This is a genomic window from Mesorhizobium sp. LCM 4577, from assembly GCF_001854795.2.
Lineage (GTDB): Bacteria > Pseudomonadota > Alphaproteobacteria > Rhizobiales > Rhizobiaceae > Mesorhizobium > Mesorhizobium plurifarium.
In genome coordinates, this window is sequence record NZ_MDDU01000053.1 from 172,668 (window position 1) to 230,338 (window position 57,671).

At 65.3% G+C, this 57,671-nt stretch carries 47 protein-coding genes (2 of these 47 cut by a window edge); 27 read left to right on the top strand and 20 right to left on the bottom strand.

The genetic code is table 11. The features are described 5' to 3' along the window. The 16 genes from LCM4577_RS29725 to LCM4577_RS29800 all read right to left on the bottom strand — a co-directional run. Nucleotides 1-492 carry the 5' portion of a TetR/AcrR family transcriptional regulator gene (locus LCM4577_RS29725; protein ID WP_052468626.1) on the bottom strand. The gene continues 171 nt to the left of window position 1, outside the view, so the window shows 492 of its 663 coding nt (coding positions 1-492); it begins with the start codon at nt 490-492; the stop codon falls past the left edge of the window. 51 nt (nt 493-543) lie between these two features. Then, on the bottom strand, nt 544-1,068 hold the full coding sequence (locus LCM4577_RS29730) for a hypothetical protein (protein WP_071030684.1): 525 nt from the start codon (nt 1,066-1,068) through the stop codon (nt 544-546). Continuing rightward, entirely contained in the window at nt 1,061-3,940 is a 2,880-nt protein-coding gene (locus tag LCM4577_RS29735; RefSeq protein WP_071074479.1) for a sarcosine oxidase subunit alpha family protein, read from the bottom strand. Before LCM4577_RS29735 ends, LCM4577_RS29730 begins: the two co-directional genes overlap by 8 nt. Continuing rightward, nucleotides 3,937-4,206, bottom strand: coding sequence for a sarcosine oxidase subunit delta (locus tag LCM4577_RS29740; RefSeq protein WP_071030686.1), 270 nt, complete (start codon nt 4,204-4,206; stop codon nt 3,937-3,939). Before LCM4577_RS29740 ends, LCM4577_RS29735 begins: the two co-directional genes overlap by 4 nt. 14 nt (nt 4,207-4,220) lie before the next feature. Further along, entirely contained in the window at nt 4,221-5,474 is a 1,254-nt protein-coding gene (locus LCM4577_RS29745; RefSeq protein ID WP_071074480.1) for a sarcosine oxidase subunit beta family protein, read from the bottom strand. A gap of 376 nt (nt 5,475-5,850) precedes the next feature. After that, a complete protein-coding gene (locus tag LCM4577_RS29750; RefSeq protein ID WP_071074481.1) occupies nt 5,851-7,725 on the bottom strand; it encodes an alpha/beta fold hydrolase in 1,875 nt (624 codons plus the stop codon). Next, nucleotides 7,725-8,612, bottom strand: coding sequence for a branched-chain amino acid ABC transporter permease (locus LCM4577_RS29755; RefSeq protein WP_083354887.1), 888 nt, complete (start codon nt 8,610-8,612; stop codon nt 7,725-7,727). The genes LCM4577_RS29750 and LCM4577_RS29755 overlap by 1 nt, the downstream gene beginning before the upstream one ends. Beyond that, nucleotides 8,609-9,400: an ABC transporter ATP-binding protein gene (locus LCM4577_RS29760; RefSeq protein ID WP_071074482.1), complete on the bottom strand. Its 792-nt coding sequence runs from the start codon at nt 9,398-9,400 to the stop codon at nt 8,609-8,611. The genes LCM4577_RS29755 and LCM4577_RS29760 overlap by 4 nt, the downstream gene beginning before the upstream one ends. Then, the gene (locus LCM4577_RS29765) at nt 9,397-10,122 is read right to left on the bottom strand and encodes an ABC transporter ATP-binding protein (protein ID WP_071074558.1); all 726 of its coding nucleotides are present in this window, start codon (nt 10,120-10,122) and stop codon (nt 9,397-9,399) included. Before LCM4577_RS29765 ends, LCM4577_RS29760 begins: the two co-directional genes overlap by 4 nt. Nucleotides 10,123-10,239: 117 nt before the next feature. Then, nucleotides 10,240-11,487: an ABC transporter substrate-binding protein gene (locus LCM4577_RS29770; protein WP_071074559.1), complete on the bottom strand. Its 1,248-nt coding sequence runs from the start codon at nt 11,485-11,487 to the stop codon at nt 10,240-10,242. A 47-nt stretch (nt 11,488-11,534) separates the two neighbouring features. Continuing rightward, entirely contained in the window at nt 11,535-12,695 is a 1,161-nt protein-coding gene (gene argE / locus LCM4577_RS29775; protein ID WP_071074483.1) for an acetylornithine deacetylase, read from the bottom strand. Between the two features lie 41 nt (nt 12,696-12,736). Further along, a complete protein-coding gene (locus LCM4577_RS29780) occupies nt 12,737-13,633 on the bottom strand; it encodes an amidohydrolase (protein WP_071074484.1) in 897 nt (298 codons plus the stop codon). Between the two features lie 185 nt (nt 13,634-13,818). Then, on the bottom strand, nt 13,819-14,886 hold the full coding sequence (locus LCM4577_RS29785; RefSeq protein ID WP_071074485.1) for a branched-chain amino acid aminotransferase: 1,068 nt from the start codon (nt 14,884-14,886) through the stop codon (nt 13,819-13,821). 65 nt (nt 14,887-14,951) lie between these two features. Next, the gene (locus tag LCM4577_RS29790; RefSeq protein ID WP_071074486.1) at nt 14,952-15,971 is read right to left on the bottom strand and encodes a succinylglutamate desuccinylase/aspartoacylase family protein; all 1,020 of its coding nucleotides are present in this window, start codon (nt 15,969-15,971) and stop codon (nt 14,952-14,954) included. Between the two features lie 232 nt (nt 15,972-16,203). Next, nucleotides 16,204-17,121 (bottom strand): helix-turn-helix domain-containing protein, encoded by a 918-nt coding sequence (locus LCM4577_RS29795; protein ID WP_071074487.1) that lies wholly within the window; start codon nt 17,119-17,121, stop codon nt 16,204-16,206. A 303-nt stretch (nt 17,122-17,424) separates the two neighbouring features. Then, nucleotides 17,425-17,745 carry a DUF1330 domain-containing protein gene (locus LCM4577_RS29800; RefSeq protein ID WP_052467793.1) on the bottom strand — a complete coding sequence of 107 codons (321 nt, stop codon included), beginning with the start codon at nt 17,743-17,745 and terminating at the stop codon, nt 17,425-17,427. Nucleotides 17,746-17,873: 128 nt separating this feature from the next. On the opposite strand from LCM4577_RS29800, the gene LCM4577_RS29805 reads away from it, so the two are divergent. From LCM4577_RS29805 to LCM4577_RS29815, 3 genes are all read left to right on the top strand, one after another. Further along, on the top strand, nt 17,874-18,323 hold the full coding sequence (locus tag LCM4577_RS29805) for an Lrp/AsnC family transcriptional regulator (protein WP_071074488.1): 450 nt from the start codon (nt 17,874-17,876) through the stop codon (nt 18,321-18,323). Between the two features lie 109 nt (nt 18,324-18,432). Continuing rightward, a complete protein-coding gene (locus tag LCM4577_RS29810; protein WP_041006639.1) occupies nt 18,433-19,203 on the top strand; it encodes a 2-keto-4-pentenoate hydratase in 771 nt (256 codons plus the stop codon). Nucleotides 19,204-19,228: 25 nt separating this feature from the next. Further along, complete coding sequence (locus tag LCM4577_RS29815; RefSeq protein ID WP_041001918.1) at nt 19,229-19,963, top strand: SDR family oxidoreductase; 735 nt, start codon at nt 19,229-19,231, stop codon at nt 19,961-19,963. A 26-nt stretch (nt 19,964-19,989) separates the two neighbouring features. On the opposite strand, the gene tssH is transcribed toward LCM4577_RS29815, so the two are convergent. Next, nucleotides 19,990-22,809 carry a type VI secretion system ATPase TssH gene (tssH, locus tag LCM4577_RS29820; RefSeq protein WP_071074489.1) on the bottom strand — a complete coding sequence of 940 codons (2,820 nt, stop codon included), beginning with the start codon at nt 22,807-22,809 and terminating at the stop codon, nt 19,990-19,992. A gap of 333 nt (nt 22,810-23,142) precedes the next feature. Between tssH and tssA the strand changes: the two genes are divergently transcribed. The 17 genes from tssA (at nt 23,143) to LCM4577_RS29905 (ending at nt 42,741) form a co-directional block, all read left to right on the top strand. Beyond that, nucleotides 23,143-24,318: a type VI secretion system protein TssA gene (tssA, locus tag LCM4577_RS29825; RefSeq protein ID WP_071074490.1), complete on the top strand. Its 1,176-nt coding sequence runs from the start codon at nt 23,143-23,145 to the stop codon at nt 24,316-24,318. A 5-nt stretch (nt 24,319-24,323) separates the two neighbouring features. Then, nucleotides 24,324-24,860 carry a type VI secretion system contractile sheath small subunit gene (gene tssB / locus LCM4577_RS29830; RefSeq protein WP_040985731.1) on the top strand — a complete coding sequence of 179 codons (537 nt, stop codon included), beginning with the start codon at nt 24,324-24,326 and terminating at the stop codon, nt 24,858-24,860. Nucleotides 24,861-24,863: 3 nt separating this feature from the next. Next, nucleotides 24,864-26,369 (top strand): type VI secretion system contractile sheath large subunit, encoded by a 1,506-nt coding sequence (tssC, locus tag LCM4577_RS29835; RefSeq protein WP_071074491.1) that lies wholly within the window; start codon nt 24,864-24,866, stop codon nt 26,367-26,369. A 68-nt stretch (nt 26,370-26,437) separates the two neighbouring features. Continuing rightward, nucleotides 26,438-26,887, top strand: a complete 450-nt coding sequence (locus tag LCM4577_RS29840; protein WP_164772067.1) for an Hcp family type VI secretion system effector — start codon at nt 26,438-26,440, stop codon at nt 26,885-26,887. After that, nucleotides 26,874-27,626, top strand: a complete 753-nt coding sequence (tssE, locus tag LCM4577_RS29845; RefSeq protein ID WP_071074492.1) for a type VI secretion system baseplate subunit TssE — start codon at nt 26,874-26,876, stop codon at nt 27,624-27,626. The genes LCM4577_RS29840 and tssE overlap by 14 nt, the downstream gene beginning before the upstream one ends. A gap of 1 nt (nt 27,627) precedes the next feature. Beyond that, on the top strand, nt 27,628-29,502 hold the full coding sequence (gene tssF / locus LCM4577_RS29850; protein WP_071074493.1) for a type VI secretion system baseplate subunit TssF: 1,875 nt from the start codon (nt 27,628-27,630) through the stop codon (nt 29,500-29,502). Next, nucleotides 29,466-30,533: a type VI secretion system baseplate subunit TssG gene (tssG, locus tag LCM4577_RS29855; protein WP_071074494.1), complete on the top strand. Its 1,068-nt coding sequence runs from the start codon at nt 29,466-29,468 to the stop codon at nt 30,531-30,533. Before tssF ends, tssG begins: the two co-directional genes overlap by 37 nt. Continuing rightward, nucleotides 30,530-31,984 carry a type VI secretion system-associated FHA domain protein TagH gene (tagH, locus tag LCM4577_RS29860; protein WP_071074495.1) on the top strand — a complete coding sequence of 485 codons (1,455 nt, stop codon included), beginning with the start codon at nt 30,530-30,532 and terminating at the stop codon, nt 31,982-31,984. The genes tssG and tagH (LCM4577_RS29860) overlap by 4 nt, the downstream gene beginning before the upstream one ends. 3 nt (nt 31,985-31,987) lie before the next feature. Next, nucleotides 31,988-32,440 (top strand): type VI secretion system lipoprotein TssJ, encoded by a 453-nt coding sequence (tssJ, locus tag LCM4577_RS29865; RefSeq protein WP_040985738.1) that lies wholly within the window; start codon nt 31,988-31,990, stop codon nt 32,438-32,440. A 36-nt stretch (nt 32,441-32,476) separates the two neighbouring features. Beyond that, the gene (tssK, locus tag LCM4577_RS29870) at nt 32,477-33,811 is read left to right on the top strand and encodes a type VI secretion system baseplate subunit TssK (protein WP_041001906.1); all 1,335 of its coding nucleotides are present in this window, start codon (nt 32,477-32,479) and stop codon (nt 33,809-33,811) included. A 4-nt stretch (nt 33,812-33,815) separates the two neighbouring features. Continuing rightward, nucleotides 33,816-35,141 (top strand): type VI secretion system protein TssL, long form, encoded by a 1,326-nt coding sequence (tssL, locus tag LCM4577_RS29875; protein ID WP_071074496.1) that lies wholly within the window; start codon nt 33,816-33,818, stop codon nt 35,139-35,141. 1 nt (nt 35,142) lies between these two features. After that, nucleotides 35,143-38,682 (top strand): type VI secretion system membrane subunit TssM, encoded by a 3,540-nt coding sequence (gene tssM / locus LCM4577_RS29880; protein WP_071074497.1) that lies wholly within the window; start codon nt 35,143-35,145, stop codon nt 38,680-38,682. Beyond that, nucleotides 38,664-39,206: a type VI secretion system-associated protein TagF gene (tagF, locus tag LCM4577_RS29885; RefSeq protein ID WP_083354888.1), complete on the top strand. Its 543-nt coding sequence runs from the start codon at nt 38,664-38,666 to the stop codon at nt 39,204-39,206. The genes tssM (LCM4577_RS29880) and tagF overlap by 19 nt, the downstream gene beginning before the upstream one ends. A gap of 100 nt (nt 39,207-39,306) precedes the next feature. Next, nucleotides 39,307-40,362, top strand: a complete 1,056-nt coding sequence (locus tag LCM4577_RS29890; RefSeq protein WP_071074560.1) for a DUF2169 domain-containing protein — start codon at nt 39,307-39,309, stop codon at nt 40,360-40,362. Next, nucleotides 40,362-41,417, top strand: a complete 1,056-nt coding sequence (locus tag LCM4577_RS29895; protein WP_071030709.1) for a beta-ketoacyl synthase N-terminal-like domain-containing protein — start codon at nt 40,362-40,364, stop codon at nt 41,415-41,417. Before LCM4577_RS29890 ends, LCM4577_RS29895 begins: the two co-directional genes overlap by 1 nt. Beyond that, the gene (locus LCM4577_RS29900) at nt 41,417-42,235 is read left to right on the top strand and encodes a DUF4150 domain-containing protein (RefSeq protein WP_071074498.1); all 819 of its coding nucleotides are present in this window, start codon (nt 41,417-41,419) and stop codon (nt 42,233-42,235) included. The genes LCM4577_RS29895 and LCM4577_RS29900 overlap by 1 nt, the downstream gene beginning before the upstream one ends. 2 nt (nt 42,236-42,237) lie before the next feature. Next, entirely contained in the window at nt 42,238-42,741 is a 504-nt protein-coding gene (locus tag LCM4577_RS29905) for a hypothetical protein (RefSeq protein ID WP_041001898.1), read from the top strand. Nucleotides 42,742-42,787: 46 nt separating this feature from the next. Here LCM4577_RS29905 and LCM4577_RS29910 read toward each other — a convergent pair whose 3' ends face one another. Genes LCM4577_RS29910 through tssI form a run of 3 tightly spaced genes read right to left on the bottom strand, consistent with a single transcriptional unit; the run spans nt 42,788 to nt 46,651 of the window. Then, the gene (locus LCM4577_RS29910) at nt 42,788-43,885 is read right to left on the bottom strand and encodes a HEAT repeat domain-containing protein (protein ID WP_071074499.1); all 1,098 of its coding nucleotides are present in this window, start codon (nt 43,883-43,885) and stop codon (nt 42,788-42,790) included. A gap of 2 nt (nt 43,886-43,887) precedes the next feature. Continuing rightward, nucleotides 43,888-44,316, bottom strand: a complete 429-nt coding sequence (locus LCM4577_RS29915; protein WP_071074500.1) for a DUF6484 domain-containing protein — start codon at nt 44,314-44,316, stop codon at nt 43,888-43,890. Between the two features lie 10 nt (nt 44,317-44,326). After that, a complete protein-coding gene (gene tssI, locus LCM4577_RS29920) occupies nt 44,327-46,651 on the bottom strand; it encodes a type VI secretion system tip protein VgrG (RefSeq protein WP_071074501.1) in 2,325 nt (774 codons plus the stop codon). Nucleotides 46,652-46,958: 307 nt separating this feature from the next. Here tssI and tagH (LCM4577_RS29925) point away from each other — a divergent pair, with 307 nt between their 5' ends. The 7 genes from tagH (LCM4577_RS29925) to LCM4577_RS29955 form a co-directional block, all read left to right on the top strand. Further along, nucleotides 46,959-48,041: a type VI secretion system-associated FHA domain protein TagH gene (tagH, locus tag LCM4577_RS29925; RefSeq protein ID WP_071074502.1), complete on the top strand. Its 1,083-nt coding sequence runs from the start codon at nt 46,959-46,961 to the stop codon at nt 48,039-48,041. 399 nt (nt 48,042-48,440) lie between these two features. After that, on the top strand, nt 48,441-49,970 hold the full coding sequence (tssL, locus tag LCM4577_RS29930; protein ID WP_071074503.1) for a type VI secretion system protein TssL, long form: 1,530 nt from the start codon (nt 48,441-48,443) through the stop codon (nt 49,968-49,970). Then, nucleotides 49,970-53,497 (top strand): type VI secretion system membrane subunit TssM, encoded by a 3,528-nt coding sequence (tssM, locus tag LCM4577_RS29935; RefSeq protein WP_198541110.1) that lies wholly within the window; start codon nt 49,970-49,972, stop codon nt 53,495-53,497. Before tssL (LCM4577_RS29930) ends, tssM (LCM4577_RS29935) begins: the two co-directional genes overlap by 1 nt. 117 nt (nt 53,498-53,614) lie before the next feature. Then, nucleotides 53,615-54,394 carry a PP2C family serine/threonine-protein phosphatase gene (locus LCM4577_RS29940; RefSeq protein ID WP_071074505.1) on the top strand — a complete coding sequence of 260 codons (780 nt, stop codon included), beginning with the start codon at nt 53,615-53,617 and terminating at the stop codon, nt 54,392-54,394. Continuing rightward, complete coding sequence (locus LCM4577_RS29945) at nt 54,391-56,901, top strand: protein kinase domain-containing protein (protein ID WP_071074506.1); 2,511 nt, start codon at nt 54,391-54,393, stop codon at nt 56,899-56,901. The genes LCM4577_RS29940 and LCM4577_RS29945 overlap by 4 nt, the downstream gene beginning before the upstream one ends. Before the next feature lie 11 nt (nt 56,902-56,912). After that, nucleotides 56,913-57,407: a DUF1036 domain-containing protein gene (locus LCM4577_RS29950; RefSeq protein ID WP_082037218.1), complete on the top strand. Its 495-nt coding sequence runs from the start codon at nt 56,913-56,915 to the stop codon at nt 57,405-57,407. Further along, on the top strand, nt 57,404-57,671 hold the 5' portion of the coding sequence (locus LCM4577_RS29955; RefSeq protein ID WP_071074507.1) for a M23 family metallopeptidase. Its footprint extends 2,174 nt past the window's final position; the window shows 268 of its 2,442 coding nt (coding positions 1-268); its start codon is at nt 57,404-57,406; its stop codon lies beyond the right edge, outside the window. Before LCM4577_RS29950 ends, LCM4577_RS29955 begins: the two co-directional genes overlap by 4 nt.

Below are 57,671 nucleotides of genomic sequence, written 5' to 3' on the forward strand. Positions count from 1 at the left end.
CGCCCGCACGAACGCTTCCGTGTCGGCATAACCGTGCCGCGAGAACATGGCGCGGACGGCATCGACCCGTGTATCGTCTTCCTCGTTGACGATCCGATGCACTTTTGCGGACTGGCGCGACCAGGCGCGCACGGCAAAATCCAGCCGCGGATTGAACAGCTTCTCATCCAGCCAGCACTCGAAGACATTGAGCACTGCTTGCGTGATCGACGCGGCCGGCCGACCGGCCTGCTCGACGATGAAACGCGTGTTGTTGTTGCGCCAGTAATCCAGCAGCTGGTCGAGCAGATCCTGGCGGCTCTTGAAGTACCAGTAGAAACTGGACCGGGAGACGTTCAGCTTCTGCCCGAGCGCAAGCACGCGCACGGCCTCCACGCCCTCGGAGATCAACGTCTCCAGCGCGAGGTTCATCCAGTCCTCGCGCGTCACCTTGGTGTTGCCGATCAGACCGGGCCGCCGCACGACTTCATCATCACTGGAATCGGAGAACATGTCGGGCCGGCCAAGTTTGAACGCCGGCTAGATAGACCTGAAACCACCCCGCTACAATACTTGCGCTTGCTCGAGCCACTCCCAGAGATAGGGGGCAAGGCCCCGGTCGACATGGAGACGCGCCCGATCGGGATTGCCGAACCGGTAGAAGAGGACGCCGACGCCGGCAAAAAGGATCGAAGCCGAGGGGCTTGCCGCTTCCGGATAGAGCGCCGTGCCCCTGGCGATCAGGCGATCCAGGTCCGGCCCCTCGATCTCGAACACATGCAGTCCGGCATCCATGACCGTGACCGCGAAACCGGCCGCGTGCCAGCCGGACGCAATGGGGAACGGCTGTTCCCCGACCGCAAGAAGGCGGTCGCGCGCGATCCGCACCAGGTATTTGTCGCCACTGGCGATTGCGCCCGCGCCGACGCCTTCGCCGGCAAGACCCGAAGCCTTCGACCAGGCCGCGAGGTCGCCGCTGACCAGAAGCTGATTCAGCCCGCCAAGCGTCCGCACGCCGACGCCACCTTTGCTGAGCGTGGCGCTCGCCCAGTCGGGCGCCGCCGGCCATTTTTCGGCAAGGTTACGCATGGAGCCGCCTCCCTTCCGGATCGAAGGCGCAAGGCGCAACGATCCTCGCCTGCCGCACGATGCCCAGATGTTGAACGTCGATGGTTTCGCCGTGCCGCGCCGCGCCCCGTTCGATGAGCGCGAGCGCAACCGGGCGTCCCAGGGTCGGGCTCTGATAGCTGGAGGTGACGAAGCCGATGCTTCTGAGCCGGCCGTCGCGCTTCTCGACGCCATGCGCGCCGGTCGCCAGCGGCGCCTCGCCTTCGGCAAGCGCAAGGCCGACGAGCTGGTTGCGATCCGTGCTGTTTGCCGCCTCCGTGAAAAGCGAGCGCCGGCCGACGAACTCGCCGGCGCGCTTGGTCCGCGGTCCGGCGACGCCCAGATCGTGCGGCATGGTGGTTCCGTCAGTGTCCTTGCCGATGACGATGTAGCCTTTCTCGGCTCGCAGGATCATCAGCGATTCGAGCCCGAGCAGCACGGCGTCGAAGGCGCGACCCTCCTGCCGCATCCTGGCCCACAGCGCCTCCGCCCGATCGGCGCGGATGGATATCTCGTAGCTGCGGTCGCCGGTGAAGGACACCCTGGCGATGCGCACCTCGTCTCCGGCGAAACGGCCGGCGGCGATCGCCATATGCGGCAGGCTTGCATCGTCCAGTGCCGCGCCCAGATCGAGCGCTTCGACGACCTGACGCGCATTCGGACCCGAGACAGTCAACGTCGCATATTGCGCAGTGGCGTTGTGGATATAGACCGCATCGCGGCCGAAGCGGTCCTGCCGCCATTCTTCGAGGCGGGCGTGGACCGCGGCGACATGCGACGACGAGCAGGAGACGATGAAGCGATGCTCGTCCAGGCGGACAAGCACGCCGTCGTCGAAGACGACGCCGTTTTCCGACAGCATGAAGCCATAGCGGCAATGACCCGGCTTCAGGGTCGACATGGTGTTGTAGTAGATGAAGTCGACAAACTCGGCCGCGCGCGGGCCGACCACCTCGATCTTGCCCAGCGTCGAGCCGTCGAAGAGCGCCACGGATTGCCGAGCCCGCCGCGCCTCGTCCTCGATCGACGCGCCGGCTTCGCCGCCGCCATAATAGGCAGGCCTCAGCCAACCGCCATATTCCTGGAACACGGCGCCCGCGGCGCGATGGTTTGCCTCCAGCGGCAGGCGGCGGACCGGCGCGTGCATGCTGGCCCGGCGCGATCCAGCCAGGCTGGCGAACGGGACAGGCGTGAAGGGCGGCCGGTAGGTCGTGGTGCCGACTTCCGCGATTCCGCGCCCGGTGATGTCCGCCAGCAGCGCAAGACCGTTGAGGTTCGAGGTCTTGCCCTGGTCGGTCGCCATGCCGAGCGTGGTGTAGCGCTTCAGGTGCTCGACCGAGACGAAATTCTCCCGCGCCGCGAGCTCTACGTCCTTGGCGGTGACGTCGCTCTGATAGTCGATCCAGACGCGCCCCTTGGCCTTGGGTTTCGGCCACAGGCTGACGACGCCGAGTGTCGCTTCCACCCCCGTGCCGCGCGGCGCGGCCGACGACGAGCCGAAGTCGCCAGGGGCCGCGGCGCCGCTGGCCAACGCCTCCGACAGCGAGACCGTGCCGGCCACGGCGCCGGCGACGCCGATCCCGTCGATGGTTTCGCCGGGAATGAAGGCCGCCAGTTGGTCGCTCCAGGCAAGCTTGCCTTTCGCTTGCGAGAACAGGTGCACGGTGGGTGTCCAGCCGCCGGAGACGAGAACGCAGTCGACGCCAAGCGTGGCGCCATCGTCCAGCAGAACACTCTGGACGGCGTTACGCCCGCGCGCCGCCGTGATCGTACGACCCGCCAGGACGCGAATACCGTTCTCTGCTCGCGCGCTGCCCTCGCGCCGGCAGTCGACCACCGTCACCGAGGCGCCGGCCTCGGCGAGCGCGGAGGCCGGCTCATAGGCGCTGTCGTTGTTGGTGGCGACCACGATCTCGCGGCCGACAAGCACGCCATGCCGGCGCAGATAGCTCAGCGCCGCATCGGCGGACAGGATTCCGGGAAGGTCGTTGTTGGCGAACGGCACGGGCCGCTCGATCGCGCCCGTCGCCAGCACGATGCGGCGCGGCCGCACGCGCCAAAGCGTGTCCGGCCGGCCGTCGGCGTGCCGCTGGTTGAGCGCGACCAGATTGTGGTCGTAAAGGCCGAAAGCGGTCGTATCGCTCAGCACGAGCTGACCGGCGCCCTTCAGCCTGGCAACCGTCGCCTCGACCCACGCCCGGCCCTCGACGCCATCGACTTCGCCGGCGCGGTGACGCAGCGACCCGCCGGGATGCGCCCCGTCGTCGGCCAGCACAACCGAATGCCCGGCCGCCGCGGCGCTGGCTGCCGCGGCAAGGCCGGCCGGCCCGGCGCCGACCACCAGGACGTCGCAGTGATGGTTGACCTGGTCCGAGACCTGACGCGGCTGCCAGTCTGGATCGACGATGCCAAGTCCGGCCATGGCGCGGATGCGCGGCTCGAACAGGTGCCAGTCCGGCCACATGAAGGTCTTGTAGTAGAAGGCGGCGGGCAGGAAGCGCGCGAAGCGGTCCAGAAAGGCATTGCGGTCGTTCTCAGCCGTCGGCGAAGCGTTGACGCTTGTCACCCGGATGCCGTCCGTGGCCTGCACGGTCGTGGCGCGCGCATTCGGCACCCGGCCGGCCGCGCTTTCGACATCGACCAGCGCGTTGGGTTCCTCGACGCCGGAGCCCCAGATGCCGCGCGGCCGATGGTATTTGAAGCTGCGGCCGACGACCGCTTGGCCGCTGGCGAGCAAGGCGGAGGCGATCGTGTCGCCCGCAAAACCCTCCACGCGCCTGCCGTCGAAGGTGAAGCTCAGCGGACGGCCACGGTCGATGTCACTGCCACCAGTGGTGAGACGGGAAGCGCTCATGCGCCCTGCTCCGCTTCGCCGAGCGCCGAAGAGCCCGACACCTTGTGATTGACGCTGTCGCGGCTCATCGCGAAGAACTCACCGCAGGTGAGATGCACCCAGATCTCGCGGGTCGGCCCCTTCGGATTGTCGCGCATGTGGAGGTAGCCGGCCCAGCGCTCGGCGGTCACCTCGCTGCCGTCGGGCCTCAGATTGCCCGCCTCGCCGCCATAGTGAAACTCGCTTTCTTCGCGCGGCCCGCAGAACGGGCAGGGAAAGAGCTGCATCTTGTTCTAAACCTTCAATGGGCAATGCCGGAGCCGGCGGCTTCGTCGATCAGCCGGCCGCGGGCGAAGCGGTCGAGATCGAAGGGCCGGCTGATGTCGTGGTGCCTGCCGGTGGCAAGCAGATGGGCAAGCAGGGTGCCGCCGGCGGGGATCGCCTTGAAGCCGCCCGTGCCCCAGCCGCAATTGAGGAAAAGGCCGGGCAGCGGCGACTCGCCGATGATGGGCGAGGAATCCGGGACCACGTCGACGATGCCGGCCCACTGCCGCATCATCTTCAACTGGCCGAAGATCGGGAACATTTCGAGCATGCCGGCGATGACGCCTTCCAGCACCGGCAGGTTGCCGCGCTGGCCGTAGGACGGGATGCGATCGAGCGCGCCGCCGATCACCAGCTCGCCCTTGTCCGATTGGCTGACATAGACGCCTGTGTCCGGCGAGATCACCACCGTGTCGATGATCGGCTTGACCGGTTCGGACACGCAGGCCTGCAGCGCGTAGGAATTGACCGGCAGCCGGAAGCCCGCTTTCGCCGCCAGCACCGACGAATGGCCGGCGACAGCCATGCCCGTGCGCTCAGCCCGGATCGCGCCGCGCGAGGTGACGACACCGCGGCAGCGCCCGTTCTCGATGATGAAGTCGGTGATCTCGCAATTCTGGATGATGTCGACACCGAGACGGCTCGCCGCGCGCGCATAGCCCCACGCCACGGCGTCGTGACGGGCGGTGCCGCCGCTTGGCTGCCAGGTGCCGCCATAGACGGGGTAGCGTGTGCCCGGGCTGAAATTGTAGATCGGCACGACGCGGCGCACGTCCTCGACCGAGAACAGCTCGCAATCGATACCGTTGACCTGGATGGCGTTGACCGACCGGGCGGCGGTTTCCATTCCAGCTTCGCTGTGCGCGAGGGTCAGGATGCCGCGCGCGGAAAACATCACATTGTAGTTCAGGTCCGTCGACAGCGTCTTGTAGAGGCTGTGGGCCAGCCCATAGATCGCCGCGCTTTCAGGATAGAAATAGTTCGAACGCACCACGGTGGTGTTGCGGCCCGTGTTGCCGCCGCCGATCCAGCCTTTCTCCAGGAGCGCGACGTTGGTGACGCCGTGATTTTTGGCGAGATAATAGGCAGTGGCAAGCCCATGCCCGCCGCCGCCGATGATGATGGCGTCGTAGCGCGGTTTCGGGTCGGGAGAGCGCCAGGCCTTTTCCCAGCCCGTCTGGCCGGCGAGGCCTTCCTTGAAGAGCGAAAGCGCCGAGTACTGTCTCGTCATGCGCCTAGACCTTCATCACAGGTCGCAAACCTCGCCTCGCCGCAAGGACTTGGCCGCCATGTCTTCAGCTCGAGCTCGTCCAACCGATCGCCCCTTAAAACACCTGCTTTGCCTTTTGGTCGCCGAACACCCCAAAGCAACGCCAAGCGCACATTTAGCGCGAATGTACACCTGTGTCCATTCAAAGCGTATGGCGCGCTTCGGCGTGTTTCACAGATTTCGGGATGTGCGGTCCGACAAGCGCCGGCACGCTCATCGGAGCCACTCCGGCACGCGCTCGGCGAAGTGAAGCGAATGCGCCCCGCAAGCAGGGTCCCTGGAGGCCGGACCGCTTTGGTTTGCGCCCGGCGCTCTTTGCAAGTTCCGATTCTGGATATCAGGCGACCACGTCGGCGCCATGCCGGCTTGTTGTTTCGGCCGCGCGCAGGAACGCAACGAGCTTTTCGTTGAAGATCGCCGGCTTCAGCAGGAAGGGCGCGTGCTTGCCGTCCTGGATGTCGTCCGGCTCGCCGGTCCATTGATCGAGCTTGAGGTCCCGGAAATATTGATGGTTCAGGAACGGATCGTTCGAGCCGTTCAGGATGGCGAACGGCACGGCGGTCGAGCGCAGGAAGCGCATCTGTCGCGGCCAGTCGACGATCTGGAGCTTGCCCAGCGTATAGGCGCGGGCACGCCCGTCGGTCCTTCGCACGGCCCGGTGAAGGTGGATCGTCTCGGCTGTCTTCGGACCGGTCGTAGACGCAGCGAAGTCACGGCTCTCGGCCGGCGACAGGAAGGTCTTGCTCGCCAGAACGAAATGGCTGGTCGCGTCATAGGCGCGGCCGACATCTTCCGGAACGACCCGGAGCGGCGGCGTGCCAGAAACGGCAAGCGCCCGCACGGGATAGCCCCGGGCCGCAAGCTCGATKGCGATATAGCCGCCCAGCGACCATCCGAACACAAAGGGGGTTGCGGCGCCGAGCGCCTTGAGCACGTCTTCGGCCACGTCGGCGAAGGCCTCGACGCTGTAGTCCTTTTCCGGATCGGCGTTGTCGGAAACGCCATGGCCAGGCAGGTCGAAGGAGATGACGCGATAACGGTCGCGGAGCGCCTTGAATTGATTGGCGAACACCTCCTTGGTGGAGGAGTTGCCGTGGATGAGGAGAAGCGCCGGCTTGTCGCCGCCGGTGTCCGCGACGGCGATCCTGCCATGGCGGGTGGCGACCATCGTCTCATGCGCCCCGGTCATCGCTTCCCGCTGGCCGAGGCCAAAGCGGCGGCGCAATCTGGCCGTCGCCTGCGAACGCACCACGTCGAGCGCTTCACGAAGCGTCTGCAGCAATGCCCACAGCCCGCCCGGATAGAAGATCAGGATGACGATCAGCAACAGCGACATGATGATGTTGCGCCAGGCGCCGTAGGCGGCGAAGACCTCAGACACCATGGTCACGAAGAAGGCTGCAAGGATCGGACCCCAGATCGTTCCGGCGCCGCCAAGCAAGAGCATCGAGAGCAGCAGGCCGAGCAGCCCGAGGCCGAAATTGTCTGGAGAGGCAACGCGCATGTAGGAGCCGTAGAAGCCCCCGGCCACGCCGCTCAGCRCCGCGCTCACCGTCAGCGTGAACAGCCGGGTGCGCGTTTCCGACATGCCGCGCGAGATGGCGTAGTATTTGTGGTCGCGCATGGCCACGATGGCGCGGCCGAAACGCGAGCGAGTGATCTTGTAGAGGATGATGGTGGAGGCCACCAGCATCAGCAAGGCCAGATAATAGTAGCCGACCTTGCCGCCGCGGTTGAAACGGTAGCCGAAGAGCTCGAGCGCCGGCAGGCTCACCATGCCCGACGTGCCGCCGGTGATGTCGGACTGGCTGATGATGATCTGGTAGAGCACCTGCGAGGCCGCGATGGTCACCAGGATGATGTAGATGCCTGAAAGCCTGAGGATGGGCAGCGTTATGAGGGCCGCGACAAGCCCCGCGGCAACACCGGCGAACGCTATGCCCAGCCATGGCGACAGGCCGAGGGTCTGGCCGACCAGTCCGAACGCGTAGGTGCCGATGGTGAAGAGCGCGACATGGGCGAAATTGAAGAGGCCRCCATAGCCGAGGCTGAGGTCCCAGCTCGAGGCCACGATGCCGAACACGAAGGCCAGAACCAGGAGATGCCGCAGATACATGCTTGACGACAGCAGCGGCACAAGCGCCAGCACGGCCAGGACGACCAGAACCGGGATCAGCCCGGAGCTGCGGGCGAAGGACGGGCTGTACCGCATCAGACGGATTTCCTGTATCGGCCGAACAGGCCTTCTGGCTTGGCGACGAGCACGACGATCATGATGGCGAAGAGCACCGTCGGGCTCCAATAGAGGCCGACGAGATAGGTCATGACAGCCTCGAGCAAGCCGACGATGAAGGCCGCGTAGATCGGGCCGGTGAAGCGCGCGATGCCGCCGAAGATCACCACGATCAGCGCTTTCATCAGCGGGTCGGAGCCCATCGAAGGGTTCATGAAGCGGATGGAGCCGATCAGGATGCCGGCCAACGCCGCCAGCGCAGCCGACAGGCCGAAGGCAATCGCATAGAGCCGCTCGACGTCGATGCCCATGAGCTGCGCCGCCTCGCGGTTCTGCGCCACGGCGCGCATGGCGCGACCAAGCGGCGCGCGCTGCAGGAACACGCCGAGCGCCGCCAGGATGACGAGCGCCAGCGCCACCACCGCCATCTCGTTGCGGGATATGGTGATGCCGAGGAGCGACATGTCGCCGCCGAGCAGCGGAGAGAGCTGCTTGTTGCGCGGTCCCCAGACGAGGTTGATGACGTTTTCCAGGATGGTCGCGCCGGCAAGCGTGGTGATGACGGATTTCACCACGATGTCCGGGTTTCGTTCGAAAGGCTTGATGAGGAGATAGTAGACGAACATGCCGATGACGAACATGCCGATGATGGAGACCCCTGCCCCGGCCAGAAGGCCGGCGCCCGAGGCCTCGGTGCTGGCGATCTGCCAGGCGATATAGGCGCCGAGCGCGATGAAGGTGCCATGGGCGAAATTGAAGATGCCGAGCGTCGTCCACACGAGCGCCAGCCCGGTCGCCATCAGCGCGWAGAGCGCGCCCAGCACGATGCCGCCAAGCAGGATCAGGTTAAGCGTCTCAAGGGTCAATGGTGATCCTCGCCGAACATCAGTTTCATGATCTCTTCATGCGTGGGCATGTCCGCCTTCTCGATACGGCGCGAGATGCGGCCGTGGTCGAACAGGTAGAGCGTATCGATCAGTTCCTCGAGGAAGGCGATGTCCTGATCGACCACGATCAGCGGCACGCCGGATCCGCGGATGGTCTGGATCGCCGAAGCGAGTTCCCCGCGCAGCTTGGGCGACAGTCCCAGCGTCGGCTCGTCGAGAATGAGAAGCTTCGGCGCGGCCATCAGCCCGACGCCTATGGCCACCATCTGGCGCTCGCCGCCCGAAAGGAAGCGTATCTTGTGGTCGAGACGCTCGTGCACCCGGGGAAAGAGCCGGAAGACCGTGTCCAGTGTCTCAGCCGCATTGGCGCGCCCGCGGGAAGCATAGGGCGCGATCGACAGCGTTTCCGCGACAGTCATGTCCGGAAACAGCAGGTTCCCCTGCGGGACATGGATCAGCCCTGCACGCGCCACCGCTTTCGGATCCATCCGGCGCCGGGTAATGGCGTCGTAGTTGAAATTGCGCCAGCGCCGGCTSCCGCGCGCGCCGGGCCGGTTGAGTTGGACACCGTCGAAGAAAATGTCTCCATCCCACGGGTCAATGATGCCGGACAGAGTTCTCAGGAAGGTCGTCTTGCCGTGACCGTTCGGGCCGAACAGCCCCACGCTCGCGCCCTGCACCAGCGAAAGGTCAATCTTGCGGAAGATCTGCAGCGGCTCGTAGCCGCCATCGAGACCCCTGACATCGAGAAGAAGTGTGTCCGTCATCGCGCCTGCCCCAGATAGGCTTCGATCACTTTCGGATCGGCAACAACTTCGGAGGGAAGCCCCTGGGCGATCACCCGGCCCTGGTCGAGGACGATAAGCCGGTCGCAAACCGACATCAGCAGCGGCAGGACATGCTCTATGAGCAGTATGGCGATACCGCGCTGGCGCAGCCCGAGAATAAGCGCCTTCATGTGCTCGATCTCGCCGGGCGTCAGGCTCGACGCCGGCTCGTCGAGCAAAAGCACGCGTGGCGACATGGCCAAGGCGCTGGCGATCATCAGTATCTTGCGGAAGAAGATGGGAAGCGTCGCGGTCGGCGCGTTGTGCAGCGTCTGGGGAAAGCCCACCATGTCGAGCACCGCGACCGCGGCGATCTCATTCTCTCTCTGCCCCTGCCGCTTGCCGCTGTGCTCGATGGCCACCAGCACATTGTCGATAGCGCTCAGCGACGTGAAGATGCTTTCGCGCTGGAAGGTGCGGGCGATACCGGAACGGCTCACCTCCTCCGGCGCCACGTTCTGGATCTCCCTGCCGTCGAAGACGACGCGGCCGCTGTCGGCCGGAAAGGGGATGTTGGTCAGGATGTTGAACAGGGTGCTCTTGCCGCTGCCGTTCGGCCCGGCGACGCCGAGTATTTCGTTCTCGGCCAGCGCAAAGCTGACGCCGCCCACGGYGCGCAAGCCGCCGAAGGACTTGGTGAGATTTTCAGCCGTAAGGATCATGCAAGACTGCTTTGACGAAAGCGAAACGCTGTTGGGCTTCGGCGCCGGGAAGAAGCGCCGGCGCGATAGGTCGCGCCAGCACATCGGACATTTCGGGTGCCGACCGGAAGACTTCGGCTATTGCTTGATCCAAGGCGGAAGCTTGAAATCGCCCGTGGCGTATTTCTTCGGCCCGATCAGGAAGCGCTTGCCGTCCCAGATCTGGTAGAAGGTCACCGGAATATGGTTCTCGTCCTGCACGGCGAGATGCGTCGCCTGGTCGAATTCCACCGGCCCCGGCGCGGCGTCGACCTTGGTTTCGCCGAGCGCCTTGCCGATTGCGTCATGATCCTTGGGATCGCCGACCTTCTCCAGCGCGGCGAAATACATCTGGGCCTCTTCGTAGAGAGCCGAGCCGTAGACGCCCGAAGCGACCTTGAACTTGTCCTGGTACTTCTTCAGCACCTCCTGCCCGCGCGGCCAGCCGGGCGAGTCGATGGCGCCGCCGATCAGGTTATAGAGGACGCCGTTCGACTGCTCCTTGGTCAGGTCGACGAATTCGGGCACCGACGGCGCATATTGCAGGAACACCAGGCTCTGGGTCGGCTGTTCCAGGAACTGTTTCAGGAACAAAGCGGAGTTCGAGGGCTGATAGTCGGTGTTGACCACGAGGTCGGGCGGGTCCTGCCGCACCTTGGCAAGGATGGCGCGCCAGTCGTTGACGGGGCCGAACGGCACCATCTCGTCCACGGTCACGGTCCAACCGGCGGCGGAGAAGGATTTCTTCATGCCTTCCGAGATGACCTTGGAATAAGGGTTGTCGGACGAGATCATCGCCAGCTTCTTGGCCGCCGGCTTGAACTTGCCGTCGGCGATCAGTCCTTCCACCAGGGGAAGCACGTCGGTCTCGTAGCCCTTGTAGGACGGCGACAGCGACCAGCAGCAATTGTWGTTGCCTGGGTCCTTGCTCACGATGCCGGCGAACGAACCGGACGGGCCGGACGAGATGTAAGGCATGTTGGCGTCGGCGAAGAGATCGACCTCGAACAGCGACAGGCTGGCATAGCCGGTCAGCACGACCTGGACGCCTTCGGTGTTGATGAGGCGCTGCGCCGCGCTGCTGACATTGTCGGGCGACCCGTCCTTGACGTCCGCCGAGATGATCTCGAACGTGTGGCCGGCCACGCCGCCGCTGGCGTTCTTTTCGTCGACGGCGAGCTCCACGCCCTTGATGAAGTCCGCACCGTCGGAGGCCGAAGGTCCCGAAAGCGGCGCGAGCACGCCGATCTTGATGACGTCGGCAGCCGCCACGCCCATTGCCGTGCCCAGGGCCGACGCGCTTAGCGCGCCGACGAGAAGCAATTGTCTCAGTAGTCCCCTCTGCATGAGATCATTCCCCATTTTTGCGATGTTCAGTCTCCACGGCATGCCTCTCAGGCATGACGCGCATGGTCAATCAGCCGGTCGATGAAGCCGACACAACGTTCGAGCTGCTCGACGGCGATCCATTCGTCGGTTATGTGCGCCTCACTGTCGCGCCCCGGACCGCAGATGATGGTCGACATGCCGGCGGACTGGAAGATGCCGGCCTCGGATCCATAGTTCACGGCCGTCACCTCGTTACGGCCGGCAAAACGCTTGGCAAGCGTTTCGGCGTGCGAGCCCGCATCGGGAATGAAGGGCGGAACGTCATAGGCGATATTGGTCACCACGCCGGAGCCTGCGAAGCCTTCCTTCATGGCTGGAACGACCTTGCCGTCGCTGAACGCCCGGAACCTTTCCACCAGCGTCTCCAGCACGCCGCCGCGTGTGGCGCGGATATCCCATTGGAAGGCGCAATCGCCGGGGATCGCGTTGCGCGCCGTGCCTCCCTGGACGACGCCGACGCTCACCGTCGTGTAGGGCACCTCGAACGGCGAGTCCGCCTCCGGCGCCGAACGGAGTTCGTTCGCGTAGGAGCGCAATTCTCCCATCAGGTCCATGGCGTGGAAGATGGCGTTCACGCCGAGGTCGGGGCGCGAGGAGTGACAGGCCTTGCCGGTCACGGTGGTGAGCAGGCCCGCGCTTCCCTTGTGGCCGCCGACGACGCCCATGCCGGTCGGCTCGCCGACGAAGACGGCAAGTTGCGGCGGCAAGGTCTTCGCCATGTGCTCGATGATGCCGTGCACGCCCAGGCATCCGACCTCTTCGTCATAGGACCATGCGAGATGGATGGGCGCTGCAAGCGGCTTCTCCAGCATGGCGGGTACGCCGGCCAGCGCGCAGGCGATGAAACCCTTCATGTCCGAGGTGCCGCGGCCATGGAGCCTGTCGCCGTCACGCCACATATTGAACGGATCGCGCGACCACTCCTGTCCCTCGACCGGGACGACATCGGTATGGCCGCTCAGCACATAGCCTGGACGGTCGGCCGGCCCGATCGTCGCGAACAGGTTGGCCTTGGTGCCGGTCGCGTCGGGGATGATGACGCTCTCCACCCCGAAACCGGCGAGATAGGCCTTGATGAAGTCGATCGCCTCCAGATTCGACCGGCTGCTGACGGTGTTGAACCCGACCAACCGGCTCAGGAGTTCGATCGCGGAAGAATGTGTCATTGTCTTTCCTGGTTCGCCCGGTTCGGCGCAGTGATTGCCGATCAAAGCCGGTAGAAGCGCTTGGCGTTGTCGTGGAACAATCGCGATTGCTCCTGTGGCGACAGGACGGCAGCGATCTTCTTGAAGGTGTCGTAGATCTGGTCGAAGCTCATCTGGATCTTCGAGACCGGATAATCCGTGCCGAACATGCTGCGCTCGGTGCCGAAACAGTCGATGCAATGCATGGCGACGTCGCGCACGCTTTCCAGCGTCCAGTTGTGGTCWTAGGCGCCCGGGTTCGAGATCTTGATGGCAATGTTGGGACAGGCGGAGATGTGCTTCAGGCCGTCGCGCCAGCGCTGCATGCCTTCCGGATCGCGGTCGATCGGGCTGCCGCAATGATTGATGATGATCTGCAGGCCGGGAAGCGCCTCGGCGATCTCCCGCACGACGCCGGCCTGGTAGGGATACATCATCAGCTCGAGATTGAGCCCATGCTCCTGCAGCCGGGCGATATCGCGGCGCCACTGCGGGTTACGCCCAAGCTCGGGGTCGGTCACGAAGCATTTCTTCGGGTCCGGGTGCCAGCTCAAAATGCCGCGGATGCCGGTCATCCGGTCGAACGCCGCCTGTCTCGCGATGGCGTCTRCCGCTTCCGGCTTGCCCAGCGAAGCGCCACCGACGTAGCGAGATGCGACGCCCTTCGACTTGTCCAGGGTTTCCAGCCAGCGGGTCTCCCCCACCGGATCGCCGGCCCACAACGCCTCGATATGGACCGTGGCGACAATATTATGTCCGCTGGAATCGCGCACATAATTGTCCACCAGATAGTCCGTGGCGATCTCGGAAAGACCGGCTACCGCCTGCACGGAAGGATCCGTGGGCAGCAGCCATGGATGCTTGCCCATGGAGAGATCCCACAGGTGATGGTGCGGATCGATGATCGGTCCCGAATACATGAACACTCCCGGTGTGGAGACGCGGCCAAACCGGGAGTGTCAGCGTTCACGACTCCTACCGGAACCCGCATGCTAACCGTCCCTGCCCGGTCCGCAACCCAAGCAGTCATAGTGATTGCAACAAAAATGCCGGTATTGTCTTTCCGGGACACGATTTCACGGAAAGGACTCCACCGGCATCCATCTCAGTCGACAGCGACGGACCAGCCATGCCTGTCGGGCACGGCGCCGGCGTGAAGTCCCGTCAGCTGTTCGAACAACTTCGCCGCCACCGGCCCTGTCTGGCTGCCGTTGACGACGATCTTTTCGCCGCGCCAGGCGAGCTCGCCCACGGGAGAGATCACGGCAGCCGTGCCGACGCCCCACATCTCCTCCAGCCTGCCCGTCCTCGACGCCGCCACCACGTCCTCGATGTCGATGGGCGCCTCGGCCACCTCCATGCCCCAGTCACGCAGGAGCGTGAGCACGCTGTCGCGCGTGATGCCCGGCAGGATCGAATCGCTCAACGGCGGCGTGAGGATGCGGCCGCCGATCTTGACCATGATGTTCATGGTGCCGACCTCCTCGAGGTAGCGGCGCTGGACGCTGTCCAGCCACAGAACCTGGCTGAAGCCGGCGGCGGCGGCCTCGCGGCCCACCTTGAGGCTGGCGGCATAGTTGGCGCCGGCCTTGGCCGAGCCAATCGCGCCCTTGGCCGCGCGCACACGCGTCTCCGAGACGAGGATGCGTACCGGGCCGGCGCCTTCCGAATAATAGGAGCCGACGGGGCAGAGGAAGATGAGATAGGTGTAGGTCTTGGAAGGCCGCACCACCATGTAGCCTTCGGTTCCCACCATGGTCTGGCGCACATAGATGGCGTTGCCGCGCTTGGCCGGCACCCAGTCACGGTCGAGACCGATCAGCTTGCGCATCGCCGCAAGCACGAGGTCGGGATCGACCGCCGGCATGCACAGTTCGCCCGCACTGCGGTTGAGACGCGCGATATGGGCCTGCGGCCGGAAGAGATGGATCGAGCCGTCTTCGCGGCGATAGCCCTTGGACCCATCGAAGATCGACTGGGCATATTGGATGGCGGAGGACGAGGGGTGGAGCTGCAGCGGGCCGAACGGCACGATGCGTGGGTCGTGCCAGCCGCGTCCTTCCGTGTACTCCATCTGGAACATGTGGTCGGAGAAGTAGTCGCCGAAGCTCGCCTTGAGGTCTTGCGGGATGGACTTGCGCGCCGCGGCGCGCGTGACGGGAATGTCATGCATGATGCTATGGATATCCTGATTGTCGATGAGGGTGGCGGGCGGTGCCCGCGCAACCGAGGTGCCGCTCAGGCCGGGGACGCCAGATGCCCCAGGCAGTCGCCGGCTTCCACCAGCGAGAAGGTGCGAATGCAGACGGCGAAACCGCCATGCCTGAAATGGACGGACACCGGTTCGGCCCAGGGATTGTCCAGATCGTAGATCAGACCGGCAAGCGCGCCGGCCGGGACCTCGTCGCCGAGCGCGAAGCGCGGCTCGAAGAAGCCTCGGCGCGGAGCGAAGGCATAGAGGCCTGGATCGTCCATCACCAGCCGGCGCACCTTTCCACGGCGCTTCGGCAAAGGGGCCGCGGGCGCCAGCACCTTCAGATGCGACAGCACCGCGCGCAGGCCGTTCTCCACGACAGCCAGCCCTTCGATATTGACAGTCGAGCCGCCGCCGAACTCCCCGGTGACGAAGAAGACGTTGTTCTGGTGCGCACAGTTGCCGATGACGCGGTCTTCGCCGCTCAGCGCCCGGATGCTGTCGAAATACACCACGTTCGGCGGGTCGAAGGCGTCGATGAACTCTTCGAGGTGCTCTTTCTGAGCGGGATCGGACCAGCGCGGCGCGAGCAGCGTCGGCAGATATTGCAGCGAACTTCCGCCGGCGTGGAAATCGACCAGGTAGTCCGAACGCGGCAACAGCTCGGTGGTGACATAATGCGCAATCATCTCCGTCGCCGTGCCGTTGCGCTTGCCGGGAAAGGTGCGATTGAGGTTGATGTCGTCGATGGGCGAGGTGCGGGTGCCGGCGACAAAGGCGGGGTAGTTGACCGCCGGGACGACGATCAATCGTCCCGAAAGCCGGGAAAGGTCGAGCTCACGGACAAGCCGCGCCAGCGCGATCGGTCCCTCATATTCGTCGCCATGGACGCCGCCGGTCAAAAGGACCGTCGGGCCTTCACCGTTCTTCGCCACCGCGATGGGGATGGCGATGTGGCCATAGGCGGAGCGATGCACGGAATGCGGCAGCCTGAGCGTGCCCGTCTGCAGGCCGTCGCGATCGAAGTCGATATTCGTTCCGATCATGGACTTGTCGTCGCTCATCGCATCCCTCCGTGCTTCAGCCGCATCGACTGGCAAGCGTAGGGCGAGCGAGAAAGGCAAGTCTTGCGCGATAGGGCCTAAAGCGCGTCGCGATCCTCCAGATTCGCTCCATGCGCTTAGTTCTTGATTCTATGCATGTCTTTGTCCCGAGACCGGTTCCACTTTCGGGAGACATGCATCGATCTTTCGCAGATCGGCCATAGCCGGCGCCCGTGCGGGCCAGCCCATCCGTTCAGACGAGCTCACGCCGCCAGCGCATCGGCGTCAGGCCGGTAGCCTTGCGGAAACAGGTGGTAAAATGGCTCTGATCGGCGAACCCGCAGGTGAGCGCGACGTCGGCCAGTTGCAGCTTCTGCTTCCTCAGCAAGTCCTTGGCGCGGTCGACGCGCCTGTGCACGATGAAATTGTGGGGCGTCTGGCCTGTGGACTGGCGGAACATGCGCGTGAAATGCCGCACGCTCCATCCGGCCAAACGGGCGAGATCGGCGAGCGCGATTTCTTCCTGCAGATGGGCGTCGATGTAATCGCAGACACGCCGCCAATCACGCGAGGAGAAGGCGCCGGTCGCCGGATGCGGGGTCCCGGCTTTCGCAAGGATGAGAACCTGGCAGATCAGCGCAAGCACCATGCTGTCCACCAGCATGCGGCCCATCGGACCTTCTGGATCGCCAAGCGTCCAAAGCTGCTGGAGAAGCGTGCTCACCACGGTGTTGGGCGCCGTGGAGCCGGACAGCGGCTCGAGCGCCGATGACAGGTCGTCGGGACATTCCGGGCCGAGCAGCCTTCTGACATGGTCGACCGGCACCGCCAGGATGACCAGCTTGCGGGGACCGCCGACGCGCCAGCGGCTCTCGACATTGGGCGGCACCACGATGAGATCGCCGGTGCGGGATTTTCCCCCTGCCCACCCGGCCCCCATGTTCCAGTCGTAGGAACAGGCTGGCGCCGACAGCGGCGTGGATATGACGACTTCCTCGACGGCCGGGTCGGCAAGCTCGTGCCGCCCCTGCTCGACCAGTATCATGCTGTAGCGCCCGGTGCCCTCGATGGTGCGATGCTGCTGGGGAAAGGCGGAATAGGAAGACCTGCGGTAGAACTCCGCATAATTCTCATACGCTTCCCGCCCGACCTGCACATTCTCGGTCCTCATGACCGGCCTCCAAGGAGCCAAACTTCGCTTCGCAAATTCGACCTGAAGCGGGTCGGCGTTTCAAGGAAAACTCGCACTGCCCCGCTCGCGTTTGTAGCATGAACTTTTCCGGGGACCGCAAGATGCGTTCCCCGGATCGTGCTCCAAGTTTTTGTTTTCATGCATGTGGTTGTCCCAGAACCGCTGCACACTTCTGGGCGACATGCATTTTTGCTCTTCTGCATGTCGTTGTCCCAGAACCGCTGCGCACTTCTGGGCGACAAGCATGAAGGACGCACTTTGCCGGCTCAACAGCCTGGCCGCTCAGACGAGCGGGTCGGGAGCCGCGCTTTCGCCGCGACCCTGCTGCAGGATCATCCGTCCGCGGTCGGAGGAGGCGCGGCGGTACTTCGACGCCGCCTGATAATCGGTATCGTTGTACCAGGCCTGGGCCGTGGCCTCATCCGGAAATTCGAGGATGACCATGCGGTCGGTGAAGGTCTCACCCTCGCAAGTGGTCACCGGATCGCCCCGCGTCAGGAACTTCCCGCCATATTTCTTCAACGTGGCAGGGGTGAGCGCGGTGTACTTCTTGTATGTCTCGGGATCGTGGACCCGCATCGTGCAGATCATATAAGCGGCCATGGCCTCCTCCTTGATTTTCGATCGAGCTTATAGCTTTGTCGAAGCGCATTCACGATAAATTTCGGTTGTTATCGCCAGCCTTTCGCGCATAATCACCAAGGTATCGAGAAATTGTAGCTGAAAGCGCCATGGTCCCACTGGACGCCATCGACCATCGCATCCTGCGCGAGCTGCGGCAGGACGGCCGTGTCTCGACGGTGGATCTGGCCGAGCGCGTCGGCCTTTCGCCCACGCCCTGCGCGCGCCGGCTGAAGCGGCTCGAGGAAACCGGCGTGGTCCAGGGCTATGCGGCCCGTATCGATCCGGCGGCGCTGGGCCTCGGCGTCTGCGTGATGGTTTCCGTGCGGCTAGGGCAGCAAGGCCCCGAAGGGGCCGGCCTGTTCCTGGACGAAGTGGCGAAACACCCCGAGATTACCGAATGCCTGCTCGTGACGGGAAATATCGACTACCTGCTGCGGGTGTGGGTAAAGGACATCGCGGCGCTCCGCGAATTCATCAGCAACGTGCTGCAATCGATCCCATCGGTGGCCGAGACATCAACGATGGTGGTGCTCAACCCCGATGAGACCAATCTCTAGGTCTGAGAAATCTTGGTGCAAGCGATATCGCCCCTCAGGTCGATGGCCTGTCACGCTTTGGTCCGGCAATCGTTGAGCGAATTGTCGAACGGGAATGGAGGTATCTGACATGGCATTCGATATCGTTGGGGCGGCGCAAGCGCTGGTGCGCGGCCATCGCGACAACACGCAGTTCGTGACGATCGAGGGATTGTCGGACCTTGCCTCCGCCTACAAGGTCCAGGATGCCTATGTCGGCACGATCATCGGCGACGATCGCATAGCCGGTTACAAGATCGGCCTGACCTCGCGCAGCATGCAGAGCATGTGCGGGATCGACCATCCCGTCGCCGGCGCAATCTTCGGGCGGCGGGTCATGCACAGCGGAGCAAAGCTCTCGCTGACAGGCTACGGCCATCTCGGCGTGGAATTCGAGATCTGCGCCCGGCTCGGCCGAGATCTTGCGCCGCGCGCCGCACCCTATACCCGCGACGAGGTCGCCGCCGCGGTCGACGGCGTCTGCGCGGCGGTCGAGGTGGTGGATGATCGCCATGCCGATTATTCGGTATTGGATGTCCGCTCGCTGGTGGCCGATAATTCGTGGAATGCCGGCGTGGTGCTGGGCGATTTCGTCGCCCCGCCGGCAGCGCTGGAGAAAGTCGAAGCGGTCGTCTACCAGGACGGTGTCGAGATCGGCAGAGGGGTGGGCGCCGATGCGCTCGGTCACCCCTATGAGCCGCTGGCCTGGCTGGCCGACCATCTCGGCGCTTCCGGCAGGGGCATGAAGGCGGGCGACATCGTCATGACGGGCAGCATCGTGCGCACGCGCTTCCCCGACAAGGCTTTTTCCTATCGGTTCGACATTGCGGGTCTTGGCAGCGTCGAGGTCAGCGGCGCCTGAGCCGCCGCATCATCGGAGAGAACGGATGGATCTTGGATTGAAGGGCAGGAACGCGCTCGTGCTGGGCGCTTCCAAAGGATTAGGCCGCGCCGTGGCCAAGGAGTTGCTGGACGAGGGCGCGCGCGTGGCGATCTGCGCCCGCACCGCCGCCGCGCTGGAGCAGACCGCCCGCGAGATCGGCGCGACGGCGCTCGTCTGCGACCTCGCGAAGCCGGGCGCTGCGACGGAGCTGGTCGAGCGGGCCAAGGCGACGCTCGGCGCGCCGGACATCGTGGTGGTCAACACCGGCGGCCCGCCCACCGCGCCCTTCGACGAGATCACCATCGAGCAATGGCGCGCCGCCTTCGACAATCTGTTCATGAGCGCGGTGGAGATCGTGCGGGCGGTGCTGCCTTCGATGCGCGAGAAGAAATGGGGCCGCGTGCTGTTCGTGACCTCCATCGCCGCGAAGGAGCCGATCAACCGCTTCGCGCTCTCCAACTCGCTGCGCGCCGGCATCCACGGACTGATCAACACGCTGAGCAAGGAAGAAGGAGCCAACGGCATCACCTTCAACGCGCTGATGCCGGGCTATACGCTGACCGAGAGGCTGGCGGATGCGAAGCTCGACCTGGAAAAGGTGAGCCAGGCGATACCCGCCAGGCGCATCGGCCGTCCCGAGGAGTTCGCGGCGCTGGCAGCCTTCCTCGCCTCCGACCGCGCCTCCTACATCACCGGCCAGGCCGTCGCCTGCGACGGCGGCGCGCTGTGGTCGATCTGAGGGCGTCGTTCCCTCACGGTCGAGGTCTATTCGAACGAATAGGTAAATCCTTCCGGCGACGCACCCACGGTGACTTTCGCCATCTTCTTGCCCTCGAGCGAGCGGTTGAGCACRCCGCGGCTGAGTTCCGGCAGCAGCGTGTTGGTGAGGATGGCGTCGATCATGCGGCCGCCGGATTCGATTTCGGTGCAGCGCGCCTTGACCAGATCCATCACGCCGTCCCCGATCACCAGTTCGGCGTCGTTCGTGGCCTTGAGGCGCTTGGCGATCTTGCCGAACTGATGCCGGGCGATCGCCTCGATCATCGCGTCCGACAGCGGATAGTAGGGAATGGTCACCACGCGACCGAGGAAGGCGGCCGGGAAGACCTTCAGCAGCGGGGCGCGCAGCGCGGTGTCCAGATCGTCGATGCCGGTTCGCACCGTGCCGTTCTTCGTGCGATCCATGATGACGTCGGAGCCGACATTCGAGGTGAGCAGGATCAGCGTGTTCTTGAAGTCGATCCGGCGGCCTTCGCTGTCGTCCATCATGCCCTTGTCGAAGACCTGGAAGAAGATCTCGTGCACGTCGGGGTGCGCCTTCTCGACCTCGTCGAGCAGGATCACCGAATAGGGTTTCCTGCGCACCGCCTCGGTCAGGATGCCGCCCTTGCCGTAGCCGACATAACCGGGCGGCGCGCCCTTCAGCGTCGAGACGGTGTGCGCTTCCTGGAACTCCGACATGTTGATCGAGATCAGGTTCTGCTCGCCGCCATAAAGCGTCTCGGCCAGCGCCAGCGCGGTCTCGGTCTTGCCGACGCCGGAGGGACCGCAAAGCAGGAAGACGCCGACCGGCTTTTCCGGCGCGCCGAGACCGGCGCGGCTGGTCTGCACGCGCCGGGCGATCATCTCCATCGCGTGGTCCTGGCCGACCACGCGCTCTGACAAGGTGGCGGCGAGCTTGAGCGCCTTTTCGGTCTGGCTGGAGAGCATGCGTCCGGTCGGGATGCCGGTCCAATCCTGCACCACGGCGGCGACCGCATTGCGATCGACCGACGGCAGGATGAGCGGTGTCTCGCCTTGCGCCGCGGCAAGTTCGGCCATCAGCTCGCGCAGCCGCGCGAGGTCACCGGCCGGCTCGGCGGAAGCCGTTTCGGCCTTCGCAGTCTTGGCCGGCTTGGCTTTGGAGGCTTTGGTCCTCTTGGTCTCGTCAGCCTTGCTCTCGCTGATCTTGCTTTCGGGGAGCTTTTGCTCGGGCGCCTTTGCCGCGCCCTCCGCACTCGCCGTCTCCGCAGCGGCCTCTTCGCCCGCTGCCTCGTCGAGCGGCACGCCTTCGCCGCGTAGTTTGGCGCGCAGGTCGAGTATCTCGCTCACCAGCGCTTTTTCCCGGTCCCAGCGCCCCTGGGCTGCGGCCAGACTTGTCTCGGTTTCCGCCAGCCCGGCATCGACACGGGCCCGGCGGTCGGCGACGTCGATGCCGATCGCCGCCTCGCGGGCGATGATGCCGCCCTCCACTTCGAGCGCCTGGCGGCGGCGCAGGATATCCTCGACCTCGGCCGGCGTCGCATGCTGCGAGACGGCGACGCGGGCGCAGGCCGTGTCGAGCAGGCTGACCGCCTTGTCCGGCAATTGCCTGGCCGGGATATAGCGATGCGACAGCGAGACGGCCGCCTCGATCGCTTCGTCCAGGATCTGCACCTTGTGGTGCTGCTCCAGGACGCCCGCGACGCCGCGCAGCATCAGCACGGCCACCGCTTCCGAGGGCTCATCGATCTTGACCACCTGAAAGCGACGGGTGAGCGCCGGGTCCTTCTCGATGTGCTGCTTGTACTCGGCCCAGGTCGTAGCGGCGATGGTGCGAAGCTCGCCGCGCGCCAACGCCGGCTTCAAGAGATTGGCGGCATCGCCGGTGCCGGCCGCGCCGCCGGCGCCGATCAGCGTGTGCGCCTCGTCGATGAAGAGGATGATCGGCACCTCCGAGGCCTGGACCTCGTCGATGACGGCCTTCAAGCGCTTCTCGAACTCGCCCTTGACGCTGGCGCCCGCCTGCATCAGCCCGACATCGAGCATGCGCACGCTGACATTCTGCAATGTCGGCGGCACGTCGCCCTGGGCGATGCGCAGCGCAAAGCCCTCGACCGCCGCCGTCTTGCCGACGCCGGCCTCGCCGGTGAGGATCGGGTTGTTTTGCCGGCGTCGCATCAGGATGTCGACGATCTGCCTGATCTCCGGATCGCGGCCGACGACCGGATCGATCTTGCCGTCGCGGGCGCGCTGGGTGAGATCTGTGGCGTACTTGGCTAACGCCGAATCCCCGCCCGGACCGCGCTTCATCGGCGTCTCGGCAGCAGCGGCAGCAGGAGGTGAGCCGGCTTCGAGCGAGCCTTCGGTGACATCGGCGAAGCGGGAAATGACACCGTCGGCGTCGATCTTGTCGAACTCCGCGCTGATCTTGGACACAAGGCCTTCCAGCGCCGGCGTCTTCAGGCAGGCAAGCAGGATATGAGCGCTGCGCACCTCTTCGACGCCGAATTCCAGCGTCGCCAGATTCCAACCCTCCTGGATGGCGTGAAAAATATGGTCGGAGAATTCCTCCACCGAGGTGGCGCCATAGGGCAGCTTGTCGATGGCGCGCGTCATGTCGGCCGTCAGCCGGCTGACATCCAGCCCGGCGTCAGCGACGATCATCTGCACATCCGAGCGCTCGGACAGCACCAGCTGCTGGATGAAATGGGCGAGCTCGACATAGGGGTTGCCGCGCAGCTTGGCCGTGTCGGCCGCGGCCTTGAAGGCGCGCACCCCCGTGGCGTTGAGCTTGGCGACCAGTTCCTTACGCTTGAAGCTCTGCGATGACCGGCGCTGTTCCATCGAACCTGCTCCCGCAACCTGCCGACCGTACCCTGCCATATAAGCGGCTGCTTGACAAAGCCGCGTGACGGACAGGGCTTTTTGAAATTATCCGGGCGGCACCGCCCGGTTACACAAGCCTTGCAAACTCGCGGCCAACAAACACGATTGCTGTCCAGGCTATGCGAGCCATTTCACATACCGGGCCCGGCAATCGCGCAATGGGTTTCGCCGAAGAGAACGGTCGCGTTTAGCTTCCGTTAGTTTTTGCGCAGATGCTCAATTGTCGTCGCATGAGGCCAGTGATAACGTTACGTCACATAGGGGTCTCAGGGCCGCTGGCTGGGGGTTAGTGTGATTGATCTCGCACTCTGGCTGAATCCTCTGAACGGTGAGAATCCGTCGGGAGAGGACTTGCGCAACGACCCGGCCTTTCATGAGCTGGAGCGCCTGACCGAACCTCAGCTCAAAGTTGTCCATGACGGCAACGGCAAGCCCATATCGCAGTCCAGTCCGGTCGACTGGACGGCGGTGCTCGAAAGGGCCGAAGAGCTGCGCTCCCGCGGCCGGGACCTACGCCTGCTGGTCATCGTCGCACGGGCCTTAGCCAACGAAGAAGGGCTGGCCGGCCTCGCCCAGGGCCTGACGCTCATCGCCAGGACCTTCGACCAGCATTGGGACACGATGCATCCGGCATTGCGGGCGAACGCGCCGCCGCGCGACGCCGCCTTGCGCCGCATCAACGCGCTRCTCGATCTCCAGAATGCCCAGGAAGGCCTGCTGGCGAACCTGCGTGGAACCGTCTTCTTCTCGCCGCGCCAGGTCGGGCCGATCAGCGGACGCGACCTGGAACAGGGCGCGCTCGACGAGCGCGTCATGCTGCAGGAAGCGGCCTCGGGATTGAACGCCGCCGAGAAGGCGGCATTGGTAAGCGCGCACAACCAGTTGCTGAACCGGGTGCGCGCCGGATGCGCGGCGCAAATCGATCAGGCCGGCGAGGCGATGACGTCGCTCCTGGCCGACGCGCATGCCGCGATCGCCGCCCTCGACGCCGTGGACGCCGCGCTCAACGCACGCATCGAAGGCCATGGCGCCACCGTCCCGGAATTGAAGAAGTTCCTGCAGCGTTTGCTGACGACCCTGGAGCGGAATTCCGGCGCCGGCGCGACAGCCAACGGCGCCGTGAAGCCCGCGCCGCAGGCGGCAGCGGAGCCAGCAACGCCCGCCCGCAACGGTCATGGAGCCGAGACGATGGCAAGTGTGGCAAGCCCCGTGGAAGCGAGCGCCGGTCTACCGGACCGGATCAACTCGCGCGACGAAGTCGTCAAATGCCTCGACCTGGTCGTCGCCTTCTATGACCGTACCGAGCCGTCCAGCCCCATCCCGCATCTCGCCCGGCGCGTGCGCCGGATGGTGCACATGGATTTCGTGGAACTGATGGAAGATCTCGCCCCGTCGGGGCTGAAGGAATTCCGGCTGCTTGCCGGTGTCGCCGATCCCAAGAAGCCGGCCCAGAAGGATGAAAGGTAACCAGCATGCCAGCAGAGAGCAAAGCGAAGGTCATCGAAAGAAACCGCGCGCCGCGCGTGCAGATCGCCTACGACGTCGAAACTTACGGCAGCCCGACGACGATCGAACTGCCGTTCGTCATGGCCGTGATGGCCGACCTTGCCGGCGCGTCGCAGACCAAGGAAGCGTCGAAGTCGGTCCTCGACCGCAACTTCGTCGAAACCGACGCCAACCGCTTCCCCAAATTCATGGAAGCGATGGGGCCGCGCGTGAAGGCCAGAGTAAAGAACACCCTGCCGCAGGCCGAGGGCCAGGAGCGGGACGAAGAGCTCGCCATCGACCTCACCTTCTCCAAGATGGGCGATTTCGCGCCGGACAAGATCGCCGAGCAGGTCCCGCAACTGGCCGAGATCCTGAAGATGCGCCGGCAGCTCGAGGAGCTGCTGGGCTTCATGGACGGCCGCGTCGACGCCGAAAAGCGCATCGCGCAGCTTCTGAACAACGAGCCGCTGCTGAGCAAGATCGCCAGCCAGGCGATGGATGACGGCAAGGGCGAGGAGTAAGTCATGGCCGAACAGCAAAAGACCGCAGCCGCCACCGCCGAGGCGGAAGCCATCGATCTCGGCGAATTCAGCGGGCTCCTTGAAAAGGATTTCAAGGTCAAGAAGGACGACAGCGAGAAGCTGCAGCAACTGGTGCGCAACCTGGCACTGGCGGCCCAGTCCCGCTCCGAGACGACGACCATCTCGTCCAACGCGATCAAGTCGATCAAGTCGCTGATCGCCGGCATCGACAAGATGCTGACGAACCAGGTCAACGAGATCCTGCATGCGCCGGAAGTGCGCGAGATGGAAGGCACCTGGCGCGGCCTCTGGTACCTGATCAACAACACCGAGACGGATAGCAAGCTGAAGATCCGGGTGATGAACATCTCCAAGGAGCAGCTGGCCGACACGCTGGAAGACTATGAAGGCCAGATGTGGGACCAGAGCCCGATCTTCAAGAAGGTCTACACGGACGAGTATTCGATGCTGGGCGGCGAGCCGATCGGCTGCATCATCGGCGCCTACGAGTTCTCGAACCATCCGCGCGACGTCGGCCTGCTGCGCAACATCTCCGGCGTGTGCGCCTCGGCGCACACGCCGTTCATCGCCGCCGCCTCGCCGCGGCTGTTCCGCATGGACAGCTGGCAGGAACTGCCGAACCCGCAGGACCTGCAGATGATCGTCAACAACCCGGCCTATGCCTCATGGCAGTCGCTGCGCGAAAGCGAGGATGCCCGCTATATCGGGCTGACCATGCCGCGCGTCTTGGCGCGCCTGCCCTACGGCTCGGAAACCGTTCCGGTGAAGGGCTTCACCTTCGAGGAAGAGGTGGGCGGCGACCACAACAAATATGTCTGGATGAACGCCGCCTTCCCGATGGGCGTCAACATCAACCGCAGCCACAAGCTCTATGGCTGGGGCACGCAGATCCGCGGCGTCGAGAACGGCGGCACGGTGCTCAACCTGCCGGTGCACGCCTTCCCGACCGACGACGGGTCGATCGCGATGAAATGCCCGACCGAGGTCGCCATCGACGACCGGCGCGAGGCGGAACTGGCGAAGCTCGGCCTGATGCCTATCCTGCACCGCAAGAACACCGACCTTGCGGCCTTCATCGGCGCGCATTCGCTGCAGGACGACGAGACGCGCGCCGGACGCCTGGTCGATCCGGACGCGCAGTCGAACGAGCGGCTCAGCGCCAACCTGCCCTACCTCTTCCCGGTCTCGCGCTTCGCGCACTACCTCAAGGCGATCGCGCGCGATAAGATCGGCTCGTTCAAGGAACGCACCGACATGGAGATCTGGTTGACCGAATGGATCAACCGGTACGTGCTGGCCAATCCAGCCTTTGCCGACGACAAGGCGCGCGCCAAGCGTCCGCTTGCCGCCGCCGAGGTCCAGGTCGACAGCGTCGAAGGCCGGCCCGGTTACTACAATGCCCGTTTCTATCTGCGTCCGCACTACCAGCTGGAAGGCATCAACGCCTCGCTCCGGCTGGTGTCGGAACTGCCGTCGGTGAAGGGCTGAAATCGTAAAGTCATCTTGTTTCGTAGCGGTGGAGAAAGACAATGCCAGACAGAACCGATGCGCCTTCGATGAAGATCGACGGCTTCCTGAAAGTCCCGGACATCAAGGGCCCGAGCAAGCGCGACGGCCATGAGGACGAGATCGAGATCCATGGCGTCGATTACAAGATGATCGCGCCCTACGACCCGAATTCGCTCTCGCGGCGCGGCCGCGTGTCGATGGGAATGATCAAATTCTTCAAGCATTACGACAAGTCGTCGCCCTACCTGAAGAAGGCCCTGTTCGAGAACAAGGCGCTGGACGAGGTGGTGTTTTCGGCACGCCGCACCATCGACGGCGAGACCAGCGACTATCTGGTCGTCACGCTCACCGATGCCTCGATCATGGAATACGACATGCGGCAGGCCCGTGACGAGGCGGATCTGATCGAGGAAGAGGTCAGCTTCGCCTACAAGAAGATCAAGTTCGTCTACGACAAGGACGACGAGATCGAAATGGACGTCTATGTCGGCAAGTGAGGCCAAACGGCCTGGCGCGAAAGCGCAGCTGGCCGGCAGCTCCCGGGCAAAACGCGAGGCGGTCCAGCCCTCCCTCTGGGATCGCCTCGTCAACGATCTGCCCGGGCTGACGTCGGAGATCGACGGGCTGCGCCGTCTGCTGGACGAAGAACTCGGCGCCGAGCGCGTCGAGGCTCTTCTTGCCGGCAGCGCGCGTGTCATCGATGCCGATGCGGAATTGACGCCCGAGCAGAAACGGCGACTGCACCGGCTGGTCTTCCAGACCGAGCATCGCGCCGAAATCGAAAACCGCGGCGTGGTGGTGTCGGCGCGGGTGCTCAGGGAAGCGGTCCGGCGTGACATCGAGGCCCTCTTCAACACCGAGCGTTTCGAGTCCGTACCGATGCTTTCCGATGCCGAACATGAGCAGCCCCTGGACGAATTGCCGCCGCTCGCCGATTTTCCGGAAGTGCGCCGCAGCGTCGTCAACTATGGTGTGCCGTCCTTTTCGGGCCGTTCGTCGCGGGATTTCGACCGCGATACCCTGGCGCGCGAGATCCGCGCGGTGCTCGCCACCTTCGAGCCGCGTCTCAAGGAAAGCGCGACGACCGTCAACGTCACGCTCGGCGACAAGAGCGTCGGCCTCAGGATCGAGATCGACGCGGTGCTGATCATGACGCCGACGCCGGAACGCATGCGGCTGCGCACCACGATCAATCTCGACAACGGCCTGGCGCGAACCGAATTCCGGGAGACCTGAGATGGATCGGGTCTTCGTGGAGTATTACGAAGAGGAACTGACCCATATCCGGGCGCTGGCCGCGGAATTCGCCGACATGCATCCGGCGGTCGCGCGCAACCTTTCCCTCGATACCGTCCCCTGCCCCGACCCCTACGTCGAACGGCTGCTCGACGGCGTGGCTTTTCTTGCCGCGCGCACCCGGCTCAAGGTCGACGCGGAGCGCTCGCGCTTCTCGCGCGCCGTGCTCGACGTGCTCTATCCGGACCTGGTGACGCCGGCGCCGGCGACGGCGATGGCCGTGCTGAAACCCGGACAGCAGGTGCAGTCGATGATCGCCGGCCACGCCGTCGCGCGCGGCACGCGGCTGGTTTCCGGCCTGCATCCGGGGTTGTCGACGCGTTCGACCTTCACAACCGCGCAAGAGGTCACGCTGTGGCCGATCGCGATCACTTCGGTCAGCTATTTTCAGGACCGCAGCGCGCTGGCCGCCGCCGGCATCGCGCCGGTCGGCGGCGTGCGCGGCGAAGCGGCGTTCCGCATCGCGTTCGCGCGAACCGGAAAAGGCAAGCTCAGCGAATTGTCGCTCGACCGTCTCGACCTCTATTTCGCCGGGCGCGCCAAGGCGCCGCTCCTCTTCGACGCGATCTTCGGCGCCTGCTCGGCCGTCGGCGCGCGTGCGGAAGGCAAGACCAATCCGCTCACGGCGCTGCCCGAGCCCGAAATGATCGGGATCCACGACGACGAAGCGCTGATGCCGCGCACCCGCCCGACCTTCGAGGGATACCGGCTGCTGCGCGAATATTTCATGATCCCGGAGCGCTTCCACTATGTGCGGGTCGCCGGCCTGCAACCGGTGGTGCGCAAGTGCGATGCGGGAATGGAGATCATCTTTCTGTTCCGGCGGCCGGTTCCGGAGCTCGCCGATGTGACGGCGGCCGATTTCGAGCTGTTCGCGACGCCGATCATCAATCTGTTCGAACGCGAGTGCAACGTCATCGAGATCGATCCGCGCCGGACCCGGCAGGTCCTGCATGCCGATCGCACCCGGGCGCGCGACTTCGAGATCTTCCGCGTCACCCGGGTCGAGGACGCCGACGCCGAAGGCAGCGAAGCGGTCATTCCCGAATTGTTCAGCCTCGGGCAGAACCGCGGCAGCGGCTGGGTCTACTCGACGGAGCGGCGCCCGCGCCGGGCGACGGAGGACGAGCGGCGCGACGGCCTGACCCGCACCTCCTATACCGGCGACGATGTCTTTATCGCGATCTCGCGGCCCGCGGGAAGCCCGGCTAACCGGCCGCTCAAGCGGCTCGACGTCATGGCGCTCTGCACCAACCGCGACCTGCCGATCCTGGACGACACGCCGACGCTGACGCTGGAGACCGCCGATCCGGTGGAAGCGGTGCGGCTGCTCGGCGCGCTGCGGCCGCCGCAGCCGGCGATCCCGGCAGCGCTGCCGGCGGGCGCCGGAGGCGAATCCCGCGCCGATAATCTCGCCTGGCGGCTGGTGGCGCAGCTCTCGCTCAATTTCCTCAGCCTTGCCAAGGAAGGCCGCGGCGTCGATCCGCTTCATGCCTTGCTCGACCTCTACGCCGATCGCGGCGATCCGAGCCTTGCCCGCAATGTGCACTCGATCACCCGCATCGACTCGCGCCCGGTGATCGAGCGGCTCAAGATCGACGGGCCGATGTGCTTCGGCCGGGGCACCGAGGTGACGCTGCATGTCGACCAGTCGGTCCTGGCGGGCCAGAGCTCGCTTTTGCTTTCGGCCCTGCTGGCGCGGCTTTTTGCCCGCCATGCCGGGATAAATGGTTTCGTGCGGACGCGTACGCGGCTGCTGCAGAAGCAGGAGGATGTGCCATGGCCGATGACGCCCGGCAATCGCTACCTGATCTAGCGGCGCCCGCAACGCCAGCGGCCGACCCGCTGTCGGAGGGGTATGACTTCTTCGAGCTGCTGCGCCGGCTGGAGCAGCGGCGCGGACTGTTCGGGCATTCCGGGACGGCGGAGCGCGAGCCGGCAAGGCTCGGCCAGCATGTGCGCCTGAGCTTCTCTGCCCGGGATGTCGTAAAATTCCAGGACGCGGGCGACAAGGCGCCGGCGCGGGTGACCGTCGCCAATCTCGGCCTGCTCGGACCGGAAGGGCCGATGCCGCTGCATCTGACGCGCTGGGTGCTCGACCGGCTGTCGCAGCGCTGGTTCACCGGCGCCGACGCCGAGCAGACCAGCGACACGACCTTCGTCGACTTCGTCAACATCCTGCAGCACCGCATGATCGCGCTCTATTATCGCGCATGGGCGGACGCGCATCCGGCGGTGCAGGTTGAACGTTCGGTGGGCGGGCGCGTGCACGCCATGCTGGAAGCCATGGCCGGCATCGGCCTTCCCGGCACCCAGGATCCGGAGCTCGACACCGTGCGGCTGCGCCAGGCCGGGTCGCTGGCCAACCAGGTCGACGGCGCCGAGCGGCTGACGCTGTTCCTCGCCACCGCCTTTAAGGTGCCGGTTGAGATCAAGGAATTTGTTGCCGCCTGGATCACCGTTCCGAAGGCGCTTCAGAGCCGCATCGGCAAGGCCTATGCGGCGCTCGGCGGCGGCGCAACGATCGGCCCGCGCGTCTTCAGCCGCCAAAGCCGGATCGAGCTGCGCGTCGGCCCGCTCGGCCTCGACGACTTCAAGTCGTTCCTGCCCGGCGAACGGCGCGTTGCCCTGTTCAAGAAGGCGGTGCGCGACATGATCGGCGAAGCGCTCGACGTCGATCTCAGGATCGTGCTCGCGCGCGACGCGGTGCCTGCGCCGAAAATGGGAACCATCCAGCTCGGCCGGACCTCCTGGCTTTCACGCCCCGCCGAAAAGGGGGACGCCGACGATCTCAGGCTGCGCACCATCGTCGGCTGGCGGCCGGACATGGCGGAGGCGGCCGCATGAGCCTGCTGCTGACGCTCGAACAAGGCCCGCGCTCGCAGGCGGTCAGGCAGACCCGGCTGGACGAGGGCGAGCTGGTGATCGGCCGCAGCGCCGATGCCGGCTGGCAGATCGACGATCCAGACATGTTCGTCTCGCGGGCGCACTGCAAGATCAGCGGCGGCCGCGACGGCTATTACGTCACCGACACGTCGAGCAGCGGATTGTTCATCGACGATTCCGACAGCCCGCTCGGCACCGGCAGGTCGACGCGGCTGCAAAGCGGCATGCGGCTGCGCATGGGCGACTATGTGCTTCATGTCGAGGTGCAACCCAGCGGCGGCCGCACTTCGATCGGCCAGGCGCCGGTCGCCAACGCCACGCCGGCGTGGCCGCCGCCGCAATCGCGCACGCCGCCCAGCATCGGAGGCGACGACTTCTTCTCGGCCAAGGTCGAGGAGGAACCGCAGCGGCCGCGCCCAGCAGGATTGCCCGATCCGTTCGAGCAGCCTGTGCCCGGAGCCTATGATCGCGCCTCGAGCCAACGCAGCTCGCCCGCCTTCGACGACCCGTTCAGCCTCGATCCGGTGGCGACGCCGGCCTCGAACGGCGAGCCCGCCGCCGGTGGGCCGGACCCGTTCGGTTTCGGCGACATGCCATCGCGCAACGACACGCCCGAGCCCGTGTCGAGACCGTCCGCTTTCGACGATTTCGGCTTCGGGCCGGCCGAGACGCCTGCATCCAGCACCAGCGCCGGTGCGGCCGGTCGCGAAGAGCGGCCCGCCGAGAAGCCGAAGGCTGCCCGCCCATGGGAGGTCCCAGCGCAGTTGGCCGCTCCCCCTGCTCCGCCGCAGCGCCCCGCACCGGTGTCCAAGCCATCACGTCCGACGCAGCCGGCGGCCAGCGAAGCGGCGCTGCGCGCCGCTTTCCTGCGCGGCATGGGGGTGGAGGAGGCTGATTTTCCCGGGCGCGATCCGATCGCCGAGATGGAAAAGTTCGGGCGGGAATACCGGCTGATGCTCGACGGCCTGATGCAGCTCCTGCGCAAGCGCGCCGAGGAGAAGGGCAGCGCGCGCGTCGCACAGACGGTCGTCGGATCTTCGGAAGTCAACCCGCTCAAATTCCTGCCGACGGTCGAGGATGTCATCGTCACCATCATCGCGGAACGCAGCCCGGGCTTTCTCTCCGGCGAGGCCGCGATCAGCGATGCGGTCAAGGATCTCGCGCAACATCACGTGCGCGCCTGGCGCGGTGTGCAGGCAGCGCTTCGGCGCATGATCGACCGTTTCGATCCGGCCGCCATCGAGGAAGAGCTCAAGTCCAATTCCGCGATCGGCAATCTGCTCGCCGGCGGGCGCAACGCCAAGCTGTGGGAGCTCTACCAGAAACGCCATCGCGACATCGCCCAGAGCGCGGAATCGAGCTTCCTTGGCGAGATCGGCGCAGACTTCAGGGATGCTTACGAAGAGGAGTGAAGCATGATCGACAGACGCGAATTCATCGTTGCCCTCGGCGCCACGGGGCTGCTTGCGGCTTGCCAGAGCGGTCCGCCGAAACCATCGGTGATCTCGGTCAACGTGACCGGCGGCGCCGGCATGAATCCGGGACCGGGCGGCGGCGACCGGCCGGTGACGGTTCTGGTGATGCGGCTTGCCAGCACCGGCAAGTTCAATTCGGCCGATTACTTCGCGCTGCAGGGCGATGCCGGCTCGGCGCTAGGCGCCGACCTGATCGGCTCGGACGCGATCTCGGTCGCGCCGGGCAAAACGGCGGCCAAGACCATCACGGTCGAGCCGAACGCGACCGCGCTCGGCTTCGTCGCGCTGATCCGCGAACCGGGCGGACGCAACTGGCGCACGACCAAGTCGGTTTCGCCAGGATCGAAGTTCACCATCAATGTCAGCCTCGGCAAGGGCGGCATTTCCGCCTGACGGCGAGACAACCACGGCAGTGCAGAGAGTGGCAGCATGAGCGACGCAAACAGGGTGCTGTGGTCGGAGGGCCTGTTTCTCAGGACCCAGCATTTCCAGCAGCAGGACCGGTTCTTCGAAGGGATGGTGCGCGGCGCCTTGCAGGCCGGCCAGCTCCATACGTTCGGCTTCCAGCAGCTGACGCTCGACCAGTCGCTGCTCGACGCCGGCCAGGTGTCGATCGTATCCGCCCGGGGCATCTTCCCGGACGGCACGCCCTTCTCCATCCCGGAGCTGATGGATGCGCCCAAGCCGCTGCCGGTCACGGCCGACACCGGCGCCGGGCCGGTGCTCATCGCGCTGCCGCTGGAGCCGCCCGGCGGCGTCGGCTTCGATCCGGCGCATGCGGCATCGACGGGGGCGCGCTACCACGGCAAGATCGTCCCGGTGCGCGATGCCGTGCAGGGCGGCGCCGATCCGGAAGAGATCGAGGTCGCCCGGCCGCAAGCGGTGCTGCTGGCGCCCGGCAAGTCGGTTGGCGGCTACACCGCGCTGCCGGTCGCCGACATCACGGGCGTGCGCGCCGATGGCGGCGTCTCGCTCGACCCGGCCTTCCTGCCGCCGACGCTGATCACCGGCGCCGTCCACTGGTACCGGCAATTGCTGCAGGAGGTCGTCACCGGCCTCGACCAGATCGCCGAGGCGCACGGCAAGATGGTGATGGGCGGGGCAGGCCGCAGCGTCGAAGACTTGCTGATGCTGCACCTCGCTAACGCCGCGCGGCCGCGCCTTGCGCATATGCTGGCGCAGGATGTCTTCCATCCGGCCGAGCTCTATCTCGAGCTTGCCGGCCTCGCCGGCGAGATGGCCACCTACGGCTCGAGCTCGCGGCGGCTCGGCGAATTGCCGGCCTACGACCACATGGCGCCCGGCCCTGCCTATATGGCGCTGGCGGACGCCTTGCGTTCGCTCATCCTCAGCCTGCGTTACATCGAGCCGAAATCGCGCGCGCTGCCGGTCATGCGGCACGCCACCAATGTCTGGAAAGTGCGCATCGACAACCCGAAGCTGCTCGTCGCCAGCCGCATCGTCATCCGCGTCGGCTCCGAGCTTTCGGAAGACGCGCTGCGCAAGATCTTCGTCAACCAGGCGACGGTCGGCTCGGCCGACCAGTTCGAGGGCCTGTGGAAGTCGCGCCTGCCGGGCATCCCGCTGAAGCCGCTGCATTCGCAGCCGCGCGAGATCCCCTATGACGGCGATCGGCTCTGCCTGGAGCTCGACCAGAAGAGCGAGCACTGGGCCTCGCTGCTCGACGCTCCGGGCTTCGTCATCGGGGTGTCCGGCGTGCTGCCCAGCGAGCCGCAGGTCGACTGCTATTCGGTGAACAGGTGAGGCCATGAGCCGGGATGATCCTTTCGGACTGTCGGAGGATCGCGAGCGCACCCGCATCCGGCTGACGGGTGCCGCGCCCCGGCCGCTGGCGCCGCTGGCGCCGGGCGCGCCAGTCAAACGCGCGCGTGCGCACCCAAACACGCTCATCAACATCTTCGCGCCGCTGCTCGAATTCGCGCCGGAGCTCGAAAGCGCGCTGGCGCCGGAGAACCCGGAAGTGATGCGCACGCGCCTGCTCGACGAGCTGGTGCGGGCGCGCGACGCCGCTGTTGCCGCGGGCTCGTCGCTGGAGCGCGCCGACCAGGCCGCATGGGCGGTGGCGGCGCTGCTCGACGACCTCGCGCTCAACACGCCATGGGGCGGGGCCAGCGCCTGGCCGCGCCAGCCGCTGGTGGTCATGCTGCGCGGCGACGTCGATGCCGGCACCCAGTTCTTCACCCGCCTCGACGAGCTGGAGCGGCATCCCAACCGCGACCGCGAAATGCTGGAGCTGCAATATTACTGCCTGGCGCTCGGCTTCCGCGGCAAGTACCGGGTGCCCGGGCGGGCCGGCGACCGTTCGCTCAATGCGGTGCGCGTGGCGGCGGCGCGCTTCCTGCGCAACGCAGATGCCGAGGACGCGCCGCTGTCGCCGAACTGGAAAGGCGTTATCGCCTCCGACGAGCCGCAGCGCTTCATCGTGCCGATCTGGGTGATGGCGCTTGCCGCGGTCGTCGTCGCCGCCGCCGCCTATATCGGCCTGTCGATGGGCTTGAGCAGCCAGGCGGTCGAGCTCTCGGCGCTGGTGCGCACGCTGCCGCCCGCTTCGCGCGGCGACGTCACCCGCGCCGCGCCCAAGCAGGATGCGCCCGCGCCTGAGCCGCAGCCGGTCGATTTCGCGCTGCTGCCGGAATTCAAGGCCGAAGCGCCGGACGATCTCAAAGGGGCGCTCAGCGGCACCGAGAGCGTCTCGCTGGCCAAACTGATCATCCAGTCGTCCAATCCCGAGCTCTTCCAGTCCGCGCGGCCGACGCTGACGGAAGGCTACGAGCCGCTGATCGCGTCGATCGCCAAGGTGATCCTGGACAACAAGGAGCTGATCGGGAAAATCACCGTCGTCGGCCATACCGACAATGTGCGGCTGCAAAAATCCAATCCGTTTGCCAGCAACCAGCGCCTGTCGGAAGCGCGCGCCGAAACCATAGCCAAGCTTCTGGTGCAGGCCGGTGTGTCGGCGGAGAGCATCTCTTCCGAGGGCCACGCCGAAACCGATCCGGTGGCGGACAACTCGACACGCGAGGGCCGCGCGCTCAACCGGCGCGTCGAGGTCCTGGTCGAGAAGAGGCTCTGAGATGTTCATCCTGCGCTTCCTCTGGGCCGTCATCACCTCGCGATTCCTGTGGACGCTGATCGGCATCGCGCTGCTTTCGCTGCTGATCTGGGTGTTCGGCCCGATCGTGCAGGTCGGCCCTTACGCGCCGTTCGAATCCGACAATGTGCGCATCGCCATCATCGCCGGGTTGATCATCCTGTGGCTGATCTGGCTGATCATCGCGCAGCGCCGCGCGATCCGCGCCAACCGCATGTTCGTCGCCGAGATCGCGGCGCCTGTTCAGGAAAAGCAGCTCACGCCCGGCGAGGAGAGCGTCGCGGCCGTCGGCGCCAAGTTCGGCGAGGTGATGGCCGAGCTCAAGCGCCGCAAGCTCGGCGGCCGCAAATTCCTGCGCGAAATGCCCTGGTATGTGATCGTCGGGCCGCCGGCCACCGGCAAGACGACGGCCTTGCGCCAATCCGGGCTCAATTTCCCGATCGACCTCACCGACGATCTGCAGGGCGTCGGCGGCACGCGCAATTGCGACTGGTTCTTCTCCGAGAACGCGGTGCTGATCGACACAGCGGGCCGCTATGTCCAGCAGGAAAGCCAGCCGGATGTCGACGCGGCGGAGTGGCTCGGCTTCCTCGACCTCTTGAAGAAGCATCGGGGCCGCCGCGCGCTCAACGGCGTCATCGTCGCGCTGTCGATCGATGCGCTCTCCGAAGGCGACGAGGCGATCAAGGCGCATGGCCGGAAAATCCGCCGCCGGCTGGCGGAGCTGAACGATCGGCTCGAGATCCGCCTGCCCGTCTACCTGATGCTGACCAAGGCCGACCTGATCAAAGGCTTCGAGGCCTTCTTCGGCGGCTTGTCGACGACGGCGCGCGAACAGGTGTGGGGAACGACTTTTCCGCTCGACGCTCGCGTCAACGCCGGCACAATCCAGACAGAACTTGCCAGGCTGGCCTCCGAGCTGGAGCGGCGGCTGGTGCCGCGGCTGGAAGACGAAGACAAGCTTGGCCAGCGCGCCGAGATCTTCCGTTTCCCGGCGCAGTTGGCGAGCCTCTCCGAGCCGATCCAGGTGCTGGTCGAAGCAATGTTCGGCGAAAGCCGCTACGAGGAGGCCGCCTGGCTGCGCGGCCTTTATCTGACCTCGGCGACACAGGAAGGCGCGCCCATCGACCGGCTGACCGCCGCCCTTTCCTCGTCCTTCGGATTGCCGCCCCGCCGCGCCATGCCGGCGGCGCGTGTCGAGAAGCGCAGCTTCTTCCTCAGGAACCTGCTCACCGAAGTGATCTTCAAGGAAGCCGGCCTCGGCACATTCGATCCGCTGGCGCAGCGCCGGCGCGCCTGGATCTGGCGCGGTGCTGCCGCCGCCTGCGCTCTCGCCGCCCTGCTCGCCGGCGGCCTGTTCACCTGGTCCTATCTCGACAACCGCAATGCAATCACCGAACAGGCCGGCCAGTTCGAGGCCCTGCAACAGCCGCTGACGGATGTCGCCGCGATACCGGTCGCGGTCGAGCAGCCGACCATGGATGGCGCGCTGGCGGCGATGGACGCGGTGGCGGCGGCCCGCACCGCGCCGCCGGACGCGATCCACAACCTGCTCGGCCCGACCGCTTCGGCCGAGCTGGTGCGCGCGCAGACCGACACCTACGACCATGCGCTGCGCAACGTGCTGGAGCCGCACATGGTCGCGTTGCTGGAGGCGACGATGTGGCGGCAGATCCGCGATCCGGATTTCATGCTCGGCGCGCTCAAGACCTATCGGATGATGACCGGCCTGTCGCAGATGGACACCGACTTCGTGCAGAACTGGTGGGTGAACAACCTGCCGCAATTCGCGCCGGCCGCGCCCTTCCCGACCGCGGACGCCGAAGAGCACCAGCTCGCCGCGATCCGCCGCATGGCTGTCGACGACAGCTATATCGCGCCGGACAAGGAACTGGTCGCCGAGGCGCTGAAGACGGTATGCACGATCTCGCTCCCGGAGCGCGCCTATAAGCAGCTTCTGACTGACCCGGAAGTGGCGGCGGTCAAGGAATGGGTGCCGGCCAATTTCGCCGGACCGAACGGCGCCAAGGTGTTCGCGCGCCGTTCCGACAAGACGCTGCGCGTCGGCGTGCCGGGCCCCTACACCTATGCCGGCTTCCATGACGCGATCCTCGACCGCGTCGAGGACGTCGCCGGCCAGGCGGCGCTCGACCGCGCCGTGTTTGCCGGCGGCTGTTCGGAGAATGCGGAGACGTCGGTCTCGGCGCTGTCGGAAGACATCCTGAAGCTCTATTACGACGACTACATTTCGCAGTGGGATAGTTTCCTGCGCGACATGCGGCTGGCGCCGCTGACCGACCTCAACGTCGCCAGCGAGAACCTCAAGGATCTTTCCAGCGCCGACTCGGCGCTGAAGCGCCTGCTGACCGCAGTGGTGCAGGAAACCGACCTGACCCGTTCGGACGACGCGGCGGCCGACGACAAGAGCGGCGCCGCCAAGACCGGTTCGAAGCTGCTCAGCAAGCTCGGCAAATTGGGCAAGGTGGTGAAGACGGGCGCGAAATTGCTGCCCCGCGCGGGCTCGGCCGATCAGGTCGACATGACCGGCAGCCTGGTGGCCGAGCATTTCAAGCAGCTCAAAGGCACGATCGCGCAGGTCGACGGCCAGCCGCCGGCGCTCGACGCCGCCGTGGTGGCGCTGACGGCGCTGTCCAACGTGCTGCAGACCGTCACGGCTAATCCCGATCCGCAGGACGCCATCAAGAAGCAGGGCGGGCTGGCCGAATTGACCGGCGCTGTCGCCAGGCAAGCGCAGATCCTGCCTTCGCCGATCAACGACTGGCTGGGCGGCATTGCCGGCGACACCAGCGGCCTGTCGCAGAAGGCCGTCACCAACGAGCTCAACGCCATCTGGCGCGCCGATATCCTGCCCTTCTGCCAGGCAGCGCTCAACAACCGCTATCCGTTCAGCCCGGACAGCGCGGTCGACGTCAATGTGCGCGACTTCCAGCGCCTGTTCGGACCGACCGGGTTGATCGATGCCTTCACCAACGACCATCTGATCAACTATGTCGACACCGCCAGCGAGCCGTGGAAATGGCGCGCCGATTTCGGTCTCGATCCGGCGGCGCTGGCGGCCTTCGAGCAGGCGCGCCACATCCGCGACGATCTCTTCCCCGGCGGCACCGGGCCGGTGATGAATTTCACCCTGGAGCCGAAGGACCTGTCGCCCAACGTGGCGCGGGTGACGCTCAACCTCGATGGCCAGAACCTCGTCTATTACAACAACGCGACGAGGCCGCAGCCGATGACATGGCCCGGCAAGGACGGCACCGGCGTGATATCGCTCGCCTTCCAGCCGGTCGACGGCTCGCCCGAGGTGATGCTCAACGAGACCGGCAGCTGGGCGTGGCTCAGAATGCTGCGCGGCGGCCGCTTCAATGCGACCAAGCTCACCGACGTCTACAGCCTGCGGCTCGGCACCAAGGGGATGTGGGCCGATTTCGAGCTCAAGGCGGCCAGCGTCGAGAACCCCTATACGCTCGAAATGTTCAAGAAGTTCACATGTCCGCCGCAGATCTGATCCTGCCCGGCTTCTACGGCAAGATGCCCGCCGCCGGCGATTTCGTGACGCGCCGTTTGCCGGGCGATTTCGTGCGCGTGTGGGACCGCTGGCTGGCTCAGCACATCGTGCCGCTGTTTGGACTCGAAACCTGGCCAACGGGTACGGCCTTGCGCTTCCTCAGCGGTCCTGGCGCCTTCGGCGCCTCGGCGGGCATCGTGTTGCAAAGCGCCGACAGGGTCGGCCGGCGGTTCCCGCTCAGCGTCGTCGCTCGGCTTCCGGAGGCGCCGCTGAAGCTGGCCTATTGCGATAGCTGGTTCGACGGCATCGAGGGCGCGGCCTTCGCCGCGCAGCGGGGGGAGCTCACGCCAGACGAACTGGACGCGGCGCTAGCCGCGCTGCCGGTTCCGCATGTCGGTGGCGAAAGCGATGTCGTCGACGACCTGGTCATATGGACCGCGCATACGGACATTTTCGACGTCGATCCGCAGGCGCCGCAGCCGACACTGGAACAGATCTTCGCCGCGAGTTGGGAGACCAGCTGATGGCCGTGTTCGAAGAGGTCTTCAGTCCGCTATCAACGCTCGGCTTCAGCCGGGCGGCTGAAACCTCGCTGATCATCATCGGCTGAGGATGTGGCTTCAGATGTGGATGCTGTTGAACCAGACGCCATTTGCCGCCCAGCAGGGCTGGACGCGCGACGAGCAGGGACACGAGGTCTGGCTGATTGCGATCAAGGCTTCCTTCGAGATCGACCCCGACGGGAAACAGCGGCTCCTCAAAGAACAGACGCCGATAAATCTGGCGCCCCTCCATGCCGCGGACGCAAACGAACTTCTCGACGACACAGATTTCAATCTCGAGAAGAAGCATACCGACATTCTGGTCGAAGGACATGTCTATGCACCCGGCAGGCGTCCGGGCACCGAGAGCACGGCGCGCATAAAGGTCGGCGACGTGGACAAGACCCTTAATGTCATAGGGGATCGCGTGTTTGTTCCCGGCGCAGTTTCGGCGAGGCTGAGCCGGGCCGAGCCGTTCACGAAAATGCCGATCACCTGGCGCCGCACCTATGGCGGCACGGATATGGAGGCTTCAAAGCCGGATTGGGACCAACGCAATCCGGTGGGAACGGGATTTGCGGTCTCGCCGCAGCGACTGGTCAGCAAAACCGGACCCAACTTCGAATATCCCGACGCGCCTTACCGCGACCACCGCAGTGGCAAGCCGGCCGGGTTCGGCCCAGTGGCGCGACACTGGCAGCCGCGTATGAAACATGGCGGCACCTATGGCGAAGAATGGCAAAGGACGCGCGATCCGCTTTTGCCGCGCGATTTCAACCGACTGTATTACCAGTGCGCGCCGGAAGATCAGCAGACCAAGACCCCGCTCATGGGCTACGAAGTCGCGCGGCTCGGCAATTTCACACAAGACGGCTTCTGGGAGTTCCTGCTGCCCCGCGTGACCTTCAACATCACCACCCAGTTCTACAACCGTCCCGACCGCAAGAACAATGAGCCGGTGATCCACACGGTGCGCATCAAGCCGGATCTGCGCCAATTCTCGATCACCTGGATGTCGACATTGTCCGTCCCTTATGACGAGGAAAGGCTGAAAGGCAGCTATGTGAGGATCCGTGAGCGTTCCGGCGTGTCGCCAGCTGTGGCGGCGACCGGTGTCTGGCTTGGGGAAGACGCGTGATGGCCAAGGCCGACGCCATCGTCGTGGTGGGCGTGGGAGCGAGAACGCCCCTGGGATTCGATGCGGCATCCAGCGCGGCGGCCGTGCGGGCCGGAATTTCCGCCATCCAGGATCATCCCTATCTGACCGATCGATTTGGCCAGCTGATGAAGGTGACCCGCGATGCCGGCGTGCCGGCGGAGCTTCAAGGCGCGGGCCGTGTGGTTGAGATCGCGTTTTCGTCGGCTCTCGAAGCGTTGCGGCCGTTGCTCGGCTCCGGTTACACGGCGCCGATATCGCTGATCCTTTCAACCGGCGAACCCCGGCCCGGCCAACCGGAAGGCTTCGCCTCGAAGGTCAGCGCCGCGTTGCGCAAGCAGCTGTCACAGCACGTCATGCTGGAAGGTGGCGGCTCTACCGCTGGCGGCCATGCCGGCGGACTGCTTGCGATCCATCACGCCTGCAAATCGCTTCGCGAAGGCAAGGCAAGGTTCTGCCTCGCCGGTGGGGCGGACAGCTATTTCGATCTGGAAACGCTGGAGTGGCTGGACGACAACGAGCAGCTTCACTCCGAGGGGAACGTATTCGGCTTCTGTCCCGGCGAGGCGGCGGGTTTCTGCCTGCTGGCGACACTCCCCACAGCGCGGGAATTCGGATTGACGCCGTTGCTTGAAATCGTTGGGACCTCCACTGCCGCCGAAGAGAACCGGATCAAAACCAAGTCCGTCGTCCTGGGAGAAGGGCTCGGTGCCGCCTTTCAGTTCCTGTTTCGAGACGGACCGATCGATCCTGTCGACCGTATCATCTGCGACATGAACGGCGAGCGCTATCGCGGCAACGAATATGGCTTTGCGGTTCTGCGAAATCCGGGGCGCTTCAGGGATGCCGCAGATTTCGAGACGCCGGCGGACTGCTGGGGCGATGTCGGGGCCGCTTCGGGGCCGCTGTTCGTCAGCCTGGTCAGCGAGGCCGTGGCGCGCGACTATCAGAAAGGTCCGCTGTCGCTGATCTGGACGAGTTCCGAGAACGGCGCGCGCGCAACGGTGCTGCTGGGCGCGCCGGGAAAGAGAAGCTGATGCCAACGCACATCACCGTCAACGGCCTTGGCCTGACCTACAAGAGCACGGTAGGCCTTTCGATGGCGACCATCCCGGATGTCTGCAAAACGCCCAGTCCGGGCGGCCCCGTTCCGCTGCCCTATCCGAACATCGCAGACCAAAGCACTTTGCAAAACGGCACCACGACGGTCTTTGCCAAGGGCGGCAAGATGATCGCCATCAAGGGCTCGCAATACAGCATGAGCTCGGGCGACGAGCCCGGTACCGTCGGAGGCGTCAAATCCGGCGTCTTCAAGAAGGCGACGGACTGGATCACCTATTCGTTCGACGTCAAGATGGACGGCAAGAACGCCTGTCGCCATACCGACAAGAAATTTCACAATGACAAGAATACGGTCGACCTGGCCGGCAATTTCGATCCCAACGTGCCGCAGCCTGGATTGAATGCGTATCAGATATCGATCTGGAAGAAATGCGTCGAGCAGCACGACAAGTACGATGATATCAAGAAGGAGAATGAGAAGCTTTCCAACGACTACAAGGCGGCTAACGGAGAGAAGCCGAGCTTGACGAAGGGCAAGATCTGGTCAGGGCGAGCAACTCCGCAGGAGAAGGCAAACTACAAGAAATTCCTTGAGGACCAGAACGCGATTTTCGAGAAGCTGGCGCATGAAAGAGCCGTCTACATCGTGGAAGATTGCGATGACATCCCCTGGGACGGAGGCAAACCCACGAAGCAGGAGCGCCTCGATGGTCACTATGACGCGCACAGCAAGGTGGAGCAGGCCATCAAGAACAACAAGGCGGAGCTTGCCGACGCCAAGATGGGACCCTGAAAATGACGACAGCACTCGAAATCGCGGAGAAGATCAAAAAGGCGTGGTCGTCTGTCGAACCCCCACCACATGAGGATATGGCGTACTTCATCACAGGCTGGGGAAAGGGCGAGCGACACCTGTTTCTTGATGTAAAGCCAGTCGATGTCGATCGCGACGATTCGCGGTTTCTGGTGGCAGACGTGCTGGCAGAGATGTCGCCGCGTGCCACGGCGGCATATCTTGGGCCGTATCTGATGACCTTCTTCGAGGATCTGGCATTCCAGGAAGACATGGGCTTCTTCTCCGAGCCGATGGTGCGCGGGAGCGTCCTGTCGCTGCTCAGCCTGCCTAGAACCTGGTCCGACATCCGGCCTTACCTGTCGCAAAATTGCAAGGAAGCGCTCGGCGAAGCTGTGGCCTACATCCTGAAATCGCACGAGATATTGAAGCTGGACCGCCCGCTTATCCTGTCCCTGGAAAAGCTTTCGCGATCGATCGCAAGGGGCATCGACTGGGAGCCATAACATGGTCCGCGAACCGCCGCGACGGGGCGACAAGCAGGCCGCTCGATCACGGCGCGGCTGACCGGAGGCCTGGAAATCTGCTGTCGCTCCATGCCTTGACATTGGCCGCCACCGGCACTTTGACCGCAAAATCTCCAAACCGGTCCTCGAACGCCTGACCGAGCTCCGTCGGATCGAGAGTGAACAAGTCCTCCGCCTCGCGTGCTTCGGGAAACAGCTCGAGCAATGCCGCGCCGGCAGCTGGCGCAAAAGCCGGCGTCCGCATTTGGTGGATCAACCAGTGGAGAACCATGCGGTCTCCCAACATGCCGGCGCCGCGCACCGCAAGGGGCGCCGTCTCGGGCGATTTCAGCAGCCCGCCCATCCAGGCTCTCGCATCCTTTTCGGGCGCTGCCTTGATGGCGGCGCRCAGCGCCGTGATGGCGTCCGGACCGCCGCCGACCGCCACCCTGCGCAATTCGGCTCCGGCGAGGTCACCCGAGCCGAGCTCCGTCAATGCCCAGGCGGCCCAGAACCGCGGCTGTTCCTGGCCATCCTCGAGAGCCGTCCGCAATTCGTTGGCGAGGTCGGTTCGCCGCAGTTGGCCGGCCAGGCGCAGGCTGACGGCGCGGACGCGCGCATCGGGATCGCGCACGAGCCGCGACAGCATCTCCTTGGGGTCGACGCCGTGTCCAAGGCAGGCCGAAACCCCGAGAAAGCGCTTGAACGCGTCCGGCGCGCCGATCCAGTTACGCACCTCGGCGGCGATTGCCCGCGGCTTGTGCCAAGCCAACGCGCCGATCAGTCCGCGCGCGTCATCCTGACTTTGGCGGCCGAGTTCGATGGCTTCGGCCAAACGGCTGCCGTTGCTCTGCTCGATCGCCATCCAGGCGTAGAGGAAGAGCTCGCCCTTCTCGGGGAAATCCTCATAAGCGGCGGCGACAAACGGCCAGGCCGCGGGACCGGCGATGCGCAGACCATCGAGGTTGGTTTCCAGACGGCGCTCGACGCCCGAGACGGCGGCAAGATCCGGCGGATCGGCCAGCATCAACGTATCGCGCTGCGCCCAGAGGAACGCGGCCTGTTCGGCGTGCTGCCTGACGATGCCGGCAACGATCGGCCGTTCCGACGGGCCTTTGGCCGCTTGATTGCGAGCGGCAGCCATCGTCAGTTGAGATCGATGGATCCGCCGCGGATGCGGTTGGCGGCGCTTGCGTGGCTGGTGACATAGGTGCCGCGAATGGTTATGCGGCCATCCTTTTCCATGAGGATCGTCGCCTTGCCGCAGCGCAGCTCGATGCGTTCTTCGCCGATGATGCGAACACACTCGCCGTCACGAACGACCTGCGGCGCTGCGCTCTTGCGCGCAGGCTCGACGATGCGGCCGACGATCAGCGGCTTCATCGCGTTGCCTTCCTGAAACAGCAAGGCAACCTCCTGGCCGATCATGTCGGCGGTCAGTTCGGTCAGGCTGCGCGCGGGCAAGGCGGCTTCTTCCGGATTGCCGGGGAAGACCACCAGCGGCGAAGCCGCATCGTCGAAACCGAGGAAGATGCCGATCACCACACCATCGATGCGCTCGCGAACGTCGCTCATCGCCGATCCCTCAATTCTCACTGATGGTCGAGCCCTTGATGACCACGTCGCTCGACGCCTTGATGCTGATCTTGCCCGACCCCTTGACCGAAATGTCCTTGCCTTCGATCGCGATCGTGCCGTCCTTCTTCATCATGATCTTCGCCGATCCGGTCTGGATCAGTATTTCGTCGCCGGCATCGATCACCAGCTTCTTGCCGACCTTGATCGAGCTGTCCTCGCCGACGCTGATTGCGCTGCCTTTTGCAATGCCCAGCGTGTGGGCGCCTCCAACGCTCGTGGAGTCATCGGCACCAATGCTGGCGCTGCGCGCCGCGCCAACGCTGAACGACTGAGCGCTTCCGACGGCTACACTTTGATTGGCGCCGACATTGACGGTTTGCGAGGCACCGATGTCCCAGCTGTCCGCGGCGCCAATGCTGTGGCTTTGGTTGATCCCCACGCTCACCGACCGTGTCGCACCAATCGTGTTCGTCTGCGAGGCGCCGACCGATCGCGCTTCCGCTGCCCCCACCGTATCGACGCGCGCGACACCCACCGTGACCGTCTGATTGAGCCCCACGGTCTGCGAATGGTTGGCGTCGATGTTCTCGGTCGAGTTGGCGACGACGTGGATCGTCTCGTTGGCCATAACCGTCAGCGACCGGTTCGCGCCCACCGTCTCGGTGTCGTTCGAGCCGATGTTGGTGGTCTGGTCGACGCCGATCTTGACCGTCTTGTTGTTGCCCACGTCCTCATCGAGGTTGTGGCCGACGGAGTGCTTGGCGTCGTGGTCGATGCGGTCGGACTGGTCGTGCTGGACCGTCTTGTTGCGGTCGTGCTTGATCAGCAGGTGGTGGTCCTTCTGAGCCTGGAAATTGACCAGCTCGGAGCCGGCCTTGTCCTCGAACATCAGTTCGTTGTAGCCGCCGCCACCTTTCGAGGAATTCGACTTCCATCCGGATTGCGTGGCGTTGCCCGGCAGCCCGTAGGGCGGCATCTGCGAGGCGTTGTAGACGCGGCCGGTGATGATCGGCAGGTCCGGATCGCCCTCGATGAAATCGACGATGACCTCCTGGCCGATGCGCGGGATCTGGATGAAGCCCCAATTGCTGCCGGCCCAGGTCTGCGAGACGCGCACGAAGCAGGATGAGTTCTGGTCCTTCTTGCCGAGCCGGTCCCAGTGGAACTGCACCTTCACGCGGGCATATTTGTCGGTGAATATCTCCTCACCCGAAGGGCCGACGACGGTCGCGGTCTGCGGCCCGCGCATGATCGGCCGCGGCGTGATGCGCGGCGGCCGGTAGGGCAATTTGGTGGGCGCAACGCCAAGCACCACCTTGAAATTCTCGCTGTGGGCCTCGTTCTGGGTCCGGTAGCCGGGATCGAACAGCCGGTATTCGGCGCTGACCACCAGATAGTCCTGGTTCTGGTCGTCGCGCGGAAAACTTTCGAGCGTGAACTTGCAGCCGGAAAAAAGGCCGCGCACCGTGCCAACCGCCGTGCTGTGCTGGTGCACGGCCTGAAGTTCCTCGCGGCGGATCCCGGCGATCTTGTCGCCGCGCCCGACATCGAGATGGGCGCCCGGCTGGCGATAGTTCTCGCCAGAGGCTTCCTTATGGGCGAAGGGCTGGGCGGATTTCGCCATCAGATCGGCGCCGGGCTTCTCGAAATCATAGTCCGTATGCGCATAAGCGCCCGGCCGCACCGCGCTGCCAGGGATCCATTCGGTGATGTATTCGACATCGCGCCGCGAGGCCTGGCCCTCGAAGTTGTAGAGCACCTTCTCGTAGCCGGGCGCCGGCTTCAGCTTGCTCATCGCATCGCAGAGGATGAGCGTGTGCTTGCCCTCGTCGTGCTCGAAGAAATAGAAGATGCCTTCGTGCTCGAGCAGCCGCTGCACGAAATCGAGATCGCTCTCGTCATACTGCACGCAGTATTCGCGCTGGGGATAGGATCCCTGCAGCCGCTTCTCGAACTTGGCGATGCCGTATTTCGAGAAGATCTTCTCGACGATCTCCACCGCCGTCATGTTCTGGAAGATGCGGCAGTCGGTGGTGTTGCCTAGGAACCAGAGCCACGGCCTGACGGTCGCCTCGTAGAAGGCCAGCCGGTCCTCGATGCGGGTCAGCTTGAAATCCGACACGAGGCCGCTGAACCAGCGCTTAGGATCGGATTCGCCCTCGACCGAAACGACACCGCCCAGCATCTTCAACGGGTCGATGTCGCGGTTCTTCGAGACGAAGCCGACCGTATAGGCGAAACAACGGCTGATCTCATCTCGGCCGATGAGATGGGTGAAGGTCAGGTCGGCGCCAGCCGGCGTCTGTACTACCGTGGCACGTTCGTTCGGCATGGGTCGTGCCCCTCCTCGACGCGGCCGCCAGTGTGATGGTTTGAAGCCCCCGCTCTATTAACTGCATCACATTCGGGAGCGTTCGAGTTCACCGCACCGTACCGAGGCCAGCCTAGCACATGTTTGGAGGAGGCCAAATAACAGCGATGGCTAAAGCGCGCCCGCGCACCGGTGTGAAACGCTCCTCTCCCACTCAGCGTGCAAGCTGCTAGAATACCGAGGCAATTTCGGGACAGCGCGTAGCGGTTTCCGTCCGGAGTTGCGCCAAAGATAAGCATTTGTTGACCAAGTTCGGCGACGCTTCCGGATGTTCATCTCTCTCCAGATCAGCAATGCCGACAGGCTGCCGGCCGGGACCGCCGCCAGCTATGCCGCCCGCGACCGCAGCTTCGAGATCGGCCGCGAGAATTGCGACTGGACGCTGTCCGATCCGGACAAGTTCATCTCGGGCCGGCATTGCGAGGTCCGCTACCAGGCGGGTTCGTTCTGGCTCTACGACCTTTCGCGCAACGGCACTTTCATCAACGGTTCGAGCCAGCGCATGGCCGGGCCGCACCGGCTGGCCCAAGGCGACCGGCTGCTGATCGGCCGCTATGTCGTCACCGTTTCGATCGAAGACGAACGGGCCGCGACCGGGCATCCGCAGACCAGGGCCGGGTCAACACAGCGCGAGCTGCCGCCTTCGACCGGCCGGCCCGCGGATCCCGGCCATGAGCCGTTCTTCAGTCCGGCGGAACAGCGCTCCACCGGGGCGGCGGCGGTGTCGACATCGTCGGCGTTGCAACAGCCGGGGCTGGCAGCCCCACCCAATCGACCCGCGGAGGCGGACGCGATATTGCGGCAGATCGCCAGGGCGGCTGGCATCGCGCCGGACTTGCTGCAATCGCGCGACCCGCACGAGATCGCGGCCGAGATCGGCGCGGTGCTGAGGATCACGGTCGAGCAACTGTCGCTTCTGCTCAAGGCGCGCGCGGCGGCGAAGGTGCTCGCCAAGAGCGCCCACCGCACGATGATCGGCGCCGAGGACAACAACCCGCTGAAATTCGTGCCGGGCACCGACGACATATTGGAGATCATGTTCGCCAAGCGCAGGGCCGGCTATCTCGATGCCAGGCACAGCGTCGAGGACGCGTTCCGCGACCTGAAGGCGCATGAGATCGCAACCTATGCCGCCATGCAGGCCGCGCTGTCGCGGCTGCTCGACGACCTGTCGCCGGAGGCGATCGCCAGGAAGATCCCGCCTGCGTCCTTCTCGTCCAGGAAGAGCCAGGCCTGGGATGCGCTCGTCGCGACCTGGCGGACGATGGAAGACAAGCACGAGAACGGCATGCTCGATGTCTTCCTCGCCTATTTCGCCGAAGCCTACGCCAAGGCCGACAAGCAGAAATAGCCGCAGGGGCACTAGGGCATTTCACCGTTTCACGGAAACGGTGAAATGCCCAGTCTTCTTGTTTTCACGCAATTCCGGACGGAAAACCGCTCACACTTTTTCTGGAATTGCTCGAACCGCGCCCGCCGTATGTGACCGGCCTCATAGAAGAAGCCACCTCTTCGAGCATGTTGCTTCCTGATTTCAATCGGCGGCCCCGTTTCAATTGGGTATCCGGGCGACTAGAATGCGCATGGACGCTTGCCCGGCGGGCAAAGCGGCGCGGCTTGGGGCGTGTGCAGCAATGTCATGTTTCGGCGAGATGAGCCTTTCCATGCGGCCCGCCGCCGAGGCTCAGCCTGAAGCAAGTTTCCTCCGGCGAAGGCATGTTCGTCGCGCCGCGACGGTGGGGCGCCGCCGATGAGCTCGAAAGACGATCCTTCCAGGCCGGCGGACAAGACCGTCATCCGCGCGCCACGGCCGAAGCAGAAGCCGCTTGCGGCTGCCGCGAATTCCGGCCCGGAAAGCGCACGGCCTGCTCCATCCCCTGCCCGCGAAGCGACAGTGTTCGACCCCGGCGGCGGCCGGCAGATGCCAACCGGCTGGTCGTCCGGAACCGTGCTCTTTCAGGGGCCAAGTCCCGGAGCGGCCGCAAATGCGGCGCCGGGGCTGCCGCAGAATGCCCTGATCGACGCGGCCAATGGCGTGCGATACGCCGCGGCCAATCCAATCCTCGCCGCTGCGGCGCCGCTGCTGATGCTCTTCGGCCAGTTGCGGCTGATGCCGGTCGAACGGCAAGCCGCGCCCTTGGCCGAGCATATCGCCGACGCGATCGAGAGTTTCGACCGTGCGATCGCCAAAGCCGGCGTGGCCGAGGAAGATGCGCGGATCGCCAAATTCGCCCTTTGCGAAACCGCCGACGACCTCGTCGGCAACCTGCCCTGGCCAAGCAAGGACAGCTGGCTACCGCACAGCCTGGTGACCCGGTTCTTCCACACCCAACCGACGGGCGCCGGCTTCTACGAAGCGCTGAACAACATCCTCGCCAGGCCGGAAGCGCATTACGACCTGCTCGAACTGATGCATGCCTGCCTGTCGCTGGGTTTCGAGGGCCAGTATCGGGGTCTGGCCCAACAACGAAACACGCTCGAACGCGTCCGGCGCGATGTCTACGACACGCTGCGCTACTTCAAGCCGCGCGCCGGCGACGACATCTCGCCGCGCTGGCAAGGCATGGCGGCGGCGTTGCCGAAGCCGAGGGCGCGGCTGCCGCTCTGGGCGGTCGCGGCCGCCGCGGCGACGCTGGTGACGGCAGCCTTCTTCGGACTGCGGGTGCTCATCACCGACGAAGGCGACGCTACCGCCGGCGAGTTGCTGGCGCTCAATCCCTCGACGCCCGTCACCATCGAGCGCGCCAGCGTGGCGCCCACTGAGCCGGCGCAAGCCAGCCCGCCACCGCCCGTGGTTCCAGATACCACCCAGATCGATCGCATCCGCGCCGCACTTGCCAAGGAGATCGCCGGCGGCGGACTGAGCGTCGGCGAGAAAGGCGAATTCATCGTCGTCGAGATCAACAACCAGCTCTTGTTCGCCTCCGGCCAGGCAGAGTTGAAGGCTCAGTTCAAGCCAGTCGCCGCCGACATCGCCACCGCGCTCGACGCCGAACCCGGACCGATCAACATCATCGGCCATACCGACAATGTGAAGCCGAAGAAGTCGAGCCAGTTCAAATCGAATTTCGACCTTTCCGTCGCCCGCGCCAAAGCCGTCCAGGCATTGATGGCCAAGCAATTGAAGGACCCGACGCGGCTCAGTGCCGACGGCAAGGGCGAGGACGAACCGATCGCCGACAACGGCACGGCCGACGGCCGCGCCAGGAACCGCCGCGTCGACGTGATGGTTCCGAAACAGGAGAGTTTGCAGACCGGCGTGGCGGAGAACGGCGACTGATGCGCTGGCTGCTGCGGATCTTCAGCCTGGCTGCGCTTGCCGGTTTCTCGGCGGCGGTCTGGTATGCCGGGCCGCTGATCCGCTTTGAAGACACGCACCCGCTTGGTCCCGTGTGGCTCAGGGCCACGATCATCGGCGTCAGCGTCGCGGTGCTCGCGCTGTTCTACGGGATCCGATTCTGGCAGCGCCGCAAGGCGCAAAAGGCGCTCGAAACGGCCATCGCGCGCAGCGACGAGCGCGACGACGATTCACAGGTGCTCGAAGCGCGCATGGGCGAAGCGATCGCGACGCTGAAGCGGATGAGCGGCAAGCGCAATTTCCTCTATGACATCCCCTGGTACATCATCATCGGCCCGCCCGGCGCCGGCAAGACGACGGCGCTGGTCAATTCCGGGCTGAAATTCCCGCTTGCCGGCTCCGGCAGCGCGCAGCCGGTGGCCGGCGTCGGCGGCACGCGGTCCTGCGACTGGTGGTTCACCGACGAGGCGGTGCTGATCGATACGGCCGGCCGCTATACGACGCAGGAATCGGACCGCGAGCGCGACAGAGCGAGCTGGCTCGCCTTCCTGGGGCTGCTCAAGAAACAGCGCACCCGGCAACCGATCAACGGCGTCATCCTCGCCATCAGCCTTGCCGACCTGGTCGGCTTCGACGACCGGCAGCTCGACGCGCATGTCAGCGAGATCAGGAGCCGCCTGCGCGAACTGCACGAGACGCTGAAGATCCAGTTCCCGGTCTATCTGCTCTTCACCAAGGCCGATCTCGTCACCGGCTTCATGGATTATTTCGGCAACCTTGACGAGACGCGCAGGCGCAAGGTGTGGGGCGCGACATTCCAGACGGCCGACCGCACCAAAAACATGACGGGCGACGCGCCGGCAGAATTCGACGGACTGGCCAAGCGGCTCGCCGAAGACGTCGCCGACCGCCTGCAGGAAGAGACCGACCCTGTAGCGCGGATCGCGCTGTTCGGTTTTCCGGCACAGTTCGGCGCGCTGAGGAACCGGATAACCCAATTTATCGGCAGCCTGTTCGATGCCTCGCGGTCACAGGTCAATGTCAGCCTGCGCGGGCTCTATTTCTCGTCGGGCACCCAGGAAGGGACGCCTTTCGACCAGGTGCTTGGCGCGATCGGCCGCAGTTTCGGCAGTGCTTCGCAAGCGCATCTTTCCGGCGCCGGCAAGAGCTTCTTCCTGCATGACCTGCTGACCAAGGTGATCTTCCCGGAATCGGGCTGGGTGTCGTTCGACCGGGCCGCCGAACGGCGCGCCAGGCTGGCCAGGTTCGGCGGCCTGGCCGCGATCGCGCTGGCGGCCTTGGCGGCACTCGGCGCGCTGGGCCTCAGCTTCTTCGCCAACAGAGAGCTGATCGCCTCCACAAGGCAAGCCGTGGCGCATTATCGTGACAGCGCCGATGCGCTGCTCAAGAGCACCACGGTGACCGACGTCGACCTCGAAAACGTCATCGGTCCGCTCGACCAGTTGCGCAACCTGCCGGCCGGTTTCGAAAATGGCGACCAGGCAAAGCCGATCGAGGAGACGTTCGGGCTCAGCCAGCGCGCGCGGCTGCTGTCGGCCTCCAAGACCGCCTACCGGCAGGCACTGGAGCGGACCTTCCGCTCGCGGCTGCTGGTGCAGGCGGAGCGGACGATCCAGGCCAGGATGGCCGATCCGATCGCGCTCTACGAGCCACTGAAGATCTACCTGATGCTGGGCGGCAAGGCGCCGAAGGTCGATGACGAGCTGATCGTCTCGTGGATGAAGCAGGACTGGGAAGAGAACCGCTACCCCGGCGAGAACAACCGCGAGGGCCGCGCACAACTCGAAAAGCACCTGCGCGCGATGCTTTCGCTCGACGACGCCTACGATCCAACCTTCGCGCTCAACCAGCCGCTGGTCGAGGCCGCGCAGCGCTCGCTCGGACGCATGAGCCTCGCCGACCGCGCCTCGGCGCAGATCAAGTCGGCGGTCTACGCGGCAAGGCTGCAGGATTTCTCCATCGCCGCGAAAGCCGGTCCGGAAGCGCAGCTGCTGTTCGAGCGCACGGACGGCAGCGAACTTGCCGATCTTCAGGTCCCCGGCCTTTATACACGCGCCGGGTTCAACCGCTTCTTCCTGCCGCAGCTCTCGCGCATCGCGCAGATGCTCGTCGACGACCAATGGGTGCTCGGCGGCGGCGGTGAGCAGGGCGGCATCGACCAGGACCTGCCCAAGCTCGGTCCCGAACTCATCGACCGTTACGGCAAGGAATTCGCCGCCGCCTGGAACGGCGCGCTCGACCAATTGAAGCTCAAGGCGATGCTGAAGGACAAGCCGCAATATCTCGCGCTCTCCGCCGTCGCCGCGCCGGACTCACCTCTCGACCAGCTCTTCACCGCAATCGCCGATGAGACCGCATTGACGAAGGACAGCACCGCCGAGGGCGACACCGGCATGGCGCAGCAGGATCCAGCCGGCATGGCCAAGGGCCTCGCCCGCATCGGCCTGCAGGTCGCCGGGGGGAAGTCGCAAAGCCGCGCCGGCGCAAGCCCGGCCGTTGCGCAGAATGCCGGCGCGAGCGTCGAGGCGCAGTTCCGTTCGTTCCAGGCGCTGGTCGGCGGAGCCGCCGGGCGCCGGCCGCTCGATGCGCTGACGCAGAACTTCCACGACATCTTCCAGAGCCTGAAGCTCGCGGCCGATGTCCCCACGCAGACCGAACGCGTCAACGCCAATCTGCAGCTCCAGATCTCGACATTGCGCGCCAATGTCTCGCGCCTGCCCAAGCCGCTGGCGCGCATGGTCAACGCGGCGGCCGACGAATTCGAAGGCAATGTCGCCGAGGCTTCAGTCGCCAACCTCAACCAGAGCCTCGACCAGACGGTGACGCGCGCCTGCGAGGAGGCCGTCAACGGCCGCTATCCCTTCACCCGCGACGGCGCCGACGAGATCTCGATGGCGGATTTCACCAAGCTGTTCGCGCCGGGCGGCCTGATGGACCGCTTCTTCGCACAGAACCTTGCGCCGCTGATCGACATGACCGGCCAGGAATGGACCTGGAAACAGGATGCGCGTTCCAGCAAGGACCTTGCAAAATCGACCTTGAAGGCGTTCCAGGCGGCCGCGGAAATCCGCAACGCCTTCTTCCCTTCCGGCGGTTCGGTGCCCTCGGTCTCGATCACCATCACCCCCACCTCGATGAACAGTGAAGTCGACAGCGCCGTGCTCGACGTCGACGGGCAGACGGTCCAGAGCGCCCAGACCGGCAACGCGCCGAGCATCGTGACATGGCCGAGCGGCGCCGCTTCCGGGTCGGCGAGCCTCAGCCTCGTGCCGGAAATGCCTGGACGCGAGTCCGAGCTCAAATTCGAAGGACCGTGGGCGTTGAAGCGACTGTTCGACAAGGCGACCATCACCGGCGACGGCGCCAACATCGAGGCGCGTTTCGTGATCGGCGGACGCGATGTCGCCTACACGATCCAGGCCGGCTCGGGGGCCAATCCCTTGCTGCTGCCGGCCTTGTCCGGCTTCAGCTGTCCGAAGGCGTTCTGACATGGCTGGATCGCGCCTTCATTTCGATACTCTAATGTACACGCTTGTGGCAGAGTGGCTTGGGCACACGGCCCATGGCCGGTCACAGAGGACGCTCGCTGAGCGCTTGGTGGCAAATTGAGCACTGTCGCCCTCCCCATCGACAGCTTCGGCGTCAGCCACCAGGGCTGCGTGCGCGACCACAACGAGGACAACTACCTCATCGAACCGCAGACCGGGCTCTGGGTGGTGGCCGACGGCATGGGCGGGCATGAGGCCGGCGAAGTCGCCTCGGCCAGTATCGTCGATCACCTCGCGACAATCGGCATTGCGAGTTCGGCGCCGGACCTCCGCGCCCGCTTCGAGGACCGGCTCAGCCGCGCCAACGCCGAGATCCGCGACATATCGCGCTCGCGCGGCATCACTATCGGCTCCACTTTCGCGGCCCTGCTTGCCATGGATGGGCGCTTCGCCTGCCTGTGGGCCGGCGACAGCCGCATCTACCTTGTCCGCAACGGCTCGATCTTCCAGGTCTCGAAGGACCACACCGAGGTGCAGGAACTGCTCGACCGCGGCATGATCAGCGCGGAGGAAGCGCTGACCTGGCCGCGCCGCAACGTGATCACCCATGCGGTCGGCGTCAGCGACGAACTCGAGATCGATTTCCAGCAGGGCGAGCTGATGGCGGGCGACGTCTTCGTGCTGGGCACCGACGGACTGACCGCGCATGTCAGCGACGCCGAGATCGAGGCCGCAGTGAGGTCCGCCACGCCGCGGGCGGCCTGCCAGGCCCTCTTGGACATGGTGCTGGCGCGCGGCGGCACCGACAATGTGACCATCGTACTCGTGAAGATCGGCAGCGGGCATAGCGGCGCGCACCATTCGGATCGGTCCGCAGTGGAGGGCCTGGCCAGATGAGCGACGACGACAAGACACGGATAGCGGCGAACGTCACCTATGCCGGCGTCGGCACCCAGCTCAGCGGCATCTACGAGCTCGACGAGAGGATCGCGTCGGGCGGCATGGGCGAAGTCTATCGCGGCCACAACATCCAGACCGGCGACCATGTGGCGATCAAGATCGTGCTGCCCGAATTCGCCCGCGACCAGACAATCCTGTCGCTGTTCCGCAAGGAAGCGTCGATCCTCAATCATTTGTCGCACGACGCGGTGGTGCGCTACCACGTGTTCACAATCGATACGGGTATCGGCCGCCCCTATCTCGCGATGGAGTTCGTGGACGGCCAATCGCTGTTCGACGTCATGCGGCGCGGGCCCATGCCGGGGGAGGACGTGCGCCGGCTGTGCCATCGGCTCGCATCGGGCCTCGCCGCGGTGCACCAGGCGGGCGCCGTGCACCGCGACCTCTCGCCGGACAACATCATCCTGCCCGGCGGCCGGGTCGAGCGCGCGAAGATCATCGATTTCGGCATCGCCCGGTCGGCCACCGTCGGCGGCGAGACGCTGATCGGCGGCAAATTCGCCGGCAAATACAATTACGTTTCGCCGGAACAGCTCGGCCTCTATGGCGGCGAGGTCAGCGAGCAATCCGATATTTACAGCCTCGGGCTGGTGCTCGCTGCGGCGCTGCGCGGAAAGCCGCTCGACATGAGCGGGTCGCAATATGACGTCATCGAGAAACGCCGGACCGTGCCGGACCTGTCGGATATCGATCCCGATTTCCGCGAGCTCCTCGAAGCCATGCTGCAACCGGATCCGCGCGACCGGCCGGCGAGCATGGCCGAGATCGCCCGGGCGACGCGCGGCGAGGATCTCGAGCCGACATTGCCGCCGCCGGTGCCGTTCGGCGCGCGCGAACGTTCGGGCCTGCCGCGGGCCGGCTGGACGGCGCCGCCGGACCCGAAGCCCCAGCCTCCGGCGCCTCCCGGCGAGCCGCGCTTCGTCGAGCATGTGCGCCCGGCATATCTATCAGAGCAACGACCCGCGCCACCTGCCGCTCCCCCCAGCGCGCCCGCACCGGCTGCGCCCAAAAAGGCTTCGCGGATGCCGGCCATCGCCGGCGGCGTCGCGGCGCTCGCTGTCGTGGCGGCAGGCGGCCTCTATTTCAGCGGCGCCCTGGCGCCCACCCCAGTGGCGGAAACATCCAAGCCGCTGACGCCGAAGCCGGTCGCCGAAGCCGCCAAACCAGTGGCCGAAGCGCAGCAGCCGGAGGCGCAGAAACCACAGCCGCAAGCGCCGGTCGCGCCTCAGCCGGAGGCGCCGAAACCTGATACGGCGAAGCCGCCCGCCCAATCCAATGCGGAGGCTAAGACGCCCGTCGAGCAACCGGCGCCGCCAGCCACCCAGCCGGAGAGCGAGACCAACAGCCAGGCGCGTCTCCCGCAGGTCGAGACCAAACCGGTGCAACCCTCGGCACAACAGTCGTCAACGGCTGCGCCGGCTCCCGCGCCAACGGCCGCGGAAAGCCCGCCGGCGCAGCCGCCGAGCGAGCCGGCGGCCAAGACGCCGGAGCCGAGCCAGGCGGCTGAGAACAAGTCCACACAAGAGGCAAATCCGCCGGCGGCCAAGCCCAGCGTGAAAGACCTCGTGGACATGCTTTCCAAGCTGCCCAAGCCGAACGCGTCCCCGCCGCCGACCTCGCAAAACCAGGCGGCGGCGCAGCCAACCCCTCCGCCGGCCGAGCCGAAGGCGCAGACCCCGACAGCCAGCCAGCCGGAAACACCGGTAGAACCGGCGCAACAACCGCAAACACCGGCGGCCAAGCAGCCCGACATCGATGTCGCCATCAATGTGCCAAAGCCAGCGGTTCCGACACCGGAAGATGATATGGCCAAGTGGAACGACCAGCGCTCCTGGGTGCGCGATTTCAGCGGCGGCAGCTGTTTCTACGCGAACGTGACGTCGGGACCCGGCGCCGCCCCCACGATCGAGGGCTACGGAACGGTGGTCCAGCCCTTCGAGCAATTGCTCAGCGATTTCCAGTCCAGGTTCCATGTCGAGCCGGACATCAGCGTGCGCCTCATCACGCTCTCCCAGTGCGGCGTGCCCACTTTCCTGCGCTTCCTCGACCGGAGCTCGGCCGCGAAGCCGCAGCTTGTGCTGGACCGGACATCGGTCCCGGACGGCTCGCCGGTCAGCGGCGCGCTCTATACTGGCGGTGGGCTCGTCTCGAACATCATGCTGATCGACCACAAGGGCGTCGCCTTCAACCTCGACGATCGCATGGTGCCGCAGACCGACAAGGTGACCTTCAACATCCCGATCGGCCTCGCCGCCGCGGACAAGGCGGCCGGCAAGGCGGTGCCGCAGATCATGCTGGTGATCACCGGGCCCAAGGACATCCAGGCCGCGATGTTCTCCAGGCCGACGCCGGCCTCGGAGCTGTTGCCAAAAATCCTCGAGGAGATCGAGGCCGGCGGATCGCAGTTCTCGGCCACGGCCACCTATTTCCGGCTTGGCGGATAGCATGAACGCCGATGGACTTTCGCACCCTGCGCTCCCTGTACCAGCCCTCGCCACGCAAGCAGCGTAACTGGCTTCGCTCACTCTTGCCGGGCCGCATGACGCTTGCGGCGCTGCTCGGCGCGGCGCTCCTCTCGATCCTTTCGCCGGGCAAGGCGCATGCCGAATTCACCGTCTGCAACCAGACGCTCGACGTCGTCAATCTCGCGGTGGGACAGAAGGTCGACAATGCCGACCAGACGGACGGCTGGTGGACGATCGGCGCCAACCAGTGCGTCAATGTCATCCGCGAGGAGCTGACCAACCGCTACATCTATCTCTACGCGACGGACGTCTTCGGCCACGCGATCCTCAACGGGACGACCGAGATGTGCATCGACCGGCGGCGCTTCTCGATCCGCGGCATCGAGGAGTGCTGGCAGCGCGGCCATATCGCGGCGCGCTTCGTCGAGGTCGATACGCTCGAGCAGGTGCGCTGGACCTATTTCCTGACCGGAAACAGCCCGTGACGCACGCGATCGACACGAGCTTCAAACAGAAGAAGCTGGCGCGCTTGGCCGAGCGCCGGCGCAAGCTCTGGCGCGGAATCCTTGCAGGGGCCGCAACGCTCGCCGTCGTCGCTTTAGCCACCGGCTTCTACCTGACCAAGGACTATTGGTCGTTCGGCGACGAAGATGAAGAGCTGCATCCGGTCGAGGGCATGGAAGACGTGCCCCCCGACGCCTCGGTCTATGTGCCGGCGATCATCGATCTGGCCGGCGATCCGATGTGGA

Bases quoted from the DNA above. Each gene is read 5' to 3' on its own strand.
- LCM4577_RS29730 (WP_071030684.1), bottom strand. From the start codon at position 1,068: ATGCGTAACCTTGCCGAAAAATGGCCGGCGGCGCCCGACTGGGCGAGC.
- LCM4577_RS29735 (WP_071074479.1), bottom strand. From the start codon at position 3,940: ATGAGCGCTTCCCGTCTCACCACTGGTGGCAGTGACATCGACCGTGGC.
- LCM4577_RS29740 (WP_071030686.1), bottom strand. From the start codon at position 4,206: ATGCAGCTCTTTCCCTGCCCGTTCTGCGGGCCGCGCGAAGAAAGCGAG.
- LCM4577_RS29745 (WP_071074480.1), bottom strand. From the start codon at position 5,474: ATGACGAGACAGTACTCGGCGCTTTCGCTCTTCAAGGAAGGCCTCGCC.
- argE (WP_071074483.1), bottom strand. From the start codon at position 12,695: ATGACACATTCTTCCGCGATCGAACTCCTGAGCCGGTTGGTCGGGTTC.
- LCM4577_RS29785 (WP_071074485.1), bottom strand. From the start codon at position 14,886: ATGCATGACATTCCCGTCACGCGCGCCGCGGCGCGCAAGTCCATCCCG.
- LCM4577_RS29790 (WP_071074486.1), bottom strand. From the start codon at position 15,971: ATGAGCGACGACAAGTCCATGATCGGAACGAATATCGACTTCGATCGC.
- LCM4577_RS29795 (WP_071074487.1), bottom strand. From the start codon at position 17,121: ATGAGGACCGAGAATGTGCAGGTCGGGCGGGAAGCGTATGAGAATTAT.
- LCM4577_RS29800 (WP_052467793.1), bottom strand. From the start codon at position 17,745: ATGGCCGCTTATATGATCTGCACGATGCGGGTCCACGATCCCGAGACA.
- LCM4577_RS29805 (WP_071074488.1), top strand. From the start codon at position 17,874: ATGGTCCCACTGGACGCCATCGACCATCGCATCCTGCGCGAGCTGCGG.
- LCM4577_RS29810 (WP_041006639.1), top strand. From the start codon at position 18,433: ATGGCATTCGATATCGTTGGGGCGGCGCAAGCGCTGGTGCGCGGCCAT.
- LCM4577_RS29815 (WP_041001918.1), top strand. From the start codon at position 19,229: ATGGATCTTGGATTGAAGGGCAGGAACGCGCTCGTGCTGGGCGCTTCC.
- tssB (WP_040985731.1), top strand. From the start codon at position 24,324: ATGCCAGCAGAGAGCAAAGCGAAGGTCATCGAAAGAAACCGCGCGCCG.
- tssC (WP_071074491.1), top strand. From the start codon at position 24,864: ATGGCCGAACAGCAAAAGACCGCAGCCGCCACCGCCGAGGCGGAAGCC.
- LCM4577_RS29840 (WP_164772067.1), top strand. From the start codon at position 26,438: ATGAAGATCGACGGCTTCCTGAAAGTCCCGGACATCAAGGGCCCGAGC.
- tssE (WP_071074492.1), top strand. From the start codon at position 26,874: ATGTCGGCAAGTGAGGCCAAACGGCCTGGCGCGAAAGCGCAGCTGGCC.
- tssF (WP_071074493.1), top strand. From the start codon at position 27,628: ATGGATCGGGTCTTCGTGGAGTATTACGAAGAGGAACTGACCCATATC.
- tssG (WP_071074494.1), top strand. From the start codon at position 29,466: ATGGCCGATGACGCCCGGCAATCGCTACCTGATCTAGCGGCGCCCGCA.
- tagH (WP_071074495.1), top strand. From the start codon at position 30,530: ATGAGCCTGCTGCTGACGCTCGAACAAGGCCCGCGCTCGCAGGCGGTC.
- tssJ (WP_040985738.1), top strand. From the start codon at position 31,988: ATGATCGACAGACGCGAATTCATCGTTGCCCTCGGCGCCACGGGGCTG.
- tssK (WP_041001906.1), top strand. From the start codon at position 32,477: ATGAGCGACGCAAACAGGGTGCTGTGGTCGGAGGGCCTGTTTCTCAGG.
- tssL (WP_071074496.1), top strand. From the start codon at position 33,816: ATGAGCCGGGATGATCCTTTCGGACTGTCGGAGGATCGCGAGCGCACC.
- tssM (WP_071074497.1), top strand. From the start codon at position 35,143: ATGTTCATCCTGCGCTTCCTCTGGGCCGTCATCACCTCGCGATTCCTG.
- tagF (WP_083354888.1), top strand. From the start codon at position 38,664: ATGTCCGCCGCAGATCTGATCCTGCCCGGCTTCTACGGCAAGATGCCC.
- LCM4577_RS29890 (WP_071074560.1), top strand. From the start codon at position 39,307: ATGTGGATGCTGTTGAACCAGACGCCATTTGCCGCCCAGCAGGGCTGG.
- LCM4577_RS29895 (WP_071030709.1), top strand. From the start codon at position 40,362: ATGGCCAAGGCCGACGCCATCGTCGTGGTGGGCGTGGGAGCGAGAACG.
- LCM4577_RS29900 (WP_071074498.1), top strand. From the start codon at position 41,417: ATGCCAACGCACATCACCGTCAACGGCCTTGGCCTGACCTACAAGAGC.
- LCM4577_RS29905 (WP_041001898.1), top strand. From the start codon at position 42,238: ATGACGACAGCACTCGAAATCGCGGAGAAGATCAAAAAGGCGTGGTCG.
- LCM4577_RS29915 (WP_071074500.1), bottom strand. From the start codon at position 44,316: ATGAGCGACGTTCGCGAGCGCATCGATGGTGTGGTGATCGGCATCTTC.
- tssI (WP_071074501.1), bottom strand. From the start codon at position 46,651: ATGCCGAACGAACGTGCCACGGTAGTACAGACGCCGGCTGGCGCCGAC.
- tagH (WP_071074502.1), top strand. From the start codon at position 46,959: ATGTTCATCTCTCTCCAGATCAGCAATGCCGACAGGCTGCCGGCCGGG.
- tssL (WP_071074503.1), top strand. From the start codon at position 48,441: ATGAGCTCGAAAGACGATCCTTCCAGGCCGGCGGACAAGACCGTCATC.
- tssM (WP_198541110.1), top strand. From the start codon at position 49,970: ATGCGCTGGCTGCTGCGGATCTTCAGCCTGGCTGCGCTTGCCGGTTTC.
- LCM4577_RS29945 (WP_071074506.1), top strand. From the start codon at position 54,391: ATGAGCGACGACGACAAGACACGGATAGCGGCGAACGTCACCTATGCC.
- LCM4577_RS29950 (WP_082037218.1), top strand. From the start codon at position 56,913: ATGGACTTTCGCACCCTGCGCTCCCTGTACCAGCCCTCGCCACGCAAG.